The organism is Corynebacterium sp. (genome assembly GCF_022712275.1).
Taxonomy (GTDB): Bacteria; Actinomycetota; Actinomycetes; order Mycobacteriales; family Mycobacteriaceae; genus Corynebacterium.
Window position 1 is genome coordinate 1 of sequence record NZ_JALAGU010000041.1, and the last position, 43,448, is coordinate 43,448.

Consider the following 43,448-nt stretch of genomic DNA (forward strand, 5'->3'; position numbering starts at 1 on the left):
AGTAGTGGTGACGGTGGTCATGGTGTCCCCCTGGGGATCATGAGCAGAGTGTGGGCGGGGTGGTGGAGAGCGGTGTGGTGAGGTGTCGGGCGTCTGTCACCGATGATACATCTTGACCGAAAACAATACAAGTGTTCGAACGCGTATGATTTTTAGCATCGCCGCCGATGCCCGCTCCTCTCCCCTGCCCCCACTGCACATAGACTGGTCACTATGTCTCTCACCTTCCCTTCCCTGGACACCCTCCGCTCCCGCAGCACGATGAAATGGACGAAATACGACCCTTCCGTCCTGCCACTGTGGGTCGCCGAAACAGACTTCGAGACCTGCCCCGCCGTCGCCGCGGCTGTGAAGGACGCCGTCGACCGTGAGTACTTCGGCTACCCGGAAATGGGTGCAGCGTCCCGCGAACTCGCCGAGGCACTGGCCTCCTTCTCCCAGGCCCGCCACGGCTGGACGATCGACCCCGCAAACGTCACCTACTGCCCCGACGTCGTCAAGGGCGTCATGGTGGCGATCGAGGCGCTCACCGAGGAGGGGTCGACCATCGTCATCCCGATGCCCGCCTATCCTCCGTTCCAGAAAGTTCCGCAGGCGACCCGGCGTCCGGCCGTCTACGTGCCGATGGGCGAGAACGGTTTCGACCTCGAAGCCCTGGAACAGGCCTTCACATCCGCGTCCAACCCGCACGGCGTCGGTTCCATGATCCTGTGCAACCCGTTCAATCCGCTGGGCCGTGCGTTCACCGCAGAGGAGCTGAGCACGGTCTCCGACCTCGCAGCCGCCCACCATGTGCGCGTCATCTCCGACGAAATCCACGCCCCGCTGGTCTACTCCGGCAACCACATCCCCACCGCCACAGTCTCGGAGACCGCTGCGGCGAACACCGTCACGGTCACCGCCACCTCCAAGGGCTGGAACACCGCCGGGCTGAAGTGCGCGCAGATCATCGCGTCGAACCCGGAGGACGCCAAGATCATCGGCCGTCTGTCCAACCTGCTCACCGGTGAGGCCTCCACCATCGGGTTGAAGGCCGCCACCGCCGCCTACACCGGAGGCTACGACTGGCTCGTCGAGGAGGTCGACTACCTCGCCGCGAACTGGGAGCACCTCGCACAGCGGCTGCCCGAGGTGCTCCCCGGCATCCGGCTACCGCAGCAGGAGGCGACCTTCCTCGCCTGGCTCGACCTCTCCGGGGTTGACCGGCTGCGTGACGGGAACGGCACCGTCACCCGGCCGGCCGAACGTCTCCGGACGCTGGCCAAGGTCGCCTTCAACGAGGGCACCGACTTCGGTCCGGTCGGGGCAGGGCATGCTCGGTTGAACTTCGGAACCTCCAGGGCCATTCTCGACGAAGCACTTGACCGTATCGCCGCCGCCGACCTTCACGGTGGCGGACCCGTCCCCGGAGACCTGTGAACAGTCTGACCCGAATACTCCGCTCGACCCGCCAACTCTGGCCCTACTACGTCATGGTCATCGTGACGTCCACCGCCACCGCGCTGCTGAACCTGGCGGCCCCCTTCCTCATCAAGGCGGCGACCGACGTCATCGTCGACGCCGTCAACGGGCTGCGCGACATGGATGACGCCGTCACCGTCGTCATCTTCATCGCCCTGGCGCTGTTCGCCGCCGAGCTGACCTTCACCGTCGTGCACAACATCGGCGGCTGGTTCGGCGACGTCATGGCACTGAAGATGCGTCAGCTGCTGTCCGACCGGTACTTCGCCAAACTGCTCTCCCTGCCGCAGACCTACTTCGACAGGCAGGTCACCGGTACCGTCATCTCCCGGCTCGACCGCTCGATCCTCGGCCTGACCCAGTTCATCCAGAGCTTCGCGAACAACTTCTTCTCGATGATGCTCACCGTGATACTCGTGCTCGCGGTGACCTCCTGGTACTACTGGCCACTCACCCTGCTGCTCCTCATCGTCTTCCCGCTGTACCTGTGGCTCACCGCCCTGACCAGCAAGCGCTGGATGGTGTGGGAGAAGGAGAAGAACCGCCACATCGACACCGCCCAGGGCCGCTTCGCCGAGGTCATCGGCCAGGTCAAGGTCGTGAAGTCCTTCGTCACCGAGCGGCGCGAACTCCGGGGATTCCAGGAGCACTTCGCCGAGACCGTCGATCTCACGAAGGCACAGTCGCGCTGGTGGCATCTGATGGACGCGATCCGCACCGGCGGTATGAACGTCATCTTCCTGGCCATCTACCTGGTACTCTTCATCCGCACCCTGCACGGTCACTTCAGCCTCGGCGACATGGTGCTGCTCGTCCAGCTGGTCGCAACGATCCGTGGCCCGGCGTCCATGATGAGCTGGATGGTCGATTCGGCGCAGAAGGCCGCCGGAGGATCCCGCGACTACTTCGCAGCGATGGACGAGATCCCCGAGCCCACCGCGGACGCCGTTCTGCTCGACGCCGCATCCCCGCGGGGAGCCGACCTCGTGGAGCCACTGCCGCCGGTCGAACCGCTTCCCTCGATCTCGCCGGACGCCCCGGTCATCGACTTCGACAGGGTGTCCTTCGGCTACGACTCGGACGCCCCGGAGGACGAGGTGATCCACAAGGTCTCGTTCAACGCCCACCACAACGAGAAGGTCGCCCTGGTCGGCGAGTCCGGTGGCGGAAAGTCCACCCTGGTCAACCTGCTGCTCGGACTGTACCGGCCGACCGCCGGTTCACTGCGCATCAACGGTCATGACAGTGCGGACCTCACCGCCGCGCAGCTGCGCAGCATGGTCGGCGTGGTCTTCCAGGAACCGTCGCTGTTCTCCGGCACGATCCGGGAGAACATCGCCTACGGACGACCCGACGCCACTGACGAGGAGATCCTCGACGTCGCCCGGCGGGCCAATGCCGACGTCTTCATCACCAGGTTCAGCGACGGCTACGACACCGTCATCGGCGAGCGCGGCCTACGGCTGTCCGGTGGACAGAAGCAGCGCATCGCCGTCGCCCGCGCCATGCTGAAGGACGCCCCCATCCTCGTCCTCGACGAGGCGACCTCCGCCCTCGACACCCGAGCCGAGCAGGCCGTCCAGGCGGGGCTGGAGGAACTGATGGTGGGACGCACTACGCTGGTCATCGCCCACCGGCTGTCGACCATCGCCACGGTCGACACGATCGTCACCCTCGACGGCGGTCATGTCGGGGAGATCGGCTCCCCTGCCGAACTGGCGACTTCCGGAGGTATCTACGCGGAGCTGCTGCGCCTGACCGCCAGTTCCTCGGCCGCGGACCGGAAGCGGCTGCGCAGCTTCGGCTTCCATGACGGAACCCCCGTCGATGACGAGGATGAACCTGTCGTCGACGGGGGTCCGGTGGAAGCTGCAGACTAGCCGGAACTAGTCGTCCTTGGCGCTGCCGATGAACTTGTTGGCGGCGTCGGTGGCCTTGTCCTTGAGCTCCTCGCCCTTCTGCTTGGCGTCGGACTTGACCTGGTCGGCCTTGCCCTCGTCCTTGAGGGACTCGTTGTCGGAGGCGTTACCGAGGGCCTCCTTGGCCTTGCCGGCCAGATCCTCGGCCTTGTTCTTCAGATCGTCGATTCCGGACATGCTGACCAACTCCTTCAGGGTTGTGTTGCGATGACCGCGTCGGCGACGCGGACTACCTCCACTTGTACCGGAGAAGTCTGCAGCATGCACCCGTTTCCACTGCCGAAACAGAAGTGAACGGGGCCAACTTCCGAACTACGCGCTGTAGTCGTAGAAGCCCTTGCCGGACTTGCGGCCGAGCTGGCCGGCCTGAACCATACGGCGCAGCAGCGGCGGGCAGGCGTAGGACGGGTCGCCGTACTCCTCGTGCATGACGTCGGCGATGAAGGCACAGGTGTCCAGGCCGACCATGTCGGCGAGGGTCAGCGGGCCCATCGGGTGGGACGCACCGAGCTTCATGCCGGTGTCGATGTCCTCCTTGGTGGCCACACCCTGCTCGACCATGCGGATGGCGGAGAGCAGGTAGGGCACCAGGAGGAAGTTCACGATGAAGCCGGAACGGTCCTTCGCGAGGATCGCGGTCTTGCCGAGCACCTCGGTGGCGTAGGTGCGGGCGGTCCCGACGGTCTCGTCGGTGGTGGTGAGGGCCGGGATGACCTCCACGAGCTTGAGGACCGGCACCGGATTGAAGAAGTGCAGACCGATGACGCGACCCGGGTTCTCGGTGGCCGAGGCGATGGTCTGGATCGGCAGCGAGGAGGTGTTCGAGCACAGCGGCGCGGTCTTGTCCGTCACGATGGCGTCGAGCTTGGAGAAGACGTCCTTCTTGATGTCCTCGTTCTCGATGATCGCCTCCATGACCAGCTCACGGTCGGCGAAGTCCTCGAGGTCGGTGGTGAAGGTGAGGCGTCCGAGGGCGGCGTCCCGGTCCTCCTCGGAGAGCTTGCCGCGTTCGACGGCCTTGGCGAGAGACTTCTCGATCTTGGCCTTGCCGAAGTCCAGGAACTCCTGCTTGGCCTCCCACACCAGGACGTCGCTGCCGGACCTGGCGGCGACCTCGGCGATGCCACCGCCCATCTGGCCGGCTCCGATGACACCTACACGCTGAACCATGTTGTTCTCCTTGTCACAAGACGAATTGTTATATCTGCATAGTGTAACCGGGGTCACTGCTCCCCGTGACATCCGACTCTAATTGAGTTCCTCATAGTCCCCGGGGTCGGCGTCCTCGACCTCCCCGACCACGCCGAGATCGCCGGCCACGATGATGTTTCCGGGGATGATGAGGTTGCCGTCGGCGTCGTATGACGCGGTGGGCAGCTCATGGCCCGCGTTGTCGTAACCGGGAGCAGGTTTGCGCTCGTTCGCCTCCAGATCCTCCGGGGTGTGCGTCCTGTCCCACTGCCGCGTCCGTGGTTCGGGGCGGGCGTGGTAGTCGGCGTTCATGCCCTTGAGGATCGAGTACATCATCACGAAGAACATGAGGAAGAACGGCAGGCCGATGATGATCGATATCTCCTGCAGAGCCTCGATACCGGCATCCGGCGACATGATGAGGATCGCCGCGGCGACGGCGCCGATGGAGACCGCCCACAGGACGCGTTGCCAGGTCGGCGTGACATTCTCCTCACCGACGGCGAACATGTCGGTGACCAGTGCGGCGGAGTCGATCGAGGTGACGAAGAAGATCGCCACGACCACCAGAGCGAAGCCACTGACTACTGTCGTCCAGGGCAGGGTGTCCAGGAGGATGAACAGTGAGGACGCCGCGTCCCCGTCCTCCACCACGGGTCCGGAGACGCTGCCGGGGTTGTTGCGCTCGGCGTTGATGCCGGCGAACCCGAAGACGGAGAACCAGATGAGGATGAACAGGGCGGGCAGGGCCAGCACACCGCCGACGAACTCACGGACTGTGCGTCCCTTGGAGATGCGGGCGACGAACATGCCGATGAAGGGCGACCAGCAGATCGTCCACGCCCAGTAGAAGACCGTCCAGGTGCCCTGCCAACCTTCGGTGGTGATCTCGTCGGAGTCCGACCAGAACATCAGGCGGGGCAGCCACTCGGCGTAGAGCGAAGCAGTGTCCAGGGTGCCACGCAGCAGCAGGAGCGTCGGGCCGGCGACGAGGACGAAGACCATGAGGACCACGGCCATGATGATGTTGATGTTCGAGAGGTTCTTGATGCCCTTGTCCAGGCCCGCGGCGACCGACCAGCAGGACGCCGCGACGATGACCACGATGATCCCCACCAGCAGCAGTGTGGAGCCCTCGATACCGAAGACAGTGCCCAGGCCGGACTCTATCTGGAGGACGCCGAGCCCCAGGGACACGGCGATACCGAAGACGGTGCCGATGATGGCGAGGGCGTCGATGAGCTTGCCGGGCCAGGCGTAGATCGCGCCGCCGAGGACGGGTGCGAACGCCGAGGAGACCCGCGGCGGCAGGTTGCGCTTGTAGATGAAATAGCCGAGGGCGAGGCCGGGCAGGGCGAAGATCACCCACATGTGGATGCCGAAGTGGTACATCGTGAAGCCCATGGCCTGGTTGACGGCCTCATGGGACATCGGCTCCTCGTTCTGCATGGGCACGTTGACCGCGTGGTTGATCGGCTCCGCCACACCCCAGAACATGAGGACACTTCCCAGGCCACCGGCGAAGAGCATCGCGAACCAGCTCTTGAGGGAGTACTCGGGTCCCTCGCCGTCCGGCCCCAGGCGCATCCGGCCGAAGTGGCTGACGGCGAGGACGAGCAGGAAGATCATCGCCAGAGTGACGCCGCCGATGTACATCCAGTTGAGGTTGGTCATCAACCAGTCGGAGATCGTGCCGAAGACGTCACGCGCACCCTCACTGAAGAGGATGCATACGGCGACGAAGACGACGATGAACCCTGCCGAGGTCCACAGGATCAGCGGATCCGGGCCTCTCTTCTCGTCCTTCACCTCCTCCCCGGCAGAAGTGGTCGTTCCGGTGTCAGGTGAAGTGGTCACAACATGTCCGGTTCCTCCGGGTCTCCCCGGATGGTAGAGGTCAGGTGAACAGGTGACACCTGAGTCTACCCGCAGACACAGAACGCCCCCGGCACCTGACATGGCCGGGGGTGTTCTGCTGACGTTTCAAGAGGAGAATGCGCAGCTGCCGTATAGAAGATTCCTTCCGATTCCGTTTCATCCCGTCTCTCTCGGGGACACCACTGAATCTACGAGCCGTCCCTGGCAGGTTCCTGGCAGTGCGCTGCGGTGTCGCTATGACATTCAGGCACCCACGCGGTCCAGGTGGTTCTGCGTCCCGTCGAAGACGTTGAACAGCACCGGGGAGCCGTTCGACAGGGTGCCGACGACATGGGTCCTGCCGTCCGGGCCGAGGACGTAGAGCGGGCTGCCCGAGTCACCGGCGATGGCCGGGATGGCCGCGAAGACCTCCTGGCTCTGCGTGTTCACGGAGATGACCGGACCACAGGTGCGGCCGGTCTTGGCGCCGTCCTTGCAGACGATGCCGCCGACGAGGTTCTGGGTCACCGGGACCGGGGCACCGGTCTCGATGCGCTGACCGGTGAGCAGCGGATCGAGCAGCGGGATGCCGGTGTCCGCGGTGCTGGAGATACCGTTGACGTCCGGGTCCACGGACTCGTCGAGACGGAACCAGCCGAAGTCATTCAGGCCCGCATCCGGCTCGAGGTAGTTCGCGCCGCCGTCGAGGAGGTGACCGCCGGCGGTGATGTCGTCGGCGTCCGCCAGAAGCTCACCGTTTTCGGTGGTGACCTTGACGGGCTGACCGCCGAACTCCTCCGGATCGAGGCAGTGACCGGCAGTGATGCCGTAGTAGTCGTCGCCCTTCTGGACGACCGAGTTCAGGGTGCACATACCTTCGGCACCGTTGTCGGCGGCGATGATGATGGGCGCTCCGCCGTGGGTGGTGGTGGCGCCGGCGACTGCCGGGGAGACGGCGGTCGCGGTGAGTGCCAGCGCACCAAGGACAGTGGTTTTACGGAGAAAGCTCATGACTCCGCAGTCTAGACTGTCCACGCCACAGGAGGTACCTATGCCCGGAAAAGCCGGATCCCGCACGTACAGCACATTCAGTCACCGTCGTGTCGTCGGACACGGGGAGGACGCCTACGCACGGTGTGTCTCGGCACTGCTGTCGGGCCGGGCGCACCGGGCCGCCGGTGCCCCGCTCACCGGCCCGTTCACCGTCGACGGGGTGGTCACCATCCGTCCGCTCGGCCTCCGGTCACTGAGTTCGCCATGCCGCATCCTCGTCCGGGACTCCGGGCCCGAACACACCCTCCTCGTCTACGGCACCCTGCCGGGGCACCTGGAGGAGGGTGAGGAGAGTTTCCGGATCGATCTGACGGACGCGGGCGACGTAGTGGTCACCGTCTCGGCGTTCTCCCGGCCCGCGCACTGGCTCACCCGACTCGGTGGGCCGGTGGCGCTGGCTGCCCAGCGGCTCATGGCACGCCGGTACGCCGGTGCGGTCGGGAGTCAGTAAGCGGCGTCCACGTCGAGTTCGGTGGGCATCCGCTCCCCCGCCAGGAAGGCCCGGTAGTTCTCCACGACGGGCTTCGCGAGCTGGCGGTCCATCGAGGAAACGGTGTTGGCGGAATGCGTGGTGACGGTGACGTTGTCCATGTCCCACAGCGGATGCCCGTCCGGCAGCGGCTCGGGATCGGTGACGTCCAGTCCCGCCCCGGAGACCTGGCCGGAGTTCAGGGCGTCCACCAGATCGTCGGTGACGACGACCGGGCCCCGCGCGACGTTGACCAGCGTCACGCCACGACGGCAGGACGCCAGGGCGTCCGCGTCGATGAGACCACGGGTGTCATCGGTGAGCGGGGCGGAGAGGATGATGTGGTCGGCTTCCGGGAGGACCTCCCCCAGCCGGTCGAAGGCGACGGTCTGACGGGCGCCGTCGACCGGGCGTCCGGAATGGTTGACGGCGATGAACTCCACGCCGAAAGGTGTGAGCATGTCGATGAGATGGCGTCCGATACCGCCGGCGCCGACGATGAGCACGGTGGACCCCGCCAGCCAGCGGGTCCCCTTGTCCACCTCCCGCCAGACACTCCAGGTCTTCTCACGGGCGATGCGGACGTGCATGTGCGTCACCGAGAGAAGCAGGCCGACGGCGGCCTCGGCGACCTGGCGGCCGTAGATCCCCGAGGCATTGGACCAGCGGCGGTCACCGGACGGACCGGTGGTGACGACGCCGGCGTCGAGGAAACCCTCGATCCCCGCCTGGCAGAGCTGCACCCACTTCACCCGCTCCGGCAGATCGGGGAACCTGTCCGGGCTCATGGCGACGCACAGGAAGGCGTCGGCATCGGCGATGTCGTCGACGATGACCGCCCCCTCCGCCTCCAGGGCTGCGGCGGTCTCCGGCAGGGGGATGGCTGCGATGTTGATCTTCATGCCATCCCTTTGTACCCCCCTCAACGACCTCCGGCTCAGTTCCCGAAACGGTTTTCGAGATCGTTGAGGAAGTCGTCGAAATCGTCGCCGAGCTGGTTACCCCAGTCTTCGAGATCCTCCTGGCTGGGCAGCTCACTGGGGATCTGGACACCAGGGTCAGAACCGTTGTCGTTGCCCTCGTCCGGCTCCGGGGCCGGGGTCGTCTGCTCCGGGGTGGTCTCCTCGACGGTCCGGGTCACCGTGGTCCCGGAGCTGTCATCGTCACGGTTGTTGAGCCAGAGAATGAAGAACAGCAGCGCGATCAGCGCGGCGAGCAGCAGGATGACCGAGATCCACACACCGGTGCTGTTGCGGCGCGGCTTCTGCGGGGGCTCGGGCTGCTGGTACGCGGGTTCCTGATACTGCTGACCCTGGTACGGCTGCCGGTATCCGAACTGCTCCGTCGGTGCGCCCTCCGGCAGACGCCGGTAGTCCGGCGGCTGCGGCCGGTCACGGTCGGGGTAGTTGTCGCGTGAATCCATCGTTCGAGTGTAACCCGGCCTGCACACCCGAACGGGTATGCGCGTTCTGTTCCCGGGCACCGACCATTTAAGATGGTGCCGAAGTGACGAGACGTTCCATGACTGCACCGATGAACCAGGAGACGTTCAGATGATCCGCATCAGCCGTACCGCTGCCCTTTCCGCCGCCGCCGTTCTGGCACTGGGTATCACGGCATGTTCCCCGCCGCACCAGAAGGACAGCGACTCCGCGCACGTCACCGACGTCACCCCGGAGTCCGGCTACACCGGTGGCGGCGTCCCGGAGACTTCCGCCGGCGAGTCCGCTGCAGCCACCGAGGCTGAGCCGGAGACCGGCTACATGACCTCCGACATCACCGCCGGGGAGCCTGCCGCACAGTAACCAGGGGCAGGTCACGCTCGGCGGCCCACCGTGCCCACGCGTCCCGACTGCGCCGGAGGAACGCCTCCGCCAGCGCACCACGGTCCATCGGATCGACACCGAGCTCCTCCCCCAGCCGAACGATGAAATGCGGCTCGATCGCCGCCAGGGCGATCCACCCGTCGTCTGCGGCACGGTAGATGCCGTAGGTCGGCAGACCGCCACCCAGTGGTGTCCCCGGGCCGCACAGGCCGGTCCTCACCGACGTCGCGGCATCCTCGACAACCTCCGCCAGGGCCACCTCACGGTAGCCGCCGGTTCCGGTGCGGGACGCCTGGAACAGCAGCGCCGTGGCGTCCCCCACCACCCGCTCGGCACCGGCCAGGTCGGCGACGGGGATCACCGGCATCGTCGGCGGGGCCAGTGTTCCCGCCTCCGCCTGGTAGGTCAGGTCGTGGCCGGGCCGGTCGGCGCCTGCACCGGCGTGACCGACCACCGCGACCTGGCTCAGCAGCGGGTGCCGGGTGTGCAGTTCCTTCCAGGCCAGACCCAGTTTCTCCAATGCCCTGGGACGCGACGAGGTGATCAGCAGATCGGCGTCCGCCAGCAGGTTCTCCAGCGCATCGCGTCCCGCAGCGTCCTTGAGATCGAGCGTCCGCACCTCCTGCCCGACGGCGAGCAGACGGTAGTAGTCGGGGGACGCGAAGGCCAGCGGATCACCCGCCGGCGACTCGACCTTGGTGACAGTCGCGCCCAGCCTGACCAGGCGGTGTGCGGCGACCGGTCCGGGGAGATTCGGGGCGAGGGTCACGACGCGGACGCCGGACAGCGGAGATTCAGCGGTTTGAGCAGACACCACTCCGATCCTAACGACGGCACCGGTTAATCTGGGGGGCATGCGAATCTTCGGTTTCGGCAGTTACGGCGGACCTGACGTCGCCGGTTTCCTCGACGTCCCGGCTCCCGACCCTGCCACCGTGCCCGACGGCAGCGTACTCATCGCGACCACCGTCACCTCGGTGAACCCCGCGGACATCAAGGTCCGGTCCGGGGAACGGCAGGGCAGCTTCCCGGTGCGTTTCCCCATGGCGATGGGTCGTGAGGCCGCCGGCCTCGTGCTCGCGGCAGACCCTGTGACCGGCATCGCCCCGGGAATGGCCGTGTTCGGCAACACCGTCTCGGGCACCGGTTCCTTCGCCGAGAAAGTCTACCTCGACGGTGTCGGGGTGACCCCGGTGCCCGAGGGGGTCACCCCTGCGCAGGCCGCCTGCATCCCGGTGGCCGCCGGAACAGCCTGGGACATCCTCAACGAACTGCACCACGACGGCCTGGAGACCGGTGGCACAGTGCTGGTCCTCGGCGCCGGCGGCGGAGTCGGGCACTGTGCGGTGCAGCTCGCGCGCGCTCTCGGCATGAAGGTCACCGGTGTCGCCGGCGTGGACAAGCACGAATTCGTCGAGTCTCTCGGCGCGACCCATGTCGCCGCCGGGGACGACTGGGTGTCGCAGGTGAACGAGGCCGGACCGGTGGACGCCGTCATCGACCTCGTCGGTGGTGAGGTCCTCCTCGACGCACTCGGGATGACCGCCGGTCCGGTCCGCAGTGTCGCCGACCCGTCCGTCGGCGGTGGCGTGACCCGCCGGCGCAGCCGCGCCGTATTCTCCGAACTCGCCGGGTTCATCGCCGACGGCACGTTCACGCCGCACATCTCGGCGTCCTTCCCCTTCCCCCGTGCCGCCGACGCGGTCGCCGCAGTGGAGAACGGGCACGCACTGGGGAAGACGGTCGTCAGGTTCTGACCCATCTCTGAATCCTAATTCAGGAGTATTGTCGCTGTCATGAGCGAAATTCAGAATGTCACCGTGCTGGGGACCGGCGTCCTCGGTTCCCAGATCGTCATGCAGGCCGCCTACGCAGGAAAGAATGTCGTCGCCTACGACATCAGGCAGGAGCTCCTCGACAAGCTCCCCGACCGCTGGGAGTGGATGCGCGGCCACTACGCCAAGGACCTGTCGGACTACACCGCCGAGAAGTTCGATGAGGCCGTCGGCCGCATCACCACCTCCACCGACATCGCCGGGGCCGTCGGGGACGCCGACGTCGTCATCGAAGCCGTCCCGGAGAACCTCGACCTCAAGCGGGAGGTCTGGGGCAACGTCGGCAAGGCTGTGAAGGACCCGGCCATCCTGCTGACCAACTCCTCCTCGCTGCGTCCCTCCGATTTCGCGGACGCCACCGGTCGCGCCGACCGCTTCCTGGCCCTCCACTTCGCGAACATGGTGTGGCGCTCCAACACCGGTGAGGTCATGGCCACCCCGAAGACCGATCCCGCCGTCTTCGACCGCACCGTCGAGTTCGCCCGGGAGATCAACCTGCAGCCCTTCCCGGTCCACAAGGAGACCCCGGGCTACCTGCTGAACAGCCTGCTCATCCCGTGGCTGAACGCCGCCGGTGACCTCTACGCCAACGAGGTCGCCAACCCCCATGTCATCGACGAGGACTGGAAGGTCTCCACCGGTGCCCCGAAGGGCCCGTTCGAGACCTACGACATCGTCGGCTTCAACGTCGCCGTGAACATCGGCCGCAACCGGGTGGACGACACCGAGTCCCAGAAGAAGTTCAACAACCTCCTCCAGGAGCGCGGCATCGACCGGGGCAAGGCAGGTCGCGGTGACGGCTGCGGATTCTACGAGTACGACGGGAACGGGAATATCGTCCGGCCGAATCCTGACTGGGTCATCTACGAGGACTGACGACCGACTCTCAGGATGCGCCGATCTGTGCGTTCTAGGCTGCGGTGATGTGAAACCACTACGCACCGCCGCCGCTCTCCTCGCCATTTCCGCCCTGCTTTCCCCGGTCCTCGTCGCCTGCAGTTCCGACGACGGGACCGGGGATTCCGGTGTCGTCATCAACGAAGTGCGGTCCGACGGTGGGGATGCCGGCGACTGGGTGGAGCTGGCGAACACCGGCGACCAGGCGGTCGACGTCTCCGGCTGGGGGCTCGCCGACGACGACCACGACCCGCTGACCCTGCCTGATGACAGCATCATCGAGGCCGGCGGGTACCTCGTCGTCAACACCGAACCGGACTTCGGACTCGGCTCCGAGGATTCCGTCACCCTCACCGACACCGAGGACGTGGAGATCGACTCGACCTCCTGGGACGAGGACGCCGCCACGAGCTGGGGGCGGGTGCCCGACACCTCCGGGGACTTCAGTGAGACCGACGCCGCCACCCCCGGGCTGACGAACACTGTCGAATCGTGGCCCTCGGACCCGCTGCCCATCGAGGACATCGACATGCCGGACGACTTCGACACGGAGGACATGTCCGGCGTGGACCTCGCCGAGGACGGCACCGCTTACGTGGTCAACAACGCCACCGGGACGCTCTACGTCCTCACCCCCACCGATACCGGCTACGACGTGACCGACAGCTACCAGTTGCGCTACCCGGACGGGTCCGGTGAACCGGACGCCGAGGGCGTCACCGTGGGGCCGGACGGGGCACTCTATGTCGCCACCGAGCGTGACGGTGAGGGAGACGAGGTGTCGCGTCCTTCCGTACTGCGGTATGAGCTGCCGGACGGTGATGCAGATGAACTCACCGCCACCGATGAGTGGAACCTCGCCGACTTCACCGGGGACCTCGACGCGAACAGTGGACCGGAGTCGATCAGCTGGATCTCCGACGCGTCCTCGCCCGCGACCTTCGCGGTGGGCGTCGAGGCGACCGCCGAGGTGCTCTTCGTGACGCTGGATGACGCGGATCCGGATCTGCTGCAACGCTACGACACGCCACTGGACGGCGTCATGGCCAGTGACTATGACGCGGACTCCGGTGAACTGACGGTGCTGTGCGACGAGACCTGCGGCGGGGCGTCTGTCGTCCTGGCGGACACCGAGGGCGGTTTCGCCCCGGTGACAGGAACGCTCAACGCCCGCCCGGAGGGCATGGACGACGTCGGCAACGAGGGCTACGCGCACGTCACGACCTCCGACGGCACCGAGCGGTACCTGTGAACCGATGACAGTGACACCGACGGCGTCAGTCTGCGGGGTGCCGTCGGCTAAGGTCGGTGGTCATGCCCAAGAAAGTCGACCATGCCCTGAGACGCCACGAGATCATCGGCTCGGTCTGGCGACTGATCGCCGACGAGGGGATAGATGCAGTGACCACGCGGCGCATCGCCGAGGTCACCGGCTACTCCAACGGGCTGCTGCGCTACTACTTCCCCGGCAAGGACTCGGTCATCACCGAGGCCTACCGGTACGTCGTCGAGGCGACGGACATCCGCGCCGCCCTGTCCAGCACCGAGCGGGGACTTGCCGGTCTGCGGACGCTGGCGTACGAGATCATGCCGCTCGATGATGTCCGTCGGGCGGAGGCCCGGGTCGCACTGGCGTTCTGGCAGCGTGCGCTGAACCACGAGGATGAGGCGGCGCTGTTCGCGACGAGCTTCAGCTCCTGGCGTGACTTCTTCACCGCCCGCGTCGCCGAAGCGGTGACCGACGGCGAAGTCGCCGCAGACACAGACATCACCGCAGCAGTCGATGACCTGCAGAATCTGTTGATGGGGGCGCAGATCACCGCAGCTTTCGGTACACCCGAGGGAGATGTCGACCGGCTCACCGCACTGCTCGACCGCTTCATCGCTCGTTTTTCTCCGTCCGTACAATAACGTCACCGCGCGGCAACGGGACAGAAACACAGCGGCGGTTGACTGTCACCCATGACAGTAACGCTCCCCACCACACTCCAGACCCGCTACCTCTCCGAACCCGACATGGTCGCCGCCGGCGTCAAGGACATGCCCGCCTGCGTCGACACCATGGAGAAGATGTTCTCCCTGCTCGGTGCCGGCGACTACCGGATGGCCGGCGCCAACAACAACTCCCATGGCGCCATGGTCCTCTTCCCCGAACAGTCCCCCCACGAGCGCATGCCGCTCAACGGCCCGGACCGCCGCTTCATGGCCATGCCCGCCTACCTCGGCGGAGAGTTCCACACCTCCGGGGTCAAGTGGTACGGCTCCAACGTCGAGAACCGGAAGTCCGGACTGCCCCGCTCCATCCACACCTTCATCCTCAACGACGCCGACACCGGTGCCCCGCTCGCCGTCATGAACGCCAATCTCCTCTCCTCCTACCGCACCGGGGCTGTCTCCGGTGTCGGCGCCCGGCACCTGGCGACACCCGGCGCAACCGTCGCCGCCGTCATCGGGCCGGGTGTCATGGGCAGGACCGCACTCCAGGCCTTCGCCGCCGGCGTCCCGACCCTGGACACCGTGAAGATCAAGGGCCGCAGCCGGGCCGGTATCGACAGTTTCATCGCCTGGGTCCACGAGACCCTGCCGCAGTTCACCACGATCGAGATCTGCGACACCGCCGAGGAGGCGGTCCGGGACTCCCAGGTCATCGCCTACACCACCACCGCCCCGATCGGCTCCGGCAATTACCCGCAGCTCGACCCCGCATGGCTCTCCCCCGGCGCGTTCGTGTCCATCCCCTCCTGCGTCAACATCCCCGAGGAGTGGCTCGCCTCCGGTGCCGGACGCCTCGTCCTCGACAACCGCAGTCTCTACGAATGCTGGCACGAGGAGTTCGGCGACGACGCCTTCGAGACCGTCGGCATCATCGGCAACAGGTTTCTCGCCCTCGAGAAGTCCGGCACCCTCCCCTCCGGCGAGGTCGTCGACATCGCCGACGTCATCAACGGGAACGCCGTGGGTCGGCGCAGCGACGACGACATCGTCATCTACTCCGTCGGCGGCATGCCGGTCGAGGACGTGGCCTGGGCGACGACGCTGTACCGCCGTGCCTGCGAAAAGAACATCGGCACCGTGCTGCCGGTGTGGGATACCCCGGAGATGGCCTGATGACCACTCCCGCACACTACGACTACGTCGTCATCGGCTGCGGCACCATCGGATCGATGGCGCTGTGGCAGCTCACCGAACTGGTGCCCGGGGCCAGCGTCCTCGGCATCGAACGTTTCGGCCGGGTCCACACGAAGGGCTCCTACTCCGGGGAGTCGCGGCTGTTCCGCGTCGCCCTGAAGGAGGGCGGCATCTACATCCCCCTGGTGCAGCAGGCCCGTGAGATGTGGCTGGAGATGAACGAACGTTCCGGCCGGGACATCTTCCTGCCGGTCGGCGCTATCTCCGTCGGCCCCGCCGACTTCCCCACCATGGTGCAGACCATGGAGGTCATCGAGGAATTCGGCCTCGACCACGAGGTGCTGGACGCCGCGGAGCTCGCCGAACGCTTCCCGGTCTTCGCCGCATCCGCTCCGGGAGCTGCGCCGGACGCCGCGATCATCGACCCGGCCGGCGGCGGAATCCGCCCCGAACTGTCCGTCGCCTACGCCCAGCAGTTCGCGATCGACGCCGGTGCGCAGCTGTGGGAAAACACCCGCGTGCTGGCCGTGGAGCCCGGCGGGGAAACAACGCTCATCCGCACCGACCGCGGTGAGGTCACCGCGGACAAGGTCATCATCGCCAACGGTTCCTGGGCCGCCGAGCTCTTCCCCGACCTCGCCGGGCACATCAGTGTGCAGGGCATCCCGCTGACCTGGTACCTGCCGCTGGACATCACCGGATTCCTGCCGTCGAGACTGCCGATCTTCATGCGCGACATCGTCCGCGACAACGGCGAGATCTGGCACTGCTACGGCGCACCGACGATCGACGGCTACTCCGTGAAGATCTCCCACGGGGACTTCATCGGTGAAGGCACGACCCCCGACGACCTCGGGCAACTGCGCACCGGCGAAATCCCGGCAGACGTACAGCAGGTCTTCTCCGAGAGAGCCTCCGCCTTCTTCAACGACATGCTCGACGCCCCGGTGCGGATCTCCCTGCACCACGACGGTTTCACCACCGACCACGCACCGGTACTCAGCCACGCACCGGGCACCGACGGCTCCGTCACGGTCGCCACCGGCATGAGCGGTAACGGCATGAAGTTCGCCCCCGTCTACGGCCGTATCGCCGCCGAACTGGCGGTGACCGGCGACTCCCCGCTGCGTCCTGCCGCCTTCGACTACCCCGTCGCCGCCCGGGAACCGTCCACCGCCATCATCCCTGCCACCGTCCACTAGGAGCTTTCCATGAGCACCACGACAACCACCGCACCCACGGCGTCCGACCAGGGCCTGACATCCGGGTCCCTGTCCACCGCCTCCATCGTCTTCATGGTCATCGCCGCTGCAGCACCCCTGACCGTCATCGGCGGTGCCATGCCCATCGGCATGTCCATCGGCAACGGTGCCGGGTTCCCGGCGATGTACGCCCTCAGCGCCGTCATCCTCATCCTCTTCTCGGTGGGACTGACCACCATGTCGAAGTTCATCGATGAGCCGGGCGCATTCTACTCCTACGTCGAGACCGCGTTCGGACGCCGTCTGGGTATGGGCACGGCGTACCTCGCCCTGCTGACCTACACCGCCATCCAGTTCGCGGTCTACGGCTTCCTCGGCGCGCAGCTGTCCTCGCTCATCGCCCCGGTGGTCGAACTCCCCTGGTGGCTGTACTCACTGGCTGTCGCCGGCATGGTCGGCTACCTCGGTTACCGCAACATCGAGCTGAGCTCGAAGGCCCTGGGCATCCTGCTCATCGCCGAGATCGCCATCGTCGTCCTCATCGACGTGGTCGTCACCGGCAGGGGCGGAGCCGAGGGGCTCAACGCCGATCCCTTCCTGCCGGAGCACATGTTCTCCGGGTCAATGGGCATCGGTCTGATGATGGCGATGGCCGGCTTCATCGGCTTCGAGGCGACCACCGTCTTCCGCTCCGAGGCGAAAGACCCGGACCGCACGATCCCGCGGGCGACCTACATCTCCGTCGCCGTCATCGGCATCTTCTACACCATCTCCGGCTGGGCCGTGGTCCAGGCGTGGGGCACCGACAATGTCCTGGCCGAGGCGACGAACGACCCGGACAACATGATCGCGAACACCGCCCGGAACTTCCTGGGCGACTGGGCGGGTCCGGTGGTCGACGTCCTGCTGCTGACCAGCCTCTTCGCCTGCGTACTGTCCTTCCACAATGTGCTCACCCGCTACCAGCACGCCATCTCGCACAAGCGTGGCCTGCCCCGGGCGCTGCGCGCGGTACACCTGACACACCGGTCGCCGCACATGTCCTCCATCGTCCAGACCGCGACCATCCTGCTGCTCACCGCGGTCTGCGCCGTGGTCGGGATGGACCCGGTGACCGAGATCTTCACCTGGTTCTCCGGGCTGGCGACCTTCACCATCGTCATCCTCATGCTGCTGGTCTCGATGGCCGTGGTCGTCTGGTTCCGCACCCGCCCTGACCTGACGGTCTCCACATGGAAGCGGCTCGTCGCGCCGGCGCTGTCCTTCCTCGGACTGGGCACCGCCCTGTTCTTCATCGTCACGAACTTCACCGTGCTCTTCGGCAGTGCGTCCGTCGCCTGGATCATGGCGGTCTCGGCACCGGTGGTCTTCGTCCTCGGTGCGGTTTTCGCCACCTTCGTCCCCGAGTATGACGACAAGGTCATCACCCGGAACATGGCGAAGCGGATGGCCAGGGACAAGTCCGGGGATCAGGGCTGACGGGCCACCATCTCGGCGCTCCACACCGGCGCGAACGGCGGGACACAGTTCTTCGCCGTCGGATAGGTCCGGAACACCCCGAGCTTCTCACCGACCGCCACCGCGCGGTCGCGAAGTTCGGGCTGGTTTACGCCGATCTGGTCCAGGACCTCGTTCTGCGACCACTGCAGCACCTCCGGGGGAGGGCGCCATCTCCGCCTCGATCCGGTCGAGGAGCGCCGTGAGGTCACGTGGCCCGGCGTCCCTGCCTGCGGCGATGACCGGTTCCGGGGCCCCGAACCACCGGTCGCGCAGTGCGGCGGCATGGCCAGACTTCACGATGACGTAGCTGAGCAGCCAGGCGCGTTCCTTGGAGGTGGACACCTGCCGGTACATCCGGACCAGATCGTCGGCTATGCAGCTCTTCGGCCGGAGCAGCAGGGTCACGGCGAGGCGGGCGGCGGATTCGCCGTCCTGTCACAGGGCGAGACCGACCTCGTGCCGGGCGGCGGGTTTCATGCCCGCGGTGGCGTCCTTCACGGTCCAGCGCAGAAGACTGAGATTCACGGCGTGATCATCGCCGTGCCGACGGTTGACGGCGAAGACAGCGGGATCGACCGATGCCGTGAGCCCGGTGATGATCCGGTCGGTGGTGTCGGTCACAGCTGCTGGTAGCCGTCCGCGCTGAGCTGTACCGCGGCACCGGTGGTGCTGTCGGTGACGGTGACGGCGTCCCCGGCGGTGGCGTCCACGGTGTAGCGCTCGCCGACGGTGGTCACCCCGTCAGCGGGCAGGCGGTCGGTCGGGCTGATGCCGGAGTTGCCGAGCAGTGCGTAGACCTCGGGGTCGCCGCCGGGACGGTAGGCCACGGCATTGGCCTCGCCACCGTCGGTTGCACCCCAGCCGAGGTGCGCGGGCGCCTCACAGGCCCAGGCGTAACCCACGGCCTCGGGCTCGTCGACGAAGTCACAGAGCAGGGTGTACTCCCCCATCGGGACCTGGTAGCTGCCGGCGGCGACAGTGGCGGGTGCGGGAGCCGGCGTGGCGTCCGACTGGGACGGGGCGGGCTGCGGAGCGACGTCCTGCCCCTCGGTCGGCTGCGGGGCTGACTGGTCGTCCCGGGCCTCAGCGGGGGTCGACGAGCTCAGCGCGGTGTCGACGTGGTTGTCGTTGCTGCCGGCGTCCTCCACCCCTGTCCCGTCGTTGTCGCAGCCGCCGAGCAGCAGGGCCCCGCCGAGTACACCGACGGCGGCGACGGCGGACAGACGGACGGTGCGGCGTTCTCGGTGTGACACGACAGGACTCCTCGGACGACAGTTGTTGTTCCCCACCACCGTGCCACAGTTGCCGGACGGGCGGTGACGACGGGGGGATCAGAACCTCGCCGGATCGAACAGCGTGATGTCGTGGCGCGTGGTGCCGTCGACGCCGTGGATGAGCGCACCGTCGGTGGCGTCGCCGTCGTCGTGGCCTGCGGTGCCCGGGCACCGGCGGTGAGGACCACGCTTCCTGCAGTGAGGACGCGGTCGGTGGTGCTGACCTCGACTCCCCCACCGGAACGTGGGGCGAGTCCGGTGACGGTCACCCCGAAGCGCAGGTCAGCACCCCTGGACTGCACGCGACGCAGCTGCAGTTCGACGGTGTTCTCCGGGCGGACGCACCCGGCGGTCTCTTCGAACACCGCGACCTCGCCCGGAGCGAGGCGGTTCTGTAGCCAGCGGTCGTGGACCTGGTCAGCGGTGAGTTTCTCGTGCGGCAGGTCGTGGATCCGGGGCACCGGCGTAGAGCCCGCCGACGTAGTGGACGATGTCTGCGTCCTGATCGAGGTCATCCCAGAGCTCGAAGGCGCGTCGGAGCAGCGGGACATAGGAGTCCCCTCCATGTACCTCATCCGGATCATCCGCGATCCGCCGTGGAAGGAGTCGCAGAAGAAAGGGAGATCGCGGGAGAGAAGTCTAATGCCCTGATAGATTTCCCACCGGAACTTCCACGAGAGGACCCCACGATGATCCGGAGAACCCTCGGCGCCGCCGGAGGCGTCCTCCTGCTCGCGTCGACGTCTCCGACTACACCACCGGTTCGCTGGTCAGCTGGACGCTCGAAGGTCCAGCTTCGGTGATGGTACTGCGGCCGGTCCAGCGGATCAGTGCGGCCGGGACGACCTGCGTGGCCTCCGGCGTCCGGGCGATGGCGTGCGAGCGCGAGGGCAGGGAGTCCACCTACGACGACGGTGACTTCAGCGCCACGGGCCGGACGCCGGCTGAGCGCAATCTCGTCGGGGGCAGCCGTGAGGTCGGAGGGCTCTGCGGCGAGGCGGACGACGGTCTCTACGCCGATGACAGGTGGAATACGCGCGTGATCGTGGTCAAGGGCACGGTGGACTGCAAGGAGGCTGCCGACACCCTCCACGGCTGTCTCTCGACCTGGCAGGACAGCTCGCACGGCAACCCTCTGCTGACGACACTGTCCAACGGATGGACCTGTTCGATGCATACGGCGGCGACGTCGCAGGCAGAGAACACCAAGGCGACCTGCGGGAAGGAGTCGATGGCGGTGAGGATCCCGGTCACCATCCCGGGCACTCCGGCATCATAGCCGGACTCCAGATTCGAACAGGTGGTTGACGGCATCCGGAGGCTCATGTATCGTTTGTCCCAGTGAAACAAAGGAGGGTCACCGACCATGACCACCACCCTCGAAGACCGCCACCGACAGATCTCCGACCACATCACCGCGTCCATCATCCCCCTGATGAACACCATGGACATGAGCCTGGTCGCCGCACTCACCACCACCGACAAGTCCGCCCGTACGGCCACCGCCCTGGCCTGGCGCGGACGCACCCGCGCCGATGCCGTCCGCTTCACCCGTGCCGCAGACATAGCAGAACGCATGAACGATCTGTTCACCACCGCCTCAGAACGCAAGCGACTGACCGTCGACCACCTCGACCTCATCTGGTCCCGCATCCACCGCCACCTGTCCACCGTGCCCACCGCTCTCGTCAGTGACATGCGCACCAGTCTCGACAACGCCGTCGAGCCTGCCCTGGCCGACTGGCTCGACGACCACCCCGGCACCGGCACCGTCAACCTCGCCGACCTGCGCGACCACCTCGACCTCCTCCTCACCGACGTCGCCCCCGGCCTGACCACCGCCACCGCCCGCGCCGAACGCGAATCCGCCAACCTCACGCGTCGTGGCAACGTCCTCACGCTGACCTGCGGCGACACCACCATGGCCGCCGGCATCGACAACGCCCTCACCGACCGTGCGAAGACCGTCCTCACCGATCTCCGGAGGATCAGGGACGACAATCCCGAGAGCGCACCGGAGCTGCCGACCCGCGCCGAGGTCAAGGCCCAGGTCCTCCTCGACCTGCTCGGCGACAACCCCGACAGCCTCGCCGTGACGGTCAACCTCTTCCGCACCACCACGGACGGCGTGCACGGCACCGGCACCGCCTACAGCCCGGACATCGGCTGGATCGACGTCGACAGCGCCGACCGCCTCGAGTCCGCCGCCCGCACCTCCCCCAACGGTCGCGTCCGCACCTTGCCGGACAACCCCGGCGACCTCACCGTCACCGACGCCTACAAGTTCCCCCTCCTCGTCCAGCTCGCCGCCGAGGCCCGCGACGGACACTGCCGTTTCCCCGGCTGCACCGTCCCGGCCACGCGCTGCGAGAAGGACCACATCGAGAACTCCCCACACACCGACCCCACCAGCAACGGAGCGACCAGCATCGACAACCTCGAGAACCTCTGCCCCGAACACCACCGGGCCAAGACCCTCGGCATCTGGAAAGCCGCCTCACCCGACCGGGGGCTCACCGTTCACTGGACCGGACCACACGGCGAGACGTACACCACCTACGCCAGTGGCCCCACCGCCCCGTACTTCCGCCAACACACAGAGACACAACCCGAGGAACCTGAACCGGAGGATCCTCCCCATAACGAGTAAACGTCACCACCCCGGTTTCCCGGATCTCGCGTAGAGGTGTTCGGGTCGTCCGGACTGCCCGTACTTCAGCCGCACCGTCACCACGCCCCGGCCTGCCATCGCGGCCAGGCGTCGCTGAGCAGTTGCCCGGGAGACACCGGTCAGTTCGGCGACCTCGGCGGCGGACCGCTCTTCATCACCCAGCGCATCGAGGACGAGCTGCTCCGTAGCTGAACCGCCGGCACTCGCCGGTCGGGTACTCCCGTGCATCAGTGACAACGCCTTGTCGATGTCCTGTTGGTTGAGCGCATGCGGGGTATCCACGATCCGACGGAACCGGGTGAAACGGTCCACCCGTTCAGACAGGGACTGCCTGGTGAACGGCTTGACGAGGTAGGCGTGCACCCCGGCAGCCAACGCACTGCGGACGGTCGCCGGTTCGGTGGCGGCGGACAAGACAAAAGCATCGAGTCCCGACGCCCGGACCAGATCGATGCCGTTCCCGTCGGGCAGATACACGTCCGCGAGCAGCAGGTCCGGCGGACGCTTGGCGATCAGCTCGCGCGCCTCCCCGACAGTCCGCGCGGTACCCACAACCTCGAAGCCCTTGGTCGCGCTGACGACGTCGGCGTGAATCTGTGCCACCCGGAAATCGTCGTCGACCACGAGCACCTGCAGCGTCCGGCCGGTCTTCTTCGCTGTCATTCTTCCGTTCCATCCGTGGGATCGCCACTGTCGTCGTCCGTACTCACGATGTGCGGCAACCGCACCCCGAATACCGCACCTGTGCCGCCATCGCCGCCGTCGTCGCCGCCGGGATCGATGATCCACAGCTCCCCGCCGCGACGTTTCACCAGGTCAAGGGACAGTGTCATGCCGATGCCATGGCCGTGGACGGGATCAGGGTCAGAGCCATAGTCAGACCCAGTGGCACCGCCCTCACCCACATCCCGCATTCCCGGTCCGGAGTCCGCGACGACGAAGGTCAGGCCGTCGGCGTCCTGCAGGGCGGTGACCTCCACCCACGCATCACCGCCGTCAGAGTCACCTGCCACTGCAGCAGTCACCGCATTGTCGACCAGGTTGCCGAGCACCGTCGCGACGTCCTCCACAGCGGAGACCGGGGCGATCGTACCGAGGACCAGAGTCTCTTCACCGATGCGCAGCACCACTCCCCGTTCGGCGGCCTCGGTCGACTTCGCCCCGAGGAAGGACTGCAGGAAAGGCTCTGTGAGCAGGCGCGCGTTCTCCAACGGGAAGTCCACCGGCCCGCGTTCCGTCATCTCCCCGAGGAACTCACGGGCGTCGTCGGCGCGTCCTGCATCAAGCAGTCCGGTGGCGACGTGGATCCGGTTGGCGAACTCATGACGCTGCACCCGTAGTGCACCGCCCAGTGCCTGGACCGACCCGAGGCGTCGGCTGAGGGTGAGCAGGTCGGTCCGGTCGCGCACGACGATGACGGCGCCGAGCAGTCGGCCGTCCCGCCGCACCGGGTGAGCGTCCAGATACAGCACCCGCTCACCGACGACAACCTGGTCACAGGGCTCCCCGGCGCGCAGCCGCTGCACCACATCCTGCGACAGGCCGAGGTCAGCGAGGGGCCGACCGACGGCGTCCTGCACCTGCAGCAGTGTCTGCGCCGCCGGATTGAGCACCCGGACCACCTCGTCGGTGTCGAGGGAGAGGACGCCGTCGTCAACCCCCTCCAGTACCGCGGACTGTGCGCGGACCAGTTCGGTGAGCTCCTCCGGCTGGAGTCCGAGGGTCACCCGCTCCCACCGGCGGCGCATGATCACCGAGGCGACGAGCCCGAGCACGACCGCTCCCACTGCCGCACCACCGACGGCGGTGAGCAGCCGGGGCAGGTCGTCGAAGACCTGTGCCTGCCGGAATCCCACGCTGACCTCACCGACAGGTTCCGTGGTACCCGGCGCATAGACCGGGACCTTCGCCCGGGCGGAGCGGCCGAGCGTCCCGGATTCCCAGGCGGTCACCTCCTCTCCGCGTAGCGCAGCCTCGTGGTCGGTACTGACCTGCTCGCCGATCCGGTCAGCATCCGGATGCGCCAGCCGGATGCCGTCCCGGTCAGTGACCACGACAAACAGCGCACCGGTGCGGTCGGTGGTGTCCTGCGCGAACAACTGGAGGACGCTTCCCGCCGACGGCGCGTCACCGGAGTCCACCTCTTCCCTGACCTGCGGGGAGGACGCGACACTGCGGGCGATGCCGACAGCGGAGCTCGCCGCCTCGTCCCGCAGCCGGTCGTAGGTCATCCAGGAGAACGCCCCGGCGCACACGGCCACGACGGCGACGACGGTCGCCAACTGCAGCAGCAGGACCCGGGTGGAGTATCGCATCCGGATGATTTTAGCGCCCTCACCACCGATGCGCACAATGCGCAGAAGTACCAGTGTGCGCAGAACCCCGACTAATGCGCACAACGGTCGTGCTGTGTGGCGGATCACTTTAGAGTGCCGACATTCCCCGCAACACATACTGACACACTCAAGGAGGAGCAGAGATGTCCACCACCGGCCTTCTCACACTCGCCGCCGACGCCTCAGAGGCCGGCTACGACCTGAGCCACACCCCCTCCGACGGCATCCTCGTCGCCCTCGGATTCCTCATGATCCTGACGTTCATGGCGTTGATCATGACCGGGCGGATGACCCCTATGCTGGCACTGATCCTGGTGCCCACCGTCTTCGGACTGATCGGCGGTGCCGGACTCGGCCTCGGCGACATGATCATCGACGCGGTGAAGGACATGGCACCCACTGCAGCGCTGCTGATGTTCGCCATCATGTTCTTCGGGATCATGATCGACGTCGGACTCTTCGACCCGTTGATCAGGGTCATCACCCGGCTCCTCGGCAATGACCCGGCGAAGATCGTGCTCGGAACCGCCGTGCTCGCCGGCGCCGTCTCCCTCGACGGCGACGGTTCAACCACCTACATCATCACCACCTCCGCCATGCTGCCGCTCTACCTGCGCCTCGGCATCAGCCCTGTTGTCCTGACCTGTGTCGCCGGCCTCATCAACGGCACCATGAACATCCTGCCCTGGGGTGGTCCGACGGTCCGTGCCGCCGCCGCCCTCGGCCTGGAGCCCTCCGAGGTCTTCGTGCCGATGATCCCCTCGCTCATCGCCGGCGTCGCCGTCTGTCTCGGCTTCGCCTGGATGCTGGGGCTCGCCGAGCGTAAGCGTCTCGGCGCGGTCGGCGTCCCGGCCACCGTCGGGGCCGGTGCCTCCGGTGGCGGCGATGACGCAGACTCCGACCAGACCACGATGGCTGGCACCATGCTCAACCCCGACCGCGAGACGCTGCGTCCGAAGCTGATCTGGTTCAACCTGATCCTCACCGTCGCAGTGATGGTCCTGCTCGTGATGGACATCTTCCCCCTCGCCTACGTCTTCATGGTCGGTGCGGCGATCGCCCTGGTCGTCAACTTCCCGAAGGTCAAGGACCAGGCCCACGAGATGGTCGCCCACTCCAGCTCGATCGTCGCGGTGTCCGGCATGGTCTTCGCCGCAGCCTGCCTGGTCGGCGTCCTGTCCGGTACCGGCATGGTGGACGCCATGGCCGAGTGGATCACCACGGTCATCCCGGACTCCCTCGGCGGCTACCTCGCCCCGATCACCGGTCTGCTGTCGATGCCGTTCACGTTCTTCATGTCGAACGACGCCTTCTACTTCGGTGTCCTCCCGGTGCTGTCGGAGTCTGCCGCACACTACGGCATCGAGCCGGTGCAGATGGCCCAGGCCTCCATCACCGGTCAGCCGGTCCACATGCAGTCCCCCCTGGTCCCGGCCATCCTCCTGCTCGTCTCCCTGGCCAATGTCGGCCTGGGTGCCCACCACCGCAAGGTGCTGTGGCGGGCCGTCGTGGTTTCCCTGGTGATGCTCGCCGTCGGCATCCTGTTCGGTGTCATCCCCTTCCACGTGGGATAGGCCGGGACGCGGTGTCGCGGCCGGTGGATGTGGAACGCAGCAGCTCCCTGATCTGTTCCACCACCTCCGTGGGGAGCTCCGTGGGAAGCCCCGTGGACGGTTCCGTGACCGGCACGGCGTCCCCGTCGTAGGCCTGCTCGGCGTGCTCGGCAGAGTCGATGCCGATGCTCTCGTCCTTGGCGGTGATGCGGATCGGGCTGACCTTGTCCATCAGCCAGGCGATCGCGTAGGTCGCACAGAACGAGAATCCGACGGTGACCACGATGGCGACGAGTTCGCGCCACACCAGGTCCCAGCCGCCGCCGTGGAAGATGCCGGTGTGGTGGGCGGGGGCGTCCGGTGAACCGACGAACACCACGAGCATCGCGGCCGCCATACCGGCGACACCGTGGACGGCGAAGACGTCCGCCGAATCATCGATCCCGAACCTGTGCGCCAGCCGGACGGCACCGAACGCGGCGGCGGCGCCGACAACGCCGACGAGAATCGCGAAGACCGGGTCCACCGCGTCCGCCGTCGGGGTGATCGCCACCAGTCCGGCGATCGCACCGGTGCCCAGACCCATCAGCGTGTAGGAACCGTCGACGATGCGCTGCATGACGATGTAGCCGATCATGCCGCCGGCCAGAGCGAGCAGCGTGGTCATCACGGTGTACTCGGCGACGAAGTTGGCCCCGCCGGCCGAACCGCCGTTGAAGCCCATCCAGCCCATAGCGAGCATGCCTACACCGATGAGTGTCAGCGGCAGGTTGTGGGGACGCTGGTCGTGCTCGGCGCGGCGTCCGAGGAAGATCGCCAGTGCCAGGCCTGCGGCACCGGCGTTCATGTGCACCGGGGTACCGCCGGCGTAGTCGTGGACCTCGAGGACGGTGCGGAACCAGCCGTCGTCGGCGAAGGCCCAGTGGGCGACCGGGGCGTAGACCACGAGCACCCAGATCACCGCGAAGCCCATCCAGGCGTCGAACTTCATGCGCCCGGCCGCGCCGGAGGAGACCAGGGCCACCGAGATCGCCGCGAACAGGGTGTAGAAGGCCGTGGTGACCGTTGTCCCCGCTCCGTCGTCGCTGGTCAGCGTGCTGAAGAAGGAGAAGCTGGCCGGATCGCCGATGATCCCCACCCCACCGGCGGATTCACCCAGGACCAGCCCGTGCCCGACAAGGACGTAGATGATGACGGTGACCGCCAGTGAGGTCATCACCATCATCATCATGTTGAGGACGCTGCGCCCGTTGAGCATTCCTCCGTAGAGCATCGCCAGCCCCGGGAACATCAGGAGCATCAGGGCGAAAGCGGTACACATCCACGCAATGTCAGCTGCACTCATGGAGTTAAACAGTAGGAAACACGCGTTTCGGGAAGGTCTGCCGCAGATTACCCGGAGGTTACGGCGGTCATCTCACCGTGTAGTCGGTACCGGTGCTGATCTCCCGGTCGGCGGCATCGCTGTCGGCCTCGTTGTCGTAGGCGACCTCGTCGTGGACGGCGGCGTCGATACCGATGCTCTCGTCCTTGGCGGTGATACGGATCGGGTGGACCTTGTTCATCAGCCAGGCGATGGCGTAGGTGGCGCAGAAGCTGTAGCCGACGGTGACGATGATGGCCACCGGTTCACGCCAGAGCATGTCGAGATCGCCGCCGAAGAAGATACCGGCGTGCTCGGCCGGAGTGTCCGGGTCGCCGACGAAGACGACGAACATCGCGCCGACCATACCGGCGACACCGTGGACGGCGAAGACGTCGGCCGAATCGTCGATGCCGAACTTCCGGGCCAGCACGATCGCACCGTAGGCACCGGCGGAACCGAGCACACCGACGATGACCGCACAGACCGGGTTGAGGGCGTCCGCGCTGGGGGTGATCGCGACCAGACCGGCGATCGCACCGGTGCCCAGCCCCATGAGGGTGTACGCGCCCTCGAAGATGCGCTGCATGATGATGAATCCGAGCATGCCGCCGGCCAGGGCCAGGATGGAGGTCATGACCACGTACTGGGCGAGGAAGTCCGCGGCACCGGCGGTACCACCGTTGAAGCCGAGCCAGCCCATGGCCAGCATGCCGACACCGATGAGCATGATCGGGAGGTTGTGCGGCTTCTCCCTCTTCTCCATGTTGCGGCGTCCGAGGAAGATGGCCAGCGCCAGTCCCGCCGCACCGGCGTTCATGTGGACCGCGGTACCACCGGCGTAGTCGTGCAGGCCGAGATCGGCGAGCATCCAGCCGTCCGGGTTGAAGACCCAGTGGGCGACGGGACCGTAGACCACGATGGCCCAGATCGCGGCGAAGCCCATCCAGGCGTCGAACTTCATGCGCCCGGCGGCACCGGAGGACACCAGGGCGACGGAGATCGCGGCGAAGAGGATGAAGAAGGCCGCGGAGATCGTTGTCCCCTCCCCGTCGTCGGCGACGAGGTCACTGTAGAAGGAGAAGTCCAGCGGGTTACCGATCAGTCCGCCCTGGGACTCGCCCATCACCAGTCCGTGGCCGATGATGACGTAGACGACGGTGGTGACCGCCAGTGAACTCATCACCATCATCATCATGTTGATGACGCTCCGGCCGGACAGCATGCCGCCGTAGAGCATGGCGAGGCCGGGGAACATCAGCAGGACCAGCGCGGTGGCGGTCAGGATCCATGCGACGGAAGCAGCATCCATTGTCAGCTCCTTGTAGTTTCTCTGTAGTTTCGGTGAAACGGTCGGTTATCAAGGTAAAAGGCGTTCATTTCCGGTCCGTACGACCGGTGTTTCCCGTGGGTGACAGGAGTTAAATATCAGTTACCGGATTCAGTCGCCTACGGCAGGACGCGAGGACGCGTCCACTCCCCCGTGGGTCTCCAGCCACTCGACCGCCGGCCAGCGCGTACGGTCGACGCCCTTGTACCCGGCCATGTCCTCGGGCAGTTCGGCGAGCACGTCGCGCACCCGCAGCGCCCACTCCGGGATCTCGGCGATCGCACTCAGTGGCTCCAGATAAGTACGGATGAGGAACATCACCGCGCCCGACCACTGCAGCCGGATGAGATGCTGGACCTCGACGCGCAGGAAGACCCGGTCACCGACCTCGGCAAGCGGACCGTTGACGACACTGAGCCGGTCAGGTCCCCACTCCGGGTAGGACTCGGTGCCGGTGTCCAGTCGACCGTCGACGGTCAACGTCCAGTTGGTACGCCGGAACCGCTGGCCGGGCTGCAGGCCCATGATGAACGTCTGGGCGCGGTCGACAATCCCGGCCTCGTGCACCCTCGGCACCGGGCCGTGGATCTCCGCGAAACTCATCCCGGCGTCGAAGGCCGGTGACCAGTCCGCGGCGAAGGTGACGACCATCGAGTCACCCCAGAGCATGCCGTCACGCTCGGCGAGCAGGACGATGTCCTCCTGCACCTGGCGTCCGGCGAACTCCAGCGGGGGGCACGGCAGGGTCGAGGTGTCGCCGACGGTGAAGTCCTGCTCCACCGGCGGGTCGGACAACCGGTTCGACCAGTGCCTCTCATCGCCGGTGCCCGAGAGGGTGAAATGGTGCGGGTAGACGGACGAGAGTTCATTGAGAACGGCGAGCAGGGCGTCCCACTCGGCGGAGATCATCCGCGGCAGTGCCGCATAGCGCTGTGGGTCGACGGTGAGCACGCGGTCCTTCTCCCGCAGCTCGGCGGCGTAGTGACGGTCGATGTCGATCACCGTCTCACCCCACTGACCTGCGGCGGAATGGCGCGGCTGTCCGGCCGGTTCGACATTGGCGCTGTAACGGTAGGTCTCGTGCGGGAAGGGGAAGGGGAAACCGGCCAGCGAGGACAGGGCGTCCCCGCGGGACGTCGGCAGCGGCTGACGGTAGACACCGTCGGTGATGGTCATGGCAGTGCAACCTCCAGGGTCTCGCCCCCACATCGGGAGACGCACGGCAGCCAGGAGGTACCGGCAGCGCGCTCGTCGTCGGTGAGGACCATGTCACGGTGGACGGGGACGCCGGCGGTGACGGAGAGGCGGCATTCGCCGCACACCCCCTGCCGGCACATGTTGGGGACGCGGTAGCCGGCGTCCTCCAGTGCACTCAGTGCGCTGACACCGGCCGGGACGCTGATGCTGCGGCCCGACGCCGCGTCGATGACGTCGAAGGGTTCGCCGGCGTCGAGTTCCGGGGCGGCGAAGGCCTCGAAGTGCACCCGGGACGCCGGCCACCGGTACCCGGCGGCGCGGGCCCGGAAGGTCTCGATCATGGGGCCTGGGCCGCAGATGTAGGCGTGGGTGCCGATCGGACTGGAGGACAGGACGCGGTCGAAGGAGGCCTGTGTCTCCTCCGTCGCGCCGACCTCGGTGAAGGTGCAGCCGGTCCGGTCGCACAGGTCACGGAGTTCCTCGGCGTGCGCTGCGGCGTCAGGGCGGTGGGAGTAGATGACGTCGACGGGACGTCCCCACCGCGCGGCGTCGCGGGCATGCGACAGGATCGGGGTCACGCCGATGCCACCGGCCACGAGGACCTCACGGGTGGCGGTGTTCACCCGTCGGAACAGACTGCGCGGACGGGTCACGGTGACCCGCTCACCGACCTCGAGCCGGTGGACCCACCGCGAACCGCCGGCGCCCGCGGGATCACGACGGACCGAGATCTCGTAGGTGGTGGGACCGGCGCCGTCGTTGGTCAGGGAGTAGGCGTTGGCACCGGTGGTGCCGTCCTCGCCGGTCCAGTGGACGGTGATGTGACTGCCGGCGTCGAAGGGCGGGAGCTTCCCACCGGTGACGAGGACGACGTGGCGGATGTCCGCGGTGACCGGTTCGACGGCGGCGACGGTCATCGAGAGGGTCATGACTCCTCCTCAGGTGTGAAGGCGAGGTAGCTGGCGGTACGGCGGGAGAAGTGGTGGTAGACGACGAGGCTGCGACCACATCCGGGGCAGTCCACGGGGTCGCCGACGGCGACGGGGTGCACCGAGACCGTGTGGCAGTGGCAGCAGTTCACCCGGCGCAGGTCCGGGTCCGTGAACGGGCTTCCCGGGGTGGTGCAGGTGAGGGTGAGTTCGGCATCGTCGAAACCCAGCTCCCGCAGCAGGGCGGCGGCCCGGAACAGTTCCTTCTCCGGGCCGGTGAGATGCACCCTGTCCCCGACAACGGCTGTCGCACACAGCTCCCGGAGCTCCGCCTCGGTGGTGGTGAAGTCCCCGGCGGGGATCTCCACCTCGTGGTCGCGGTAGCGGGCGTCGGTGGGACGCCCGGGTGTTCCGGACACAGCGGAACCGGTACCTGCGGTGAACCGCGGGACGGTCGTCGTCGACATCTGGACGGGCACGGTGGGACCCTCCTATTCCGGCAGGTCTTCGCAGCGGGCGTAGAATGCCAGGGCCAAAGGGTCCTCGGTGGAGAACAGGATGCGGGAACCCCGGGGGAAGAAGATGGCGTCGGTCGGACCGGCGTACTCGACCTGGCCGGTGTCCACGTTCTCCAGGCGGAAGGTGCCCTGCAGGACGACCTTCATCTCGTTGTAGGTGTAGAGATAGTCCAGCGGGGCATCGGTGTGGTTCAGCTTGAAGTAGCCGGACCACAGCGAGGATTCGGACGGGTCGCGGTAGACGTCGTCGATGAAGCCCTCGGTGCCGGGGTACTCCTCGACGGGCATCTGGGGCAGGGTCTCATGGAAGCCCTTGGTGACGAGGAACGGGTCGACGGTGGTGACGGTGGGTTCAGACACTGGATCTCTCCTTGGTGGATTGGGTTGAACACTGAGAAACTTATGGCGCTTCTTTTGCCCGGCGGTCTCAGGTCAGTTTCCGGTTGGTAAACGTTGAATCAGTTCCTGCAACTGTCGGCCGTGGCGCGCAGCCACGCCATCGCCTCGTCCCGCCAGTCCACGAAACCCTTGTAGGTCGCGATATCCGCCGGCAGTTCCTCGACGATGTCGGCGAGCTGCTCCGCCCACTCCGGCACCGTCGCGATCTCCGCGAGCGAGAGCATGCAGGTGCGGATACTGAACAGGTGCGCGCCGGTGACGGGCAGGCGGACGAAGTGCTCGAGTTCGATACGCAGCTGGATGCGTCCCCAGTCCTTGTCCGCCACGATCCGGGCCGGTTCCCAGCCCCAGCGGTCGTAGGTCTCCAGGGACGCGTCCATCCGCTTCGAACCGATCCCGGAGAAGGTCCAGTTGACCCGGCGGAACGTCTGCTCACCGGTCATCATCATCATGAACTTCTCCGCGCGCGAGGTGATCCCCTCGCCGGTGAACCGTGGGATCGGCCCGTGGATTTCGGCGAAGCTCATGCCGACGTCGAACTTCACCGACCAGTCGTTGGCGAAGGTCACCAGCCCGGCGTCGAGGAAGATCTGCCCCTCCCGTTCGGTGGCGAGCAGCAGGTCCTCGGGTACCTGACGTCCGATGAACAGCAGCGGGTTCTCACCGAGGGAGGTCCCGTCGCCGACGCAGAAGGTGCGGTCGATGTCGAGCAGGTCGTTACGCCAGCGGTACTCTCCCGCCCCGGTCCCCTCGCCGGTCCGGTCGAGGTGCATGACGTCCGGATGGTCGGCGGCGAGCTGCGTCATCAGCCAGAGCATGACGTCCCAGCACGCCGGACCCATGTGGTCGGCGACGGCGAGCCGGCCGGGGTCCGCGCGCAGCACGTTCTCCCTCGCGGCGATCAGGTCGGGGTAGTCCTCGTCGATGGCGACGATGTGGCGTCCCCACTCGCCGGCGGCGGTGGATTGCGGGAGCCGCGCCTCGCCGACGTTGACGGAGTAGCGGAAGGTGCGTTCACCGTCGCTGAAAGGCCAGGGGAAGGCGGCGAGTCGGTCGGCCGGTTGAGTGGTCACGGCAGGGTTACCTCCAGGATTCCGGTCCCGGTTCCCCGGGAGACACAGGTGAGAATGCAGTCGCCGGCCTCGCGCTCGGCGTCATCGAGGACATGGTCGCGATGGTCGAGGTCATCTACGGCTGCGACGACCTCCAGGCGGCACTGCCCGCACACGCCCTGGCGACACAGGTACGGCGCGGGACGCCCTTCGTCGAGAAGAGCGTCGAGCAGGCTGACACCGGGCTCCACCCGGCGTGTCCGCCCGTCCGGGTCCCCGGCGACGCGGTACTCGAAGGCACTGCCGGGCGGCAGGTCGGCGACGCCGAAGTGCTCCCAGTGCAGCCGTTCGTCCGGCCAGCCCTGGCTCGCGGCGACGCTGCGGTAGAGCTCGATCATGCCCTCGGGTCCGCAGGCGTAGGCGCGGGTGCCCAACGGCTGGCGTTGGAAACGGTCGGTGAGCACGGCGGTGAGCTCGTCGCGGTGGCTGACCTCGGTGAATCGACCTCCGCCGGTGGCGGTGAGCCCGCGGAGTTCCGCGGCGAAGGCGTCCTCCGGGGCGGAGTGGCTGTAGACGACCTCCAGGTCCCAGCCGTGGAAGACGGCGGCGCGGGCGTAGGCGACGATCGGGGTGACGCCGATGCCGCCGGCGACGAGGAAGACCCTGCGGCCGCTGAGGTCGGGGGCGAAGGCGTTCTCCGGGCCGCGGACCTCGACCTCGCTGCCGACGGCGAGATTCCCGTGGATCCAGCGCGACCCGCCACCCTGGTCGAGGACGCCGACGCAGTACTCCGACGGGGCGACCCCCAGGCCGGTCAGGGAGTAGGAGTTCCACTTCCCGCCGGCGTTGAGCTGCAGGTTCGCACCCGGGGAATAGCCGGGGAGGACGCCGCCGTCCGGTGCGGCGAGATGGAGGACGCGGACCCGGTCAGTGGGCCGTTCCACGGCGGTGACGACGAGCGTGGCGACGCGGGAGGTGGGGAGGCCGGCAGTCATGTCAGTGCCCCTGCCGTCGCGTCGGACCCCAGGTAGCGGGCCCGTGAACTGTTGACGTGCGGGTGGATGTCGAGCAGGCGTCCACAGCCGGCACAGCGGACCGTGGTGCCGGGGGACGACGCCGGTGAGAGGGTTTCCGCCTCACAGTGGGCGCAGAAGACGATGAGTGGGACGGCGTCCCCGGAGATGCCCGGGGCGGTGGCGACGGCCCGGATCTCGGAGCGCAGCATCCCGGCCTCCAGTGCGGTGGCGGTGACGGTGAGGACCTGCCATTCGGTGCCGGTGACCAGCAGACGCAGGCCGACGGTGGCGGTATCGAGCATGCGGTGCAGCTGGGGTAGTCCGGTGAGGCCGCGGTCGGTGCCGGGACGCAGCAGTGTCGGGGCGGTGACCCGCGGGGCGCGGACACGGACCTGGAGTGGTTCGATGCCGCGGGCGCGGAGTTCACGGAGCCAGTGGTCTCCGGCCCCGGCGTCCCCGTCGCAACGGACGAGCATCTGCTCACTGGAGGTGTCGTCGACGGGTGGTGGTGTATCGGACCAGCGGGGCAGGCTGGTGGCCGGCGGTGCGGGGGCGGTGTCTGTGGTGGTCGCTGTCATGAGTTCATTGTCATGACCTGCCGTTTCATAACGTGAGCCGCCCGGTTAAAGGACGGTGACGTCCCCGGGCGGCTCGCGAAACACCGTGGCAACCTACACCGGCAACTTACGCTGGCAACCTACGCCAGTTCGGGCTTCTCCCACAGGTTGAGCACCTGCCCGATGTTCTTCTCCTCGGCAGTGGCGTAGAGGTCGGTCGCCCAGGCGACGTCCTCGACCGGCATGCCGCCGACGGAGTAGATCGTCACCGTCTCAGGGTCCCAGCCCGGGGCCTTGCCCTCGGCGACATCGGCGACGACCTCGATCTTGGACTTGTCGAGCTTGCCTTCGCGGGCCAGGTCGTACCACTTGGTGCCCGGGATACCGAGCAGGACGAAGGCCTGGTCGCCGTACTCCTCCTCCCAGGCCTCGTAGAGACCGTAGGCGTCGAGCACCAGGCGGGCATTACCGGAGAGGAACTCATCGTCGAAGCGGGCGGCGGCCGGGGCGGCGACGAGGCAGCCCGGCTTCAGCCACTCCTCCTTGAAGTAGGGGAAGGCGGACGGGCCGGCCGCATCGGTGGTGGTGGACGCCATGACGATGTCCGCGCCCTTCACGGCCTCCTCAATGGAGTCGCAGCCCTCGACCGTCACGGACGGGTACTTCTCGTTGATGTAGGCGGCGAAACCGTCGATACCGCGCTGGGAACGACCCTTGACCTTGATGGTCTCGATGCCGGGACGCAGCGCCATGATGGCGTCCGTGTTGGTCTTGGCCATGACGCCCGGGCCGACGACGGCGAGGACCTTCGAGTCCGGGTTGGACAGGTACTTCACGCCGACACCCGGGACCGCGCCGGTGCGCACGGCGGAGAGGACATTGGCACTCATGATCGCCTTCGGGGCACCGGTGACGGTGTCGTTGAGGACGAAGACGTGGATGGAACGGGGCAGTCCGTCCTTCTTGTTCTCGGCGTTGGAGCCGTACCACTTCACACCGGTGTTGTTGAAGCGGCCGCCGAGGTAGGCCGGCATCGCCATGAAGCGGCGGTCCGGACCGTCGGCGGGCATGCCCTCGAACCCGGGCTTCTCCGGGAAGGAGATCATCGCACCGTGGGAATTGTGGTTGAGACCGGCCATCATGTAGTCGCCCTTGTTGAGCAGGATGAGGGTCTCCTCCATGACGTCGACGCAGCGGGCGATGTCGGTGACGCCGGCCTCGATCATGTCGGGCTCACTGAGGTAGCGGAAGTTGATGGCGGTGCCGTCGATGGTCATTCGGGGGTTCTCCTTGTTTGGTTCCCTGTGGTTTCTAACGTTGAACACTAGGAAACTTACGGAGGGCCTTTTTCCGGACCGTCAACGAGTTGTTTCGGACCCGTTAATCATCTCCGGCGAGTACCGCCAACGACCGGACGAGCGCGCGCAGACCGGCGATGACATCGGCGTCCGCGGCGTCCTCCAGCGGAGAATGGGAGATGCCGTGCGGCGAGCGGACGAAGAGCATCGAGGTGGGCATGACCGGGGCGAGAATGCCGGAGTCATGCCCGGCCTGGGTCGGCACCTCCGGCAGATACTCCCCCGCTTCGGCGGCGAGCTTGCCGTGCAGGTCGCGCAGGTCCTCATCGAACTCCACGACCGGGGCGTGCGAGACCTGCTCCACTGTCACCGCCACGCCATGGTCCTGACCCGCTTCGCGGGCGGCGACGGCGATCCGGTCGACCATCTCGGTGAGCACGTCATCGGTCGCGGCGCGCGCATCCAGCAGTGCGACCACCCGTGCCGGGATGACATTCGGCCCGCCGGGTTCGACATGGAAGCGTCCGAAGGTGGCGCGGGCATCCAGCTCCTCGGCGACCGCGCGGGCGGCGAGCACGGTGGACGCGAAGGGCAGGGCGGCGTCCTTCCGGTCGACCAGACGCGCGGTACCGGCATGGTCGGCGACACCGACGAAGGTGAAGGACCACCGGCCGTGCGGCCAGATCGCCGAGGCCACACCGACCGGCGCCTCCAGCCCGACGAGCTGCTTACCCTGCTCGATGTGCACCTCGACCTGGACCCCGGAGCGGGTGATCTCGGCGTCGTCCCGACCGATGAGGCCCGGGTCCGCCCCGGCGGCACGCATAGCCGCGGCGAGGCTGACCCCGTCGCCGTCGGTGAGCGCACGGGCCGCGTCCGGATCCAGCGCACCGGACATGAGCTTGGAGCCGAGGCAGGCCACACCGAAACGTGTCCCCTCCTCGTCCATGTAGTCGACGACACCGACCGGCCGGGCGCGGGTGAACTCCCCACGCTCCTCGGCGGCGGCGAGGGCGTCGACGGCGAGGAAACCGAGCAGGACGCCGAGCGGACCGTCCCACTTCCCGCCGTCGGCGACCGAGTCGAGGTGCGATCCGGTGACGACCCCGGCCTGTCCGTCGGCAGGACGCCCACCCCACCAGGCACGGATATTGCCGTTGGCGTCGGTGTGCACCTCCATCCCCCGGGCGGACGCCTGGGCGGTGAACCACCCGCGCAGGGCGGCGTCCTCCGCGGTCCAGGAGTAGCGGCGGGTGCCGGTCGGGTGGACGCCGATCCGGTCGAGGTCGTCCCACATGGCACGGAAGGTGGTCAGGGCAGTTTCAGGCACATCAGTTAGCATGCGTTCTTCCTGTCGTTACATTCCGGAAACACAGTTCGTGTTTCATCTCAGTTGTCACGGATTCACGCCAAGAATCTTGGTCCAGCATACGCGCCACTTCCAGACAGGACAACAGCAGATGAGCACCGGAAGCACCACAACCAGCACAGACACCTACGACTATGTGATCGTCGGCGGCGGCCTCGAAGGCCTCGCCATCGCCTGGGGACTGACCTCCCGCGGCGAGAAGAGCGTCCTCGTCCTGGAACGCGACCAACTCTGCGGCGGGATGACCGGCAAGTCCTCCGGTGTCGTCCGCGCCCACTACGGCACCCCCTCGGTGGCGAAGATGGGTTGGAAGGGCACACAGTTCTTCCACGACGCCCCCGAGATCCTCGGCGACGACTGCGGCTTCCGCAACTGCGGCTACATGGTCGCCGTGGGCGAGGAGAACGTCGACAACCTCGAAGCCACCATCGCCATGCAGCAGGGCCTCGGCATCGACGTCGAGTTCATCGGCGGCGACAAGGCCCGCGAGCTATGGCCTGGCCTGCATGTCGACGACTTCGCGAAGATCGCCTACGAGCCCCTCGGCGGACGCGGCGACGCCCCGATGCTCGGCATGGCCTTCTCCGTCGTCGCCCGACAGCAGGGTGCGAAGATCCGCCAGGGTACCACCGTCACCGGCTTCACCCGGGAGTCCGGGGCTGACGGGGCCCGGGTCACCGGCGTCACCCTCGACGACGGCTCCACCATCGGTGCGGGCCAGGTCATCCTCGCCACCGGCGCCTGGGCCGCCCAGCTCGGCGAGACCATCGGCCTGGACATCCCGGTGCGTGCCCAGCGCGCCCAGCTCATGCTCGTCGACCCCGGCGAGCCGCTCCCCCACGTTCCGGTGCTCTCCGACCTCGTCAGCCTGCAGTACCTCGCCGGCGAGCCCAACGGCGACATCCTCTGCGGCAACTCAGACCACCACGACGTCCACTGGGCCGACCCGGACAACTACCCCAACAAGGCCGACGACGACTTCATCGAATGGACCATCGGCAAGCTCATGCACCGCCTGCCGGACATGCCGAACCCCGGACTGACCAGTACCTACGCCGGCTGTTACGACACGACCCCCGACTACAACCCGATCATGGGGCCCTCCGGGACCGACGGACTCTTCCTCGCCGTCGGCTTCTCCGGCCACGGTTTCAAGATCGCCCCGGCCGTCGCTGACTTCGTCGCCGACCTCCTGCTCGATGGCGAGTCCTCCGACCCGGACATCCCGGCCTCGGACTTCCGCCTGTCCCGTTTCGCCGAGGGCGATCTCACCCGCAGCCTGCACCCGTACATCGGTGCCGGCGAGATGCGCTGATCCTCTTCCCCTGTGGTTTACCGGGGTTACAGCTACGATCATTGCCATGACACCCCAGCCTGGTATCCCGGACCACGAGCTCGCCGATCCGCAGAACGCGGCGGAGGACCACTCGATCGAGGTGGGCCTCGGCCACCGGGTCCGCGCCCTGCGTACCTCCCGGGGAATGTCGGTCGCCGCCCTGTCGGAGCGGGCGGGCCTGTCCAAGGCGATGCTCTCAAAGATCGAGAACGCCCAGACCTCCTGCTCACTGACCTCGGTGGCGCACCTCGCCGCCGCACTGGACGTCCCGGTCGCCACACTCTTCCAGGACTCCACGGTCGAGCGTCCGGTGGCCTACACCCCGGCCGGCAAGGGGACACTCATCGACGGTCGCGGCACCCGCCACAACCACATCTACGAACTCCTCGGCTCCTTCCGGGGCCGTGGCGGTTCCTCCTCCGGCCCGCACCTGGAGCCGGTCCTCGTCACCCTCAACAACCGCTCGGAGACCTACCCCCGCTTCCAGCACCCCGGCACCGAGCTGCTCTACATGCTCGACGGTGACATGACCTACCGATACCAGGAGACCGACTACCGGATGCAGCCCGGCGACGCCCTCCTCCTCGACGGCGAAGGCGTCCACGGCCCCACCGAGCTCACCGAACTGCCCATCCGATTCCTGGCGATCACCGCCTATCCCTCCGACACCACCGACGCATCCGCCGACTGACCCCACCAAGGAGCACCGACCATGACAGCTCTCCCCTCAGTGCCCTCTGTCGAGGTGTTCCACCCGCTGACCGCCCGGCCTGATGCGCCCGAGTTCCACGACCTCCTCAGCGTCCTCAATGACGGGGTACGTGCCGCCGTCGATGCGCTGGGGTGGAGCGTCCACTTCACCGCCTCGGGCGAGGTCGGTGCCGATGCCGCCCTCGCCGCGGCCCGGGACGCCGACCTGCTCATCGTCATGGGCGGGGAGGACGTCACCCCCACCCTCTACGGCGCGGGCGCCGACTACGAGGACGCCGGGCTGCACCGTCCCGCCGCCGACATCGCCGAGATCGCCGTCATCCGGGACGCCGTGGCACGCCGCACCCCACTGCTCGGCATCTGCCGCGGACTGCAGCTGATCAACGTCTCCTTCGGGGGCACCCTGGTCCAGCACCTCCCCCCGGACTGCCGGCACCGGGACGCCGGCGCCGACCCCTTCGTCACCACCACGGTCGTGCCGGTCCCCGGGACCGACGCCGACGGCCTCGACCTTGCGTCCCCCGTGCGCTGCACCCACCACCAGGCCGTCGGAGAGCTCGGTGACGGACTGACCGTCGTCGCCCGCGCCGGCGACGGGGTGGTCGAGGCGGTCCTCCACGAGGACGCCCCGCTCACCGGTGTGCAGTGGCACCCCGAGCACCCCGACGTGGCCGTGGACCAGCTGACCTCGCTGCTCGAGCGGATGCGCGGTCAGTTGGACCGGGTCAGCCGGCCTGACGCTGTCGCATCCTGACCTCCGACAGTGTGGACTGCACCTCGACGGTGAGTGTGTGCTCCGGGTCTGAGTCGTCGGCCTTGTCCTCCGTGCCGGAGGGGATGACGGTTCCGTCCAGCTGTTCGCAGTCCACGTCACTGGCCGCCACCTCGGCACAGTCCACCCGCAGCAGGTAGGACGACCCGTCGGTCTCGGTGGGGACCACGACATCGACACTGCTCAACCGACTGTCGACGATGACCCGGGCGTCCTCCCGGTCGGTCGGGAAGTCCAGGTCCCGCAGGTCGACGTCGACGTCGGCGAACAGGGCCTTCACCGTGCGGTCCTGTTCCAGGGACTGCACCGTGACCGTCGAGCCGGTGAACCGACGCGTGCTCGTGGTGTCCGTGTCCTCGTTCTTGACATGGCCACCGCCGAATCCGAGCACGGCGACCAGGGCGACGAAGGCCAGCACCAGTGCCAGCAGCACGCCGAGGAGAACACCCCCGAGTCGACGCCAGGCGCTGCGACGGGGTCGGGTCGGCGGGGTGGGCTCCGGCGGTTCCGGCAGGTCCCAGGCGAAGGGGGCGGTACCCAGCGGATCCCAGGAGGGCGGGGTGGTGCGCGGCGGGGTGAACCCCTCCGCCGGGGTCAGTGTCCCGAGATCGACGCCGCGGTAGGTGGCGTCCTGCCCGGAGGCGACAGCGGTGGTGAGCCCCGAGGGTGGAACGGGCAGGCGCTGGTGCAGCAGCCACCACACCACCGCGGTGACGACCACGCCGCCGACGACACCGCCGAGGGTGACGCCGCTGCTGCCGAATCCGCCGAGGACCAGCAGGATGATGCCGACGACCAGGGTGCGCACTCCGACCTCGCGGTCGGGGGTGTAGCGCGGGTCGCGTTCGTTCTTCAGCAGCACCTCCGCCGGGGACAGCGGCACGCCGTAGCGCGGCATGACCAGCAGGGCCACCAGGTAGAACCACAGGCCCAGACCACCGAGGGTGACGCTGAGGCCGACCACCAGGCGGACCAGGGTCGGCGAGACCTGGTAGCGGACCGCGATGCCCTCACACACACCGAAGAACCAGGTGTTCGGGGACTGGGAGCGGGGAAGTCTGACCGGCCGGGTCCTCCACATCCGGCGGGCCTGGGTCTCGAAGTTCTGTGTCTTGTCGTCTGACGTGTCCATGTGTCCCATCCTGCGTCCGGCACCTACTCCACCACATCGGGGAGCACCCTGATTCCTCACCCGGAAACCGCTCTCAGGGTGGTCCCTGATGTGCTGCGGGTGCTCGGCTGGCACTCTGGAGTCCATGACCACCACCAGTGTGCCTGAACGACAGGCTCCCCCGGCACCTGAACTGATCCGGGTGCGGGAGGGACGCGTCCTGTCCGGTGTCTGCGCGGGGCTGGGTGCGCATCTCGGCGTCGCCGCGACGACCGTGCGCCTCGTCTTCGTCGTCTCCTGCCTCGCCGTGGGCATCGGTGCGGTCGCCTACGTGGCACTGCGCGTCCTCACGCGGCAGGTGCCCACCGTCGCCGAGGCCACGAATCCGCTGTCGGCCGGACGCGCCGCCGCGGTGACCCGGCCGACCCGGGCGATCGACCGGCTGATGGTCCCGCTGGCTCTGGTGCTGTGCGTGGTGGGTGTGGGGTTCTCGGTGACCGTCGGCGTGACCACCATCCTGGTGCTCGGTGGCGGAGTGATGGTGTGGCGGACCTTCGGGCCGGACCAGCTGTCCATACCTACGCGCACCGCCGGTCGGACAGCGGCACGCTCCCCTGGTGCCGCACAGTGGACGGGCATGCTCGGCGGGCTGCTGCTCATCACCGCCGGCCTGGGATTCTGGGCGTGGCGCACCTGGGGTGGTGCTGGGTCGGGGTCGTTCTTCCCGGCCCTCATCGCCGCGGTGATCCTGGTGGTCGGTGTTCTCATCGTGCTCATCCCGCTGTGGCTGAAACTGTGGAGTACCGCTGACGCCGCAGCCCGGGACCGGGCGGCGACGGAGGAGCGGGCGCGGATCGCGGCGCGGATCCACGACTCGGTGCTGCAGACACTCACTGTGATCCAGCGGCAGTCGGATCAACCGGAGATCGCGAAACTCGCGCGCACCCAGGAACGGCAGCTGCGGCAATGGCTGTTCGGGGCCGGGGAATCCGTCTCGACCGGCACACTGTTCGGCGGCCTGCGGGTCGCCTCGGGGGAGGTGGAGGACGTGTACGGCGTCCAGATCCGGCCGGTGACCGTAGGGGAGGATATCCCGGTCGACGATGCGCTGATGGCGCTGCTGCAGGCCGCACGGGAGTGCATGGTCAATGCGGCGAAGCACTCCGGTTGTGACGAGGTCAATGTCTACTGCGAAGTCGGGGCCGGACGGGTCGAGGTCTTCGTCCGTGACCGTGGCTGTGGCTTCGATCCGGAGGCGGTCCCGGCGGACCGGCACGGACTGCGGGGCTCCGTGATCGGTCGGATGCGCGACGTAGGCGGCAGAGTCGCCGTGGATTCCGGTAGTTTCGGCACCGAGGTCACCCTGGGCCTCGACATTCCTTCGGAGGAGGACCAGTGACCGCACGGGACGCAGTGACCACCGTCTACCTGGTCGACGACCATGCGATCGTCCGGTCGGGAGTCCGCGCAGAGCTTGAGGCTGTCCCCGACATCACCGTGGTCGGGGACGCCGGCTCCGTCTCCGACGCTGTGGCCGGGATCCGCTCTGCCGACCCGGACGTGGTCCTTCTCGATGTACACATGCCTGACGGTGGTGGGCTGGCGGTGCTGACGAGTCTGCTCGCTGACTCTCCCGAGAGGCCACGGTTCCTGGGGTTGAGTGTCTCCGACGATCCGGTGGACGTGATAGCACTCATCCGCGGTGGGGCCCGGGGGTACGTGACCAAGAGCATCGCCATCGCCGAGCTGGCGGACGCGGTACGACGGGTCGGCGACGGGGACGCCGTCTTCTCGCCCAGGCTCGCCGGCTATGTACTCGATGCCTTTGCCGCGGGTGGAAGTGCCGGGGGCGGCAGCAACGGCACTGCCGTTGCTCCCCCGGACAGCGGCTCCCCCGTCGAGGACGCCGAGTCTGCGCTGATCGACGATCTCACTGCGCGCGAGGTGGAGGTCATGCGACTGCTTGCCCGTGGCTACACCTACCGGGAGATGGCGGAGCGTCTCTTCATCTCGGTGAAGACGGTCGAGACCCATGTCTCCCACGTCCTGCGCAAGACCCAGCAGACGAACCGTCATCAGCTGTCCCGGTGGGTCTCCGACAACCGGCTGGGGTGAGACGGCCAGAGACCATCCGACCGGTCACGTCAACTGTCCGCCTATACAGAAGAGGAGTGGGAGAACAATCCGAAGATCGTTCTCCCACTCCTCAATATCACGATGAATGCCGGCGGCGTCCTACTCTCCCACACCCTCCCAGGTGCAGTACCATCGGCGCAGGCAGGCTTAGCTTCCGGGTTCGGAAAGGGACCGGGCGTGA

43 protein-coding genes, 1 rRNA gene and 1 pseudogene are annotated in these 43,448 nt (G+C 67.3%); 19 read left to right on the forward strand and 26 right to left on the reverse strand.

Annotation, left to right across the window (positions count from 1 at the left end):
- Window positions 1-213: 213 nt before the first annotated feature.
- Window positions 214-1,419: an aminotransferase class I/II-fold pyridoxal phosphate-dependent enzyme gene (locus tag Q0A27_RS09485; RefSeq protein ID WP_291474901.1), complete on the forward strand. Its 1,206-nt coding sequence runs from the start codon at window positions 214-216 to the stop codon at window positions 1,417-1,419.
- Window positions 1,416-3,341, forward strand: a complete 1,926-nt coding sequence (locus Q0A27_RS09490) for an ABC transporter ATP-binding protein (protein ID WP_291474903.1) — start codon at window positions 1,416-1,418, stop codon at window positions 3,339-3,341. Before Q0A27_RS09485 ends, Q0A27_RS09490 begins: the two co-directional genes overlap by 4 nt.
- A 6-nt stretch (window positions 3,342-3,347) precedes the next feature.
- Here Q0A27_RS09490 and Q0A27_RS09495 read toward each other — a convergent pair whose 3' ends face one another.
- The 4 genes from Q0A27_RS09495 to Q0A27_RS09510 all read right to left on the reverse strand — a co-directional run bounded on the left by Q0A27_RS09495 (window position 3,348) and on the right by Q0A27_RS09510 (window position 7,439).
- Window positions 3,348-3,557, reverse strand: coding sequence for a CsbD family protein (locus tag Q0A27_RS09495; RefSeq protein WP_291474905.1), 210 nt, complete (start codon window positions 3,555-3,557; stop codon window positions 3,348-3,350).
- Window positions 3,558-3,692: 135 nt separating this feature from the next.
- The gene (locus tag Q0A27_RS09500; protein WP_291474907.1) at window positions 3,693-4,550 is read right to left on the reverse strand and encodes a 3-hydroxybutyryl-CoA dehydrogenase; all 858 of its coding nucleotides are present in this window, start codon (window positions 4,548-4,550) and stop codon (window positions 3,693-3,695) included.
- Window positions 4,551-4,628: 78 nt separating this feature from the next.
- Entirely contained in the window at window positions 4,629-6,380 is a 1,752-nt protein-coding gene (locus Q0A27_RS09505) for a BCCT family transporter (RefSeq protein WP_291474976.1), read from the reverse strand.
- A gap of 312 nt (window positions 6,381-6,692) precedes the next feature.
- On the reverse strand, window positions 6,693-7,439 hold the full coding sequence (locus Q0A27_RS09510) for a hypothetical protein (protein ID WP_291474909.1): 747 nt from the start codon (window positions 7,437-7,439) through the stop codon (window positions 6,693-6,695).
- Between the two features lie 40 nt (window positions 7,440-7,479).
- Between Q0A27_RS09510 and Q0A27_RS09515 the strand changes: the two genes are divergently transcribed.
- A complete protein-coding gene (locus Q0A27_RS09515; protein ID WP_291474910.1) occupies window positions 7,480-7,932 on the forward strand; it encodes a DUF1990 domain-containing protein in 453 nt (150 codons plus the stop codon).
- On the opposite strand, the gene Q0A27_RS09520 is transcribed toward Q0A27_RS09515, so the two are convergent.
- Together Q0A27_RS09520 and Q0A27_RS09525 are read right to left on the reverse strand one after the other, a co-directional pair.
- Entirely contained in the window at window positions 7,926-8,852 is a 927-nt protein-coding gene (locus tag Q0A27_RS09520; RefSeq protein ID WP_291474911.1) for a D-isomer specific 2-hydroxyacid dehydrogenase family protein, read from the reverse strand. The genes Q0A27_RS09515 and Q0A27_RS09520 overlap by 7 nt on opposite strands.
- A 35-nt stretch (window positions 8,853-8,887) precedes the next feature.
- Window positions 8,888-9,373 (reverse strand): hypothetical protein, encoded by a 486-nt coding sequence (locus tag Q0A27_RS09525; RefSeq protein WP_291474913.1) that lies wholly within the window; start codon window positions 9,371-9,373, stop codon window positions 8,888-8,890.
- Window positions 9,374-9,503: 130 nt separating this feature from the next.
- Between Q0A27_RS09525 and Q0A27_RS09530 the strand changes: the two genes are divergently transcribed.
- Window positions 9,504-9,755, forward strand: coding sequence for a hypothetical protein (locus Q0A27_RS09530; protein ID WP_291474914.1), 252 nt, complete (start codon window positions 9,504-9,506; stop codon window positions 9,753-9,755).
- On the opposite strand, the gene Q0A27_RS09535 is transcribed toward Q0A27_RS09530, so the two are convergent.
- Complete coding sequence (locus tag Q0A27_RS09535) at window positions 9,727-10,590, reverse strand: CoA transferase (RefSeq protein WP_291474916.1); 864 nt, start codon at window positions 10,588-10,590, stop codon at window positions 9,727-9,729. The genes Q0A27_RS09530 and Q0A27_RS09535 overlap by 29 nt on opposite strands.
- A 40-nt stretch (window positions 10,591-10,630) precedes the next feature.
- Between Q0A27_RS09535 and Q0A27_RS09540 the strand changes: the two genes are divergently transcribed.
- From Q0A27_RS09540 to Q0A27_RS09570, 7 genes are all read left to right on the forward strand, one after another.
- Complete coding sequence (locus Q0A27_RS09540; RefSeq protein WP_291474919.1) at window positions 10,631-11,533, forward strand: NADP-dependent oxidoreductase; 903 nt, start codon at window positions 10,631-10,633, stop codon at window positions 11,531-11,533.
- Between the two features lie 39 nt (window positions 11,534-11,572).
- Complete coding sequence (locus tag Q0A27_RS09545; RefSeq protein WP_291474920.1) at window positions 11,573-12,487, forward strand: 3-hydroxyacyl-CoA dehydrogenase; 915 nt, start codon at window positions 11,573-11,575, stop codon at window positions 12,485-12,487.
- 49 nt (window positions 12,488-12,536) lie between these two features.
- Complete coding sequence (locus Q0A27_RS09550; protein WP_291474922.1) at window positions 12,537-13,760, forward strand: lamin tail domain-containing protein; 1,224 nt, start codon at window positions 12,537-12,539, stop codon at window positions 13,758-13,760.
- Window positions 13,761-13,822: 62 nt separating this feature from the next.
- Complete coding sequence (locus Q0A27_RS09555; protein ID WP_291474924.1) at window positions 13,823-14,419, forward strand: TetR/AcrR family transcriptional regulator; 597 nt, start codon at window positions 13,823-13,825, stop codon at window positions 14,417-14,419.
- A gap of 51 nt (window positions 14,420-14,470) precedes the next feature.
- Entirely contained in the window at window positions 14,471-15,616 is a 1,146-nt protein-coding gene (locus Q0A27_RS09560) for a tyramine oxidase subunit B (protein WP_291474926.1), read from the forward strand.
- Window positions 15,616-16,839 (forward strand): FAD-dependent oxidoreductase, encoded by a 1,224-nt coding sequence (locus tag Q0A27_RS09565; protein ID WP_291474928.1) that lies wholly within the window; start codon window positions 15,616-15,618, stop codon window positions 16,837-16,839. The genes Q0A27_RS09560 and Q0A27_RS09565 overlap by 1 nt, the downstream gene beginning before the upstream one ends.
- Window positions 16,840-16,848: 9 nt before the next feature.
- Complete coding sequence (locus Q0A27_RS09570) at window positions 16,849-18,318, forward strand: APC family permease (protein ID WP_291474930.1); 1,470 nt, start codon at window positions 16,849-16,851, stop codon at window positions 18,316-18,318.
- Window positions 18,319-18,405: 87 nt separating this feature from the next.
- Here the strand turns inward: Q0A27_RS09570 and Q0A27_RS09575 are convergent, their stop codons facing one another.
- The 4 genes and pseudogenes from Q0A27_RS09575 to Q0A27_RS15050 form a co-directional block, all read right to left on the reverse strand.
- On the reverse strand, window positions 18,406-18,744 hold the full coding sequence (locus tag Q0A27_RS09575) for a hypothetical protein (protein WP_291474931.1): 339 nt from the start codon (window positions 18,742-18,744) through the stop codon (window positions 18,406-18,408).
- Window positions 18,745-18,774: 30 nt separating this feature from the next.
- Entirely contained in the window at window positions 18,775-18,960 is a 186-nt protein-coding gene (locus tag Q0A27_RS09580; protein ID WP_291474932.1) for a hypothetical protein, read from the reverse strand.
- Window positions 18,957-19,592 carry a hypothetical protein gene (locus tag Q0A27_RS09585; RefSeq protein WP_291474934.1) on the reverse strand — a complete coding sequence of 212 codons (636 nt, stop codon included), beginning with the start codon at window positions 19,590-19,592 and terminating at the stop codon, window positions 18,957-18,959. Before Q0A27_RS09585 ends, Q0A27_RS09580 begins: the two co-directional genes overlap by 4 nt.
- Window positions 19,593-19,666: 74 nt before the next feature.
- A pseudogene (locus Q0A27_RS15050) lies at window positions 19,667-20,197 on the reverse strand (FAD-dependent oxidoreductase); the annotation flags it as partial.
- A 218-nt stretch (window positions 20,198-20,415) separates the two neighbouring features.
- Here Q0A27_RS15050 and Q0A27_RS09595 point away from each other — a divergent pair.
- Window positions 20,416-20,892 (forward strand): hypothetical protein, encoded by a 477-nt coding sequence (locus Q0A27_RS09595; RefSeq protein WP_291474937.1) that lies wholly within the window; start codon window positions 20,416-20,418, stop codon window positions 20,890-20,892.
- A gap of 87 nt (window positions 20,893-20,979) precedes the next feature.
- A complete protein-coding gene (locus tag Q0A27_RS09600; RefSeq protein ID WP_291474939.1) occupies window positions 20,980-22,263 on the forward strand; it encodes an HNH endonuclease signature motif containing protein in 1,284 nt (427 codons plus the stop codon).
- Between the two features lie 3 nt (window positions 22,264-22,266).
- Here Q0A27_RS09600 and Q0A27_RS09605 read toward each other — a convergent pair whose 3' ends face one another.
- Both Q0A27_RS09605 and Q0A27_RS09610 read right to left on the reverse strand, forming a co-directional pair.
- The gene (locus Q0A27_RS09605) at window positions 22,267-22,947 is read right to left on the reverse strand and encodes a response regulator (RefSeq protein WP_291474941.1); all 681 of its coding nucleotides are present in this window, start codon (window positions 22,945-22,947) and stop codon (window positions 22,267-22,269) included.
- Window positions 22,944-24,599, reverse strand: a complete 1,656-nt coding sequence (locus tag Q0A27_RS09610; protein WP_291474942.1) for a sensor histidine kinase — start codon at window positions 24,597-24,599, stop codon at window positions 22,944-22,946. Before Q0A27_RS09610 ends, Q0A27_RS09605 begins: the two co-directional genes overlap by 4 nt.
- Window positions 24,600-24,763: 164 nt before the next feature.
- On the opposite strand from Q0A27_RS09610, the gene Q0A27_RS09615 reads away from it, so the two are divergent.
- Window positions 24,764-26,194 (forward strand): CitMHS family transporter, encoded by a 1,431-nt coding sequence (locus Q0A27_RS09615; RefSeq protein ID WP_291474944.1) that lies wholly within the window; start codon window positions 24,764-24,766, stop codon window positions 26,192-26,194.
- Here Q0A27_RS09615 and Q0A27_RS09620 read toward each other — a convergent pair.
- From Q0A27_RS09620 to Q0A27_RS09670, 11 genes are all read right to left on the reverse strand, one after another.
- Window positions 26,172-27,518: an ammonium transporter gene (locus Q0A27_RS09620; protein ID WP_291474945.1), complete on the reverse strand. Its 1,347-nt coding sequence runs from the start codon at window positions 27,516-27,518 to the stop codon at window positions 26,172-26,174. The genes Q0A27_RS09615 and Q0A27_RS09620 overlap by 23 nt on opposite strands.
- 67 nt (window positions 27,519-27,585) lie before the next feature.
- On the reverse strand, window positions 27,586-28,848 hold the full coding sequence (locus Q0A27_RS09625; protein WP_291474947.1) for an ammonium transporter: 1,263 nt from the start codon (window positions 28,846-28,848) through the stop codon (window positions 27,586-27,588).
- Between the two features lie 129 nt (window positions 28,849-28,977).
- Window positions 28,978-30,042 (reverse strand): DUF3445 domain-containing protein, encoded by a 1,065-nt coding sequence (locus Q0A27_RS09630; RefSeq protein ID WP_291474949.1) that lies wholly within the window; start codon window positions 30,040-30,042, stop codon window positions 28,978-28,980.
- The gene (locus Q0A27_RS09635) at window positions 30,039-30,992 is read right to left on the reverse strand and encodes a PDR/VanB family oxidoreductase (protein WP_291474951.1); all 954 of its coding nucleotides are present in this window, start codon (window positions 30,990-30,992) and stop codon (window positions 30,039-30,041) included. Before Q0A27_RS09635 ends, Q0A27_RS09630 begins: the two co-directional genes overlap by 4 nt.
- Window positions 30,989-31,471: a dimethylamine monooxygenase subunit DmmA family protein gene (locus tag Q0A27_RS09640; protein WP_291474952.1), complete on the reverse strand. Its 483-nt coding sequence runs from the start codon at window positions 31,469-31,471 to the stop codon at window positions 30,989-30,991. Before Q0A27_RS09640 ends, Q0A27_RS09635 begins: the two co-directional genes overlap by 4 nt.
- A 12-nt stretch (window positions 31,472-31,483) precedes the next feature.
- Window positions 31,484-31,870, reverse strand: coding sequence for an ethanolamine utilization protein (locus Q0A27_RS09645; RefSeq protein ID WP_291474953.1), 387 nt, complete (start codon window positions 31,868-31,870; stop codon window positions 31,484-31,486).
- A 98-nt stretch (window positions 31,871-31,968) separates the two neighbouring features.
- The gene (locus Q0A27_RS09650) at window positions 31,969-32,982 is read right to left on the reverse strand and encodes a DUF3445 domain-containing protein (protein ID WP_291474954.1); all 1,014 of its coding nucleotides are present in this window, start codon (window positions 32,980-32,982) and stop codon (window positions 31,969-31,971) included.
- Complete coding sequence (locus Q0A27_RS09655; protein WP_291474956.1) at window positions 32,979-33,956, reverse strand: PDR/VanB family oxidoreductase; 978 nt, start codon at window positions 33,954-33,956, stop codon at window positions 32,979-32,981. Before Q0A27_RS09655 ends, Q0A27_RS09650 begins: the two co-directional genes overlap by 4 nt.
- A complete protein-coding gene (locus tag Q0A27_RS09660) occupies window positions 33,953-34,555 on the reverse strand; it encodes a dimethylamine monooxygenase subunit DmmA family protein (RefSeq protein WP_291474958.1) in 603 nt (200 codons plus the stop codon). Before Q0A27_RS09660 ends, Q0A27_RS09655 begins: the two co-directional genes overlap by 4 nt.
- Window positions 34,556-34,674: 119 nt before the next feature.
- On the reverse strand, window positions 34,675-35,811 hold the full coding sequence (locus Q0A27_RS09665) for a tyramine oxidase subunit B (RefSeq protein ID WP_291474960.1): 1,137 nt from the start codon (window positions 35,809-35,811) through the stop codon (window positions 34,675-34,677).
- Between the two features lie 103 nt (window positions 35,812-35,914).
- Window positions 35,915-37,162: an allantoate amidohydrolase gene (locus Q0A27_RS09670; RefSeq protein ID WP_291474961.1), complete on the reverse strand. Its 1,248-nt coding sequence runs from the start codon at window positions 37,160-37,162 to the stop codon at window positions 35,915-35,917.
- 130 nt (window positions 37,163-37,292) lie between these two features.
- On the opposite strand from Q0A27_RS09670, the gene Q0A27_RS09675 reads away from it, so the two are divergent.
- From Q0A27_RS09675 to Q0A27_RS09685, 3 genes are read left to right on the forward strand one after another with little or no spacing between them, the layout of a single operon-like run.
- The gene (locus tag Q0A27_RS09675) at window positions 37,293-38,516 is read left to right on the forward strand and encodes an FAD-binding oxidoreductase (protein ID WP_291474963.1); all 1,224 of its coding nucleotides are present in this window, start codon (window positions 37,293-37,295) and stop codon (window positions 38,514-38,516) included.
- 46 nt (window positions 38,517-38,562) lie between these two features.
- Entirely contained in the window at window positions 38,563-39,228 is a 666-nt protein-coding gene (locus Q0A27_RS09680) for an XRE family transcriptional regulator (RefSeq protein WP_291474965.1), read from the forward strand.
- A gap of 21 nt (window positions 39,229-39,249) precedes the next feature.
- Window positions 39,250-40,002: a gamma-glutamyl-gamma-aminobutyrate hydrolase family protein gene (locus Q0A27_RS09685; protein ID WP_291474967.1), complete on the forward strand. Its 753-nt coding sequence runs from the start codon at window positions 39,250-39,252 to the stop codon at window positions 40,000-40,002.
- Here the strand turns inward: Q0A27_RS09685 and Q0A27_RS09690 are convergent.
- Window positions 39,974-41,152 (reverse strand): PspC domain-containing protein, encoded by a 1,179-nt coding sequence (locus Q0A27_RS09690; protein ID WP_291474969.1) that lies wholly within the window; start codon window positions 41,150-41,152, stop codon window positions 39,974-39,976. The two genes, Q0A27_RS09685 and Q0A27_RS09690, sit on opposite strands and share 29 nt — an antisense overlap.
- 124 nt (window positions 41,153-41,276) lie before the next feature.
- On the opposite strand from Q0A27_RS09690, the gene Q0A27_RS09695 reads away from it, so the two are divergent.
- Both Q0A27_RS09695 and Q0A27_RS09700 read left to right on the forward strand, forming a co-directional pair.
- Window positions 41,277-42,530, forward strand: a complete 1,254-nt coding sequence (locus tag Q0A27_RS09695; protein WP_291474971.1) for an ATP-binding protein — start codon at window positions 41,277-41,279, stop codon at window positions 42,528-42,530.
- Window positions 42,527-43,246, forward strand: a complete 720-nt coding sequence (locus Q0A27_RS09700; protein WP_291474973.1) for a response regulator transcription factor — start codon at window positions 42,527-42,529, stop codon at window positions 43,244-43,246. The genes Q0A27_RS09695 and Q0A27_RS09700 overlap by 4 nt, the downstream gene beginning before the upstream one ends.
- Before the next feature lie 107 nt (window positions 43,247-43,353).
- On the opposite strand, the gene rrf is transcribed toward Q0A27_RS09700, so the two are convergent.
- A 5S ribosomal RNA gene (rrf, locus tag Q0A27_RS09705) occupies window positions 43,354-43,448 on the reverse strand; the annotation flags it as partial.

Coding starts and splice junctions, on each gene's coding strand:
- Q0A27_RS09485 (WP_291474901.1), top strand. CDS start 214: ATGTCTCTCACCTTCCCTTCCCTGGACACCCTCCGCTCCCGCAGCACG.
- Q0A27_RS09495 (WP_291474905.1), bottom strand. CDS start 3,557: ATGTCCGGAATCGACGATCTGAAGAACAAGGCCGAGGATCTGGCCGGC.
- Q0A27_RS09500 (WP_291474907.1), bottom strand. CDS start 4,550: ATGGTTCAGCGTGTAGGTGTCATCGGAGCCGGCCAGATGGGCGGTGGC.
- Q0A27_RS09510 (WP_291474909.1), bottom strand. CDS start 7,439: ATGAGCTTTCTCCGTAAAACCACTGTCCTTGGTGCGCTGGCACTCACC.
- Q0A27_RS09515 (WP_291474910.1), top strand. CDS start 7,480: ATGCCCGGAAAAGCCGGATCCCGCACGTACAGCACATTCAGTCACCGT.
- Q0A27_RS09520 (WP_291474911.1), bottom strand. CDS start 8,852: ATGAAGATCAACATCGCAGCCATCCCCCTGCCGGAGACCGCCGCAGCC.
- Q0A27_RS09525 (WP_291474913.1), bottom strand. CDS start 9,373: ATGGATTCACGCGACAACTACCCCGACCGTGACCGGCCGCAGCCGCCG.
- Q0A27_RS09530 (WP_291474914.1), top strand. CDS start 9,504: ATGATCCGCATCAGCCGTACCGCTGCCCTTTCCGCCGCCGCCGTTCTG.
- Q0A27_RS09540 (WP_291474919.1), top strand. CDS start 10,631: ATGCGAATCTTCGGTTTCGGCAGTTACGGCGGACCTGACGTCGCCGGT.
- Q0A27_RS09545 (WP_291474920.1), top strand. CDS start 11,573: ATGAGCGAAATTCAGAATGTCACCGTGCTGGGGACCGGCGTCCTCGGT.
- Q0A27_RS09555 (WP_291474924.1), top strand. CDS start 13,823: ATGCCCAAGAAAGTCGACCATGCCCTGAGACGCCACGAGATCATCGGC.
- Q0A27_RS09560 (WP_291474926.1), top strand. CDS start 14,471: ATGACAGTAACGCTCCCCACCACACTCCAGACCCGCTACCTCTCCGAA.
- Q0A27_RS09565 (WP_291474928.1), top strand. CDS start 15,616: ATGACCACTCCCGCACACTACGACTACGTCGTCATCGGCTGCGGCACC.
- Q0A27_RS09570 (WP_291474930.1), top strand. CDS start 16,849: ATGAGCACCACGACAACCACCGCACCCACGGCGTCCGACCAGGGCCTG.
- Q0A27_RS09595 (WP_291474937.1), top strand. CDS start 20,416: ATGGTACTGCGGCCGGTCCAGCGGATCAGTGCGGCCGGGACGACCTGC.
- Q0A27_RS09600 (WP_291474939.1), top strand. CDS start 20,980: ATGACCACCACCCTCGAAGACCGCCACCGACAGATCTCCGACCACATC.
- Q0A27_RS09605 (WP_291474941.1), bottom strand. CDS start 22,947: ATGACAGCGAAGAAGACCGGCCGGACGCTGCAGGTGCTCGTGGTCGAC.
- Q0A27_RS09610 (WP_291474942.1), bottom strand. CDS start 24,599: ATGCGATACTCCACCCGGGTCCTGCTGCTGCAGTTGGCGACCGTCGTC.
- Q0A27_RS09615 (WP_291474944.1), top strand. CDS start 24,764: ATGTCCACCACCGGCCTTCTCACACTCGCCGCCGACGCCTCAGAGGCC.
- Q0A27_RS09620 (WP_291474945.1), bottom strand. CDS start 27,518: ATGAGTGCAGCTGACATTGCGTGGATGTGTACCGCTTTCGCCCTGATG.
- Q0A27_RS09625 (WP_291474947.1), bottom strand. CDS start 28,848: ATGGATGCTGCTTCCGTCGCATGGATCCTGACCGCCACCGCGCTGGTC.
- Q0A27_RS09630 (WP_291474949.1), bottom strand. CDS start 30,042: ATGACCATCACCGACGGTGTCTACCGTCAGCCGCTGCCGACGTCCCGC.
- Q0A27_RS09635 (WP_291474951.1), bottom strand. CDS start 30,992: ATGACCCTCTCGATGACCGTCGCCGCCGTCGAACCGGTCACCGCGGAC.
- Q0A27_RS09655 (WP_291474956.1), bottom strand. CDS start 33,956: ATGACTGCCGGCCTCCCCACCTCCCGCGTCGCCACGCTCGTCGTCACC.
- Q0A27_RS09660 (WP_291474958.1), bottom strand. CDS start 34,555: ATGACAGCGACCACCACAGACACCGCCCCCGCACCGCCGGCCACCAGC.
- Q0A27_RS09665 (WP_291474960.1), bottom strand. CDS start 35,811: ATGACCATCGACGGCACCGCCATCAACTTCCGCTACCTCAGTGAGCCC.
- Q0A27_RS09675 (WP_291474963.1), top strand. CDS start 37,293: ATGAGCACCGGAAGCACCACAACCAGCACAGACACCTACGACTATGTG.
- Q0A27_RS09680 (WP_291474965.1), top strand. CDS start 38,563: ATGACACCCCAGCCTGGTATCCCGGACCACGAGCTCGCCGATCCGCAG.
- Q0A27_RS09685 (WP_291474967.1), top strand. CDS start 39,250: ATGACAGCTCTCCCCTCAGTGCCCTCTGTCGAGGTGTTCCACCCGCTG.
- Q0A27_RS09690 (WP_291474969.1), bottom strand. CDS start 41,152: ATGGACACGTCAGACGACAAGACACAGAACTTCGAGACCCAGGCCCGC.
- Q0A27_RS09695 (WP_291474971.1), top strand. CDS start 41,277: ATGACCACCACCAGTGTGCCTGAACGACAGGCTCCCCCGGCACCTGAA.